Here is a 55810-nt window from a genome sequence, read left to right on the forward strand (position 1 = left end):
ACAAGGTGCGCATCGGCATGCCCGTACGGCTGGAGTTCCTCCGCGTCGACGAGGAGCTGGAACTGCCCGTCTTCCGAGGAGGCGCAGGATGAGGCCCGGGGACGCACTGCCGCCGCTGCGCATCCCGATCACGCGCACCCTCATCGTCGCGGGCGCCATCGCCTCCCGCGACTACCAGGACGTCCACCACGACGCGGAGCTCGCCAAGGAGAAGGGCTCCCCCGACATCTTCATGAACATCCTGACCACGAACGGCCTTGTCGGCCGGTACGTCACCGACCACGTCGGCCCCCGCGCCCGCCTCCGCAAGGTCGCCATCCGGCTCGGCGCGCCCAACTACCCCGGCGACACGATGACGCTGACCGGCACCGTCACCGCCGTGGACGGGGACACGGCCACCGTACGGATCGTCGGGGCGAACGGGCTCGGCAACCACGTCACCGGCACGGTGACCGTCACGGGGGTGGCATCGTGAGCGTACGCAGGGCGGACACGCTCGGCGGCCGGGCCGCCATCGCCGGGATCGGCGCGACCGAGTTCTCCAAGGACTCCGGCCGCAGCGAACTCAAGCTCGCCGTCGAGGCCGTGCACGCCGCCCTCGACGACGCCGGACTCACCCCTGCCGACGTCGACGGCCTGGTCACCTTCACCATGGACACCAGCCCCGAGATCACCGTCGCCCAGGCGGCCGGCATCGGCGAGCTGTCCTTCTTCTCCCGTATCCACTACGGCGGCGGCGCCGCCTGCGCCACCGTCCAGCAGGCCGCCCTCGCCGTCGCCACGGGCGTCGCCGACGTCGTCGTCTGCTACCGCGCCTTCAACGAACGCTCCGGCCGCCGCTTCGGCGCCGGCGTCCAGCACCGCGAACCGACCGCCGAAGGCGCCGCGCTGGGCTGGCAGCTGCCGTTCGGGCTGCTCACCCCCGCCTCCTGGGTCGCCATGGCCGCCCAGCGCTACCTCCACACCTACGGCCTGACCCCCGACGCCTTCGGCCACGTCGCCGTCACCGACCGCCGCCACGCCGCCCGCAACCCGGCCGCGTACTTCTACGGCAAGCCCATCACCCTCGCCGACCACGCCGCCTCCCGCTGGATCGCCGAACCGCTGCGGCTCCTCGACTGCTGCCAGGAGACCGACGGCGGCCAGGCGCTCGTCGTCACCACCCCCGAGCGCGCCCGCGACCTGCGCCACCCGCCCGCCGTGATCGTCGCCGCCGCACAGGGCGCGGGCCGCAGGCAGGAGGCGATGACCAGCTTCTACCGCGACGACCTCACCGGCCTGCCCGAGATGGGCGTGGTCGCCCGCCAGCTGTGGCGGACGTCCGGCCTCCGCCCCGCCGACATCGACGTCGGCATCCTCTACGACCACTTCACCCCCTTCGTCCTCATGCAGCTGGAGGAGTTCGGGTTCTGCGCCCCCGGCGAGGCCGCCGGCTTCGTCGCCGCCGACGCGCTGCCCCTCAACACCCACGGCGGCCAGCTCGGCGAGGCGTACCTGCACGGCATGAACGGCATCGCCGAAGCCGTCCGCCAGCTGCGCGGTACGTCGGTGAACCAGGTGCCCGGCGCGGCCACGACCCTGGTCACGGCCGGGACGGGCGTGCCGACGTCCGCGCTGATCCTCGGCACCCGACCCTGAGCCCACGCTCCCGGCTCCTCCACCTCCAGGAGGTGCGGCGGGCCACCCCCCTACAACCTGAGGCGGACCCCGGTTCGGCACCTGTGGGCGATCCCCCGGCGTCGTACCCGCTCATAGCGTGGACCTATGACCGCGACCGCCGGCACCGTCTGCACCGGGGCCTCCACAGCCGCCACCGGGCACGCCCCCTACCCGTCGTTCTCGTCGTACGTACGGGCCAGGGGGCCCGTGCTGCTGCGCACCGCCCGGTCGCTGACCGCCAACCCGTGCGACGCCGAGGACCTGCTGCAGACCGCCCTCGCCAAGACGTACGTCGCCTGGGGGCGCATCGAGGACCACCGCGCGCTCGACGGCTACGTACGCCGTGCCCTGCTGAACACCCGCACCTCGCAGTGGCGCAAGCGCAAGGTCGACGAGTTCGCCTGCGAGGAGCTGCCCGAGCCCCTCGGGCTGCCCGAACCCGACCCGGCCGAGCAGCAGGCACTGCGCGACGCGATGTGGCGTGCGGTGATGAAACTGCCCGACCGCCAGCGGGCCATGGTGGTGCTCCGGTACTACGAGGACCTCAGCGAGGCCCAGACGGCGGAGCTGCTCGGGGTCTCCGTCGGCACGGTCAAGAGCGCCGTCTCGCGGGCGCTCGGCAAGCTCCGCGAGGACCCGGAGCTGTCGCCGGTACGGTGATCGGCTCAGCTCGATCTACTCCCGGGTAGTGACATACCGAGTGGTATGTGCGCAGAATCTGCACACCTATCTGTCACGTAGCGCCCAACGGGAGGACGCCGTGCTGAGCACCATGCAGGACGTACCACTGACTGTGACCCGCATCCTCCGCCACGGGATGACGATCCACGGGAAGTCGCAGATCACCACCTGGACCGGCGAGGCCGAGCCGCACCGCCGAAGCTTCGCGGAGACCGGCGTACGCGCGACCCAGCTGGCCGGAGCCCTGCGCGACGAGCTCGGCGTCACCGGCGACGAACGGATCGCGACCCTCATGTGGAACAACGCCGTCCACGTCGAGGCGTACCTGGCGATCCCCTCCATGGGCGCCGTCCTGCACACCCTCAACCTGCGGCTGCCCGCCGAGCAGCTGACCTGGATCGTCAACCACGCCGCCGACCGGGTCGTCATCGTCAACGGCAGCCTCCTGCCCCTCCTCGCCCCGCTCCTCCCGCACCTGCCGACCCTCGAGCACATCGTCGTCTCCGGTCCCGGCGACCGCTCGCTCCTCGACGGCGCCGCGCCGGCCGTCCACGAGTACGAGGAGCTCATCGCCGGCCGCCCGACCACCTACGACTGGCCCGAGCTGGACGAACGCTCCGCCGCCGCCATGTGCTACACCTCCGGCACCACCGGCGACCCCAAGGGCGTGGTCTACTCCCACCGCTCCATCTACCTGCACTCCATGCAGGTGAACATGGCGGAGTCGATGGGCCTGACGGACAAGGACACCACCCTCGTCGTGGTGCCGCAGTTCCACGTGAACGCCTGGGGCCTGCCCCACGCCACCTTCATGACCGGCGTCAACATGCTGATGCCGGACCGCTTCCTCCAGCCCGCCCCGCTCGCCGAGATGATCGAGCGCGAGCGGCCCACGCACGCGGCGGCCGTCCCCACCATCTGGCAGGGCCTCCTCGCCGAGGTCACCGCCCACGGCCGCGACATCTCGTCCATGGCCAGCGTCACCATCGGCGGCGCGGCCTGCCCGCCGTCCCTCATGGAGGCGTACGACAAGCTCGGTGTGCGCCTCTGCCACGCCTGGGGCATGACGGAGACGTCACCGCTGGGCACCATGTCCAACCCGCCGGCCGGGCTCTCGGCGGAGGAGGAGTGGCCGTACCGCATCACCCAGGGCCGCTTTCCGGCCGGCGTCGAGGCCCGCCTCGCCGGTCCCGGCGGCGACATCCTGCCCTGGGACGGCGAGTCGGCGGGCGAGCTGGAGGTCCGGGGCCCCTGGATCGCGGGCGCCTACTACGGCGGCGCGGCCGGTGAACCCCTGCGGCCCGAGGACAAGTTCACGGCGGACGGCTGGCTGAAGACCGGCGACGTCGGCGTCATCAGCCCGGACGGCTTCCTGACCCTGACCGACCGGGCGAAGGACGTCATCAAGTCGGGCGGCGAATGGATCTCCTCGGTGGAGCTGGAGAACGCCCTGATGGCCCACCCGGAGGTCGCGGAGGCGGCGGTCGTCGCGGTCCCCGACGAGAAGTGGGGCGAGCGCCCCCTGGCGACGGTGGTCCTCAAGGAGGGCGCCACGGTGGACTACGAAAGCCTGCGCGCCTTCCTCGCCGAGTCGGTCGCCAAGTGGCAGCTCCCGGAGCGCTGGGCGATCGTCCCGGCCGTGCCGAAGACGAGCGTGGGGAAGTTCGACAAGAAGGTCATCCGCAAGCAGTACGCGAACGGGGAGCTGGACGTCACACAGCTCTGACGACGAACAGGGGCGCCCTTCCCGGGGCGCCCCTCCGCGTCAGTTCGTACCGATCTTCGCCAGCAGGTCCACGATCCGCGACTGCACCTCGGCGCTCGTCGACCGCTCCGCGAGGAACAGCACCGTCTCGCCCGACGCGAGCTTCGGCAGCTCGGCCTGCTGGAGGCTCGCCGAGGTGTAGACGACGAGCGGCGTACGGTTCAGCTGCCCGTTCGCCCGCAGCCAGTCGATGATCCCGGCGCGTCGGCGGCGCACCTGCATCAGGTCCATCACCACCAGGTTCGGCCGCATCTGGGCGGCCAGCGTGACCGCCTCGCTGTCCGTGGCCGCCCGCGCCACCTGCATCCCGCGCCGCTCCAGCGTCGCCGTCAGCGCGAGCGCGATCTCCTCCTGCTCCTCGATGAGCAGGACCCGCGACGGGTGCTGCTCGCTGTCCCGGGGGGCCAGGGCCTTGAGCAGTACGGCCGGATCGGCGCCGTACGCCGCCTCCCGCGTCGCCTGGCCCAGGCCCGCCGCCAGCAGCACCGGCACCTCGGCCGCCACCGCCGCCTGGCGCAGCGACTGGAGGGCGGTACGCGTGATCGGCCCGGTCAGCGGGTCGACGAACAGCGCCGCCGGGAACGCGGCGATCTGCGCGTCCACCTCCTCGCGGGAGTGGACGATGACGGGCCGGTAGCCGCGCTCGCTGAGCGCCTCCTGGGTGGAGACGTCCGGCGCGGGCCACACCAGCAGGCGGCGCGGGTTGTCCAGCGGCTCGGGGGGCAGCTCGTCGTCGACGGGCAGCGGCGCCGGCTCGTTGGCCACCTCGACGGCTCCGCCCGGCCCGTCCAGCGGCTCCGGGCCCTCGGCCGCGTCCTCGTCCGGTGCTCCTATCTCGTACGCCCGCCCCTCCGAAGCCGGGGCGGACAGCCTCGGCGGTGGGGTGGGGGCAGGGGGCTGGGGGTGGGGCCGGGCGGCCGGTTCCGGGGTGGCGGCGGCCGGCCGCTCGCCCTCCGCCGGGGGCGTGGCCAGCTTGCGGCGCCGCCCGGAGCCCGAGGACTGCTGCTGGGCGATCTGCTGGGCGAACGGCACGCCCTGGCCCAGGGTGCGCACGCTGAACGCCCGCCCCTGGCCGCCGGTGCCGCCCTGGGTGTCGTCACCGGACGGCACCTCCGGCGGAAGCGGTACGGAGCCGGTGCCCGACCCCGTCCCGGTGGTCGTCTCCTGGGCCGCGCGCCGACGCCCCGTGGGAGCGGGAGCGGGCGTGGGCGCGGGAGCCGGGGCCGGGGCGGGGGCCGGGGCCGGGGCGGGCTGCACCGGGTGCGGCTGCGGCGGCGTGTGGTCGGCGCCCGGCTCCGTACGTACCGCCTCGTGGCGGCCGTCGCCGGGGCGCCGGTCCGCCTCGGCGGGCGGGAGCGCGAACGCGGTGCGGGCACCGCCCTCGGGGGCCGGTGCGGTGCGGTCCTGTGCCGCCCCGAGTGCCCGGCGGGCCCGCCGCCCCCCGGCCGGCTCGGCCGCCCCGGCCGGCTCGGCCGCCCCGGCCGGCTCGGGAGCCGGAGCCGTATTCGTCGTCGCCGCCGGAAGCGCGGGCATGGCGCCCTCGCCGCCCCGCCGCGCCCGCCGCCCGGCAGCCGGAACCGGCACCGCGTCCGCGGGCACGCCCTGCGGCGGCACCGTCTGCCCGAGGGCGGCACGACCCTGCGCGCTCTCGGCGGCCGTCACGACCGACCCCTCGGCCGGAGCCACCGCAGCCCCGACCGCCGGAACCCCCGCCACCGCAGCCCCGACCGCCGGAACCTCCGCCTCCGCCGGGCTCGGCCGCCCACGCCGCCGCCCGGTCGGCCTGGCCGCCACCGGGTCCTCGGCCTGCACGGGGCTGTCCAGGAAGGCGTCCGTCGAAGCGCGTCGCGCCCGCCGCCGCCCACCGCCGGAGGTCCCGCCCCCGGAGGTGTCACCCGACTGCTGAGCAGGCAGAACCGCAGCGGGAGCATCCGCCGGAGCCTCCTCCGCCACCGGCTTCACGGTCCCCGCGCCCTCGCCCAGCGGCACCTCCAGTACGTACGCGCTACCGGGCATCCCCGGCAGCTCGTGCGTCTGGAGCACGCCGGCGTGCGCCCGTACGATCCCGCGCACGATCGGCTCGTGCACCGGGTCGCCCCCGGCGTACGGCCCGCGCACCTCGATCCGTACGACATCACCGCGCTGCGCCGCGGCCACGACGATCGTCGAGTCCACGTAGCCGCCGCCCGGCACCAGCCGGGCCTTGCCGGTCGAGTCGACCCCGGCGACGTCCGCGATCAGGTGGGCGAGCGCGGTGGAGATCCGTACGCCGTCCACCTCGGCCTCGATCGGCGGGGCGTGCACCGCGAACTGCACCCGCCCGGGGCCGATCAGCTCCACCGCGCCCTCGACACCGGCCGCCACGACCGCGTCGAGCAGCATTTTCGTCTTCCGCAGCTCCTCGTCACCGACGTCCAGCCGCTGATACCCCAGGACGTTGTCGACGAGCGTCGTCATCCGGGCGTACCCGGCGGCCAGATGGTGCAGCACCTGGTTGGCCTCGGGCCACAGCTGACCGGCCGGGTCGGCGGCCAGCGTGCCCAGCTCGCGGCGCAGCTCCTCCAGCGGGCCGCGCAGCGACTCGCCGAGCACGGCGGTCAGCTGGGCGTGCCGCGCCGCCAGCGCCGCGTACCGCTCCTCGTACCGCTCGATCTCGACGGAGAGCCGCTCGCTGAGGTCGGCCATCTCGGTGGCGTGCCGCTCGGTCAGCTCGGCGACCTCGGCCGTGTGCCGCTCGGTGAGCTCCGTGACCTCGGCCGTGTGCCGGGTCTCCTGCTCCTCGTACGGGCGCCGGTCGGTGAACGTCATCACCGCGCCGACCAGCTGGTCCCCGTCCCGTACCGGCGCGGTCGTCAGGTCGACCGGCACCGGCGAACCGTCCTTGGCCCACACGACCTGCCCGCGCACCCGGTGCTTGCGCCCGGAGCGCAGCGTGTCGGCCAGCGGCGACTCGTCGAACGGGAAGGCCTCCCCGTCCGCGCGCGAGTGCAGCATCAGCTGGTGCAGTTCCTTGCCGCCCAGGTCGCTGGCCCGCCAGCCCAGTATCTGGGCGGCGGCCGGGTTGACCAGCACGATCCGCCCGTCGGTGTCCGTGCCGACGACGCCCTCGGAGGCGGCGCGCAGGATCATCTCGGTCTGCCGCTGGGAGCGGGCCAGCTCCGCCTCGGTGTCGATGGTCCCGGAGAGGTCACGGACCACGAGCATCAGCAGCTCGTCGCCGGTATAGGCACTGCCGTACGAGTCGTACGCCTCGCGCCCGTCCTCCAGGCTCGCGCTGGTCACCTCGACCGGGAACTCGCCGCCGTCCGTACGCCGCGCGATCATCCGGGCCGGCTTGGTGCGTCCGCGCGCGTCGGCGGCCTCGGGCCGGCGCATCGAGCCGGGGATCAGCCGGGAGTCGAACGCGGGCAGCAGGTCGAGCAGCCCGCGCCCGACCAGTGCCGTACCCGGCGTCTCGAACATCTCGAGAGCGATGGTGTTGGCGTTGACGACCGTGCCGTTGCAATTGACGAGTACGAGCCCGTCCGGCAGCGCGTCGAGTATGGCTGCGAGGCGAGCAGCGCCTCGGGATGGCCTGCTGCTCACGACGACGCTTCCTCCCACTCGGCCTGTCACTGGAGGGAGTCTAAAGGCACGTGATGTGGGCTCGACGGCGGTTGTGTGCGGGTTCCTCTACGACCGGGCCATCGGCAGCACCGGCTTCAGGGCGTCCCACCTGGCGATCTCGCAGCCGTCGGTCCGCTTGAAGTGCGCGTCGACGTCCTGGCCCTGCCAGGTCCCGGTGATGTGCGCGGTCGCGTCTCCGCCGTGCTGCTGGGTACACATCTGACCCTTGGCCACGGGCGTGAACGGGTCCCTGCCCTCCTCGGCCAGCTCGTCGAGCCGGTCGCACGCCCCCTGCACCTTCGGGTGGTTCCCCTCGGCGGTCCTGAGCCCGCACTTCAGCTCGAAGGTGCCGTCCGCCGTCGGGTTCCCCGAATCGCTGACGGTGATGGTCAGGGTGTCGGTCCCCGCCAGCAGCGGCAACGGCAGCGGCCCGCCCCCGCCGGCGACGGCGGCGGGCGCGGCGGCACCGAGCGCGGCGAGGGACGCGGCGGAGGTGAGGACGAGGCGGCGCAGCATACGAACTCCTGGGGGTACGGAACCGTCGGGATGCCCGGCATCCCTCACCCCACTAACGCTCCACCCCCCGGCGCGTTGCGCAAACCGACCCCCTTGGCGCCCCCGGAACCCCTTTGCCCTGCGCCCCGCCCGCCTAGTACCGTGGGGAGCGATTGGTGACACCCCCTTGGACTGTGTCATCATCTCCACGCACCACTCGCGCCTGCGCGGGTGTGGCAACTGGAGGCGTCGCCTAGTCCGGTCTATGGCGCCGCACTGCTAATGCGGTTTGGGTCTTAAAGCCCATCGAGGGTTCAAATCCCTCCGCCTCCGCCAGCACCACCCGAAGCCCCGGCCCCAAGGCCGGGGCTTCGCCCGTTCCCCGCCCCCTCTTACCCGCACGGGCTACCCCCGGCAAAGGCCCCTGATCGGCATTTGCCCAGGTCAGAGGGGGTGCGGCTAATGGATTTCGCGTCACGGCGCAGGTCATGTAATGTTGTTCCCGCAACGCCGACCGGGCAGAAAAGCCCGGGAAGCACAAGCACTCGTAGCTTAACGGATAGAGCATCTGACTACGGATCAGAAGGTTGCAGGTTCGAATCCTGCCGAGTGCACAGCAAGCCAGAGGGCCTGTGGAGTGATCCACAGGTCCTCTGGCTTTTGTCTTGACGGCAGTGGTTGACGGCAACCGCTTCGAAGGACCGCCGCCGGACCGATCAGACGGCTACAAGGACACCGGCCGTACCCTCGTCATCGTCCGGCCGCTGCCGTCACCCTCAGTGCGTCCCCGACGCGGTCGAAGGCGGACCGCTGGGAGTCCTGCCGCACCGAGGTGTAGATATGTCCATGGTCACGCGGATGAAGGCGGCCCGCTGGCTCCATGTCTCCGCCCCCACCCGCTCGTACTGCTGCAAGAGCCCGAGAAGCGGGCAGCCAGACTCACGAAGAACGCGCCGGCGTCCCCACACCAGCAGTAGCGGGTACATGCCAAGACCGCACAGGTCGCCGCGGATCGACGTTCACTCGGTCATGGCCCGGGCGGCCGCCATCCGTCAGGCAGGGCCGGCGGCAACGCTCAGGCTGGAACGGGGCCGCGGCCTGACAGATTGGGGAGGCGTGGCTGGGGCCGGTGGGTGGTTGCTGGAGACACGCGTGGCGGGTGCTCGGTCGGCGCACCCGCCGTCGTGGCTGACTTTCTGTGGCTGAGGTCGCCAACGGCACGGGTCAGCTGACCAGGGAAGGCGGCGCGATCGTTCGTGCGCGGTCGTAGAGGACCCTCGCGGCGGTGTTCTTCAGGTGCGGCCGGAGGAGGCCGAACATGGTTCTGATCCGGTCGTCGGCTCGGCCGGACTGCACCATGGGGTAGTCGTCGAGCGCCTGGTGCCAGGTGGCGCAGGCGGCTTCCAGGTGGCCGATCTCCAGTTGCCGCTCGACCAGCATGGCGCGGTGTCGAACGCGGGCGCGGCGGTAGACGCTGTAGCGCACTTTGTCGGACTGCTGCATGGCCTCGATGGCGCCGGGGCACGAGAGTCTGGTGCTGTTCGATTGCCGGACGGCTAGAAGAGGGCAGCCGAGGTGCTCTGCGTGAAGTTCTCGAGGATCGTGCGCAGCCAAGGGCTGCGTACGGCTGGTAGCCGGACCAAGGTGTGTTGGAACGTTCCCCGGTCGGCCCGGAACAGGTGGTTGGGGAGCAGCGGGAGCGGGTCGTCGCGGAGGACGTCTTGGGCTATGCGGCCCGACGCGGGAACCGGCAAGTTCGGTTCGGGAGAGACCAGCCACAGCCACACCCCCAGCGGCAGGGGCACCAGGTATGCCGGTGCGGTCGGGTCGGCAGGGGTCCAGGTCCGGCCCGTCTGGGGATGGACGGGGACGAGGAGGATGTCGACGCCCGCGTCCGGGGAGGGCTGTCCCGGTCCGGCCAGGACGGCGCGCCGCTTCAGGGTGCCTGCAGGCAGCAAGGCGTCGAGCGCGCGTTGGAACACGTCCCCGGTCAGGCCGTCCGGGACCTTCACCGGCTGCCCCTGGGAGGCGATCAGCAGGTGGGCGAGCGCCTGGCCGGCTGCCGCCTCCCACTGCGGACTCCACGACCAGTAGTGGTTCGGCCCCAGCCGTCCTCCCCACGTGGCGATCGGCTCGAACGGGGGGGTTTTCTCCCCCTTCTCTGCCAGCTCCGCCCAGGAGAGGGGCGCGGCGTGGATACCGTCGACGGGGACTCGGTGCACGACGTCCGAGCCGAGTCGCACCATCTGCCAGAGCGAGCAGTCGTCGACCCTGGTCGCCACGGGGAGGTCGCATGCCTCGCAGGCCATGTTGGGCCCGTCGGCCCCGTCGAGGCCACAGCAGGCACCGCCACGCTTCTCAGGAATCAGCCGGGTTCCACGGATATCACCGGGCGCGATGACACTCGCCCCGGGCGTGCCGTCGGACAGGGCGTGGACCGGCGCGTAGATGCCGCGTGACTCAGCCTCGCCCGGATCTATCTCGTCCCACAGCCGCCACGGCCCTCCCCAGGGATCCGGGTCCACGGCAAACGTCCCTGACTCCATGAGCACCGGAAGCTGGGCCCCGTTCCCGTACTGCTGACGGGCGTGGACCGGCAGTGAGACCTGGGACAGCGGGATGGTCAACTCGGCACCGCACCCCGCACACACGAAAACGAACAAATTTCCTCCGGCTGGGAAACAGACGCATCTTCGCAGCTCACCGGCAGCCGGCCAACATGTTCTCTCATCCGCTGCGGGAACGGCACCTGCCACCGTCGTGGAGTATCAACGCAGCGCGAGCAAGTGCCAGCCACCGCCTCGGACTACGGCAAGCGACTCACTCGGTGTTCGGATTCCCGGTGTGCTGCGGCGCCTCCCGAAGTGGTGAACATCTGCTGCCCATTCTCGTGAACAAAGCCAAATCCCGGATCTCGCCGTCCTGCCATGGCAGCAGCGGGCGCCGCTCGGCTGGAGCGAACACACCTGACGGTGGACTCGACGATCCCTACTGACAGCCGGATTTGCAGCTCATCTTCGGCGAGGGGCCGGCATGGGCTGATGTCGACCGCTTGGGACACCAGGACACCGGGTTCGACTACGACGAGATCGGCGCGTCAAGGACTGCCGCGCTCGGAGAGATGCGTCGCTTCATCGAGTCCTACCTCAGCTGGCCGCTATGCGGCGAGCCGAACCCGCTCGCAGCGACCTGACCCTCGAACGGGTGGGGCAGCTCCCGCGCCCGGTACCAACCACCCTGTCCGCTACCGCACGCGCGGTGTGGGTGGGGGGCGACGGCCGCGTCGGGTACCGGTGGTCCGGCACGGTGGGCCACTGCCGTGTTCGAGGCGGCGGTTGTCGGCGATGGCCCGTCGCGTTCTGCGTTGTGGTTGCGGTTGGGATGTCTTGTGTAGATCCGCATGACGGATGAGGTGCGAGCCGGGGCGTCAATAGTGGGGCAGCCTTGTGTTGTTGGCGTCGAGGGCAACTGCTTCGGCCGCGCGGCTACTTGACCCGGATCATGTGCAGCCGTGAAGGCCCTATAGGGTGATCGAACACTGCTCCTCCAGAGCAGAACGTATGACCAAAACGAGGGGACCCAATGAAACTGAATCTGCGTCGAACATCGCCTGCGCAGCGGTCGTCCGCGAGCCGGAAGATGATGTCGGCCGCGCTGGTCGGCGCTGCCGTCGTCGGCGCGTCGGTGCTGAGCTTGTCGCCGGCGTCCGCGCTGAACTGGAAGTGCACGAGCAGCTCCAGCACCATCGACGACGCGGGGTACTCCGGTCCCTTCGCGGACAACTGGGACTTCACCGTCAAGAACTGCGTGGCCCGGTCCGGCGGTTACGTGTACGCCAAGGCCACGGTGAGCTGGGACGCTCCCCCGTCGTACGCCGGAACCGACCTGACGGAGACCTTCGACAGCGCCCACTTCCGGCTGTACCTCAAGCACTCCGATGCCGGCGCGGACACCGTCCTGCTCAAGAAGGACTTCAATATCCAGCCCGCGCTGGCTGCCATGAGCAGCGCCGGCAACGGTTCGTGGTCCTCGTCCACGATCAAGAAGAGTGTGGGCAGCAAGAGCGCGTACGCCGCCGGCGCGCTGAGGCTCAACTGGGACGAGGACGGCAAGGGCGTCCGCCAGTACGACTTCAAGGGCACCCGCTCGGTCTGACGCCGGTACTGACGCCTAGGGCGCAGAGTTGAGAGGCCCCGGAGAGATCCGGGGCCTCTCGCGTTGCCGGCGGCCGCGTCACAGGGTGCCGAGGCGTGACCTCTCCATCAGGTCGATCACGTAGTGGACCAGCTCGACCGGCGCTGTCGTGGCCGCGAAGATCCGGCGGTCGACACCGCGTTCCGGGTTCCAGTTCCCCGTGTAGATCAGTACGGGGGTGCGGACGCCGTACTGCTCCAGGAGGCGCAGCAGTGTGGTTCCGGCCTGAGGGTCGCCGTGCCGTTCCATGTCGCTGATGACGACGTCGTACGACCGGCGGCGCAGGAGGGGAGCGGCCTCCTCGGTGGAGCGGGCCGGATCGATGTGCATGCCGGCCGTGCGGAAGAGCTCCATGAGCGGGGCGTTGCCCTCGGGGTGGTCGTCGACCCAGAGGATCCGGCCGTCGGACAGCAGGTCGGCGGCGTGCTCCAGCCGGCCCAGAGCGGTGCGTCTGGCGTGCGGTGTGACGGGAGACTCGCTCTCGTCCTGGGCGCGGTCGAGCAGTTCGGCGGCGAGCTCGATTTCGATGCCCATGGCGCGTACGGCGGTTAATCGGGGAACCATGCGTTCGACGATCGTCCCGCGCAAGGTCATGTAGACGGTGGCGGCGAAGGCCACCCACAGCACGGCCGGGACGGTGCCGATGATCTTGATCCACAGGGCTTCGGACACGTCCACATCATCGTGGGTGGTACGCGTGTGGCGCAGCCGTTCAAGGCAGTCGGGGTACGGTGCCGCCGTGGTGGCGTGGCGATGTGTGGGGCTGAGGTGGACGGGCGGTGCGCCCGTGCTCGTGTGGGAGGGCGGGCGGAGGAGCGTGTTGGGGTATGGGCGGGTGATCGGGTTCCGGGTGGTGGGGGCGCGGGGGTGTGTCGGGGCGCGGGGGAACGCGTGTCCGGTGGGGGCCGTCGTGGGTGGGCGCAGTACTGGGGGGCGGTGTGCGGAGTGTGCGCGGTGGGACCGGGTGGGGTCCGTGGCGGCGGATGGGGTGGCGGACGATCCCAGGGTGTACCGGGTGTACCTCGCGTGGTTCGGGGCCGGCATGGTCAAGGTCGGGATCACGGCGGAGGAGCGCGGGGACGCGCGGCTGCTGGAGCAGGGGGCCGTGGCGTACAGCTGGCTGGGGCGCGGGGCGCTGATGGCCGCGCGGCGGACCGAGGAGGTGCTCGGTACGGCGCTGGGGGTGCCCGACCGGATCCCGTACGCCGCGAAGCGTGTCGCGCGCGTGGGGTTGCCGGGGGAGTGGGAGCGGGCGGCGGAGGTGGCGGCGCTGTACCGGCGGGCCGTGGCGGTGCCCGGGTGGGCGGAGACGCTGGAGCGGCTGGAACCACGGGTCGTGGACCAGGCGGAGGCCTTTGGGCTGGGGCGGGTCGACCGGATCGACGGGGTGGTCACCGAGCTGGTGGACGGCGGGTGTGTGGAGGGGACGCTCATGGCCGCGGCCGGGCCGGATCTTCACCTCCAGGCCCCCGACGGGCGGGCGCTCGTGCTGGATACGCGGTTGATCACCGGGTGGGAGCTGGTCGCCGTCGGCGGGAGTGGGGAGGGGACGACCGTGCCCGTCACCGTTCTGCCGCCAGGGGTGCAGGGCGGGCTTTTCTAAGAGGAGGGTATGCCGCATGAGCGGTCAACTCGTAAGGGGGTTCTGGGGCTCGTGGACGTGCACACGCCTTTCATGCCGGAGCGTGTGCTGCGGAAGGTGTGGGCGTACTTCGACCCGGTCGGGCCGCTGACCGGGACGGAGTGGCCCATCACGTACCGCGAGGAGGAGGACCGGCGGGTCGAGCTGCTGCGGGAGTTCGGGGTCGTGGGCTTCACGTCGATGGTCTATCCGCACAAGGCCGGGATGGCGGAGTGGCTCAACGGGTGGGCGTACGGGTACCTGCACCAACTGGAGGCGCTGGAGCGGCTCGAGCTGGGGGAGGACTGGTTGCGGGGGGTTTGTCACTGGAACGGGGCCCGGCTGTTCCCGGTGCACTCTTAGGGGATTCACAGAGAGCGGAAAGGCTCCTCTCAGCGGTGTCCGGCAGCGTCGGAGCATGACCGTCTGCGGAAGTGCCGTCCGTGTCCTCGTCGTGGACGACGAGGACTCGCTCGCCGAGCTGTTGTCCATGGCCCTGCGGTACGAGGGGTGGGAGGTGCGCAGTGCCGGGGACGGCCCGGGGGCGGTGCGTTCGGCGCGGGAGTTCCGGCCGGATGCCGTCGTGCTGGACGTGATGCTGCCCGACATGGCCGGGGACGGGCCGGCGGTGCTCAGCAGGCTGCGGCGCGAACTGGCCGGCGTGCCGGTGCTGTTCCTGACGGCGAAGGACGCGGTCGAGGACCGGATCGCGGGGCTGACGGCGGGCGGGGACGACTACGTCACCAAGCCGTTCAGCCTGGAGGAGGTCGTGGCGCGGCTGCGCGGGCTGATCCGGCGGTCCCCGGCCGCGGCGGGGCGGGGTGACTCCGTGCTGGTCGTCGGAGATCTGATCCTCGACGAGGACAGCCACGAGGTGTCGCGGGGCGGGCGGGGGATCCATCTGACCGCCACCGAGTTCGAGCTGCTGCGGTTCCTCATGCGCAACCCCCGGCGGGTGCTCAGCAAGGCGCAGATCCTCGACTGGGTGTGGAGCTACGACTTCGGCGGGCGGGCCAACGTGGTCGAGCTGTACATCTCGTACCTGCGGAAGAAGATCGACGCCGGGCGGGCGCCGATGATCCACACCCGGCGGGGCGCGGGGTATCTGATCAAGCCGGCGGCGTAGGCCCGAAAAACGTTATACGGCGTATGGCTTCCACTTGTACGGTGTACGGGACCTGCCCTTTACACCGTACAAGGAGCCCACTCCCATGACGGCGACCACCGCCGGGAACGACCAGAAGCCCACCGCCGCCACCCCCGGCGGCCACCCGCAGCGCTGGCTGATCCTCGGCGTGATCTGCCTCGCCCAGCTGACCGTGCTGCTCGACAACACCGTCCTCAGCGTCGCGATCCCGTCCCTCACCAAGGAGCTCGACGCCTCCACCGCCGACATCCAGTGGATGATCAACGCCTACTCGCTCGTCCAGTCCGGACTGCTCCTCACCGCCGGCAACGCCGCCGACCGCTACGGCCGCAAGAAGATGCTGCTCACCGGTCTCGCGCTGTTCGGCATCGGCTCGCTGGCCGCCGGACTCGCCCAGTCCTCCGCCCAGTTGATCGCCGCCCGCGCGGGCATGGGCGTCGGCGGGGCGCTGCTGATGACCACGACCCTCGCGGTCGTCGTCCAGGTCTTCGACGAGACCGAGCGCGTCAAGGCCATCGCCCTGTGGTCCACGGTCAGCTCGCTCGGCTTCGCGGCCGGGCCGCTGCTCGGCGGGTTCGTGCTCGACCACTTCTGGTGGGGCGCGATCTTCCTGATCAACATCCCGGTCGCGGTCCTCGGCCTCGCCGCCGTCACCGCCCTCGTACCCGAGTCCAAGCACAAGCAGGGGGACCGGCCCGACCTCCTCGGTGCCGTACTGTCCACGATCGGCATGACGGCGGTCGTCTACGCGATCATCTCCGGCCCCGACCACGGCTGGACGTCCGGCCAGGTCCTCGTCTCCGCCGCGATCGGCGTGGTCGTCCTCGCCGGCTTCGCCGTGTGGGAGCTGCACACCTCGTACCCCATGCTGGACATGCACTTTTTCCGCAACCAGCGGTTCGTCGGCGCCGTCGCCGGCGCCATCCTGGTCGCCTTCGGCATGACCGGCTCGCTGTTCCTGCTCACCCAGCACCTGCAGTTCGTGCTCGGGTACGGGCCGCTCGACGCGGGTCTGCGTACGGCGCCGCTCGCCCTCACCGTCGTCGTACTCAACCTCACCGGCGTCGGCGCGCGGCTGCTGCCCAAGCTGGGTACGCCCTGGACCATCGCCATCGGCATGGCGCTGGTCGCCGCCGGCCTCGCCGCGATCGCCGTCCTGGGCGGGGTGCACGGGTACGGCGGCATGCTCCTCGGGCTGGTCGTCATGGGCGCGGGCGTCGCGCTGTCCATGCCCGCCATGGCCAACGCCATCATGAGCGCGATCCCGCCGGAGAAGGCGGGCGTCGGCGCCGGCATCAACGGCACGCTCGCCGAGTTCGGCAACGGGCTGGGTGTCGCCGTCCTCGGCGCCGTCCTCAACTCCCGGTTCGCCGCGCTCGTCTCCGTATCGGCCGCCTCCCTGCCCGCCGCGCTCGCGGCGGCCGACGGGCCGGCCGAGAAGGCCCGGATCGCCGACGCGTTCGCCACCGGGCTGGAGACCAGCCAGCTGGTCGGCGCGGTGGCGGTGCTGGCCGGCGGCCTGCTGGCGGCGGTGCTGCTGCGGCGCGCGGAAGGGCGGCGGGCGTAGCAGCGGCGGGCCTGGCAGCGGCGGGCCTGGCAGCGGCGGGCATAGCATCGGGGGCCAGGAACGAGGAGGAACGCCCATGGTGTCGGCAGCCGACCGCGCGAAGCACCCGGCCCGCGCGAGCGTGTGGCTGGAGGGCGGCAAGGCCGCGCGGTCTGCGGGCCGCAAGGCGGAGCAGCCCTCCGGCCTCGACCGGGAACGCATCACCGCGGCGGCGGTCCGGCTGCTGGACGCCGAGGGGCTGGCCAAGTTCTCCATGCGGCGGCTCGCGGCGGAGCTGAACGTCACCGCGATGTCGGTCTACTGGTACGTCGACACCAAGGACGACCTGCTGGAGCTGGCGATCGACGCGGTCCTCGGGGAGCTGGACCTCCCCGAGCCGGCCGCCGACGGCGACGACTGGCGCGACCGGCTCCGCGCGCTAGCCGTCGGCTACCGCTCCCTGCTGGTCCGCCACCCGTGGGTGTCCCCGCTGATCGGCCGGTTCCTCAACATCGGCCCGCACGCGATGGCGTTCGCGCTCTGCGTCCAGCAGGTCATCGGCAGCACGGGCCTGCCCGCGCACGCCCAGACGGGCGCGACGCAGGCGGTCTTCCAGTTCGTGTACGGCTTCGGCACCATCGAGGGCCAGTTCATGCAGCGGTGCGCGAGCGCGGGCATGAGCCAGGACGAGTACTTCCGTGAGGCGATGGCCACGATCTACGAACAGCCCGGGTACGAGAAGGACTTCCGGCGCGCCACGGAGCTGATGGAGGCCCGCGGCGGCGACACGGTGGAGGAGATGCGCGAACGCGACTTCGACTTCGGGCTGAAGCTCCTGGTCGCCGGCATCGAGGCGATGACCCAGGCCTGTCCCTAGGCCTGTCCCTAGGCCTGTCCCTAGGCCTGTCCCTAGGCCTGTCCCTAGGCCTGTCCCTAGGCCTGTCCCTAGGCCTGTCCCTAGGCCTGCGGAAGCTCCCCCTGCACCGCCTGGATGTCGAGCTCCACCCGCAGCGTCGTGCCGATCGCCGAGATGCCCGCCTGGACCACCTGGTTGTAGTTCATGGCGAAGTCCTCCCGGCGCAGCTCCGCCGTCGCCCGGAACGCCGCGCGCACCCCGCCCCACGGATCCGGCCCCGTGCCGAGGTACGTGAGGTCGAGATCGACGTCACGGACGACGCCGTGGAGGGACAGGGCGCCGTGCACGGTCCAGCGGTCGGGGCCCACGGGGCTGAGGCCGTGGCCGCGGTAGGTGATCTCCGGGTACGTGTCGACGTCCAGGAAGTCGGGCGACTTCAGGTGCTTGTCGCGCAGCGCGTTGCCCGTGTCGATGGACGTCGCCGAGATCACCGCGTCCACACGCGAGGCTCCGAGATCGGGGGAGATCTCGATCCGGCCGCCGAAGTCGGTGAACCGGCCGTGCACGCTGGAGATGCCCAGGTGCTGCGCGACCGCGCCCACGGACGAGTGCGCCGCGTCCAGCGACCAGGCGCCCGGCGGCGGGAGTTCCACGCCGCCCGCCCGCGCCAGGACGACCGTGCCGACCTCGGCCCGCCCGCTCGCGGTCACCAGCGCGGTGGACGCGGCCGGGGCGTACCCGACCGCCGTCACGATCACCGTGTACGGGCCGGGCGCGAGCGGCGCGTCCGCGACGACGGCTCCCTCGGCGTCGGCGCCGGCCCGCAGCACCTGCGCGCCGGTCATGTCGGTCACGGTCACCACGGCGTGCTGGACGGCCCAGCCGTCGCGGGTGCGTACCTGTGCGTGCAGTGCCATTCCCGTACCTCTCCTCTTGCTCCGGAAGAAGGGGCGGCAGGCCGTCCCCTGCCTGCCGCCCCTGTGCCCGGCCGCGCCTCCGCTCGACGCGCGGCCGGGGGTCTTCGAACCTGCGCCTACTCGCCGGGGTGGGCCAGCTCGATGTCGTGGCCGTCGACTCCGCGCCCGGCCACGGTCAGGGCACCGGCCACCGGCGGGTAGCCGGTCGCGATGACCGTGTACTCGCCCGCGTCGAGGTCGGCGAACCCGTACGCGCCGTCCTCGCCGGTCGTCGCCGTCGCGACCACGTTCCCGGCCGCGTCGACGAGCGTCACCCGCGCGTCCGCCAGCGGGCGGTGGTCCGCCCCGGCGCGTACCGTGCCCTGGAGCCGCGCCCCGGACCGGAGCAGCGCCTCCACCCGGGTCACGCCCTGGCCGCCGATCTCGACCGGGAGGGCGAGCGGCCGGTAGCCGTCGGCGTTCACCGCGACGGTCACGGCGCCCGGCACCAGCTCGGCGAAGGCGAAGGTGCCGTCCTGGGTGGACTTGCCGGTGGCGAGCACATCGCCGCGCACATCCGTGACGATCACCATCGCGCCCTCGACGGGCTCCCCGCCCTCGGCGGCCTTCACGGCGCCGACGAGCCCACTCGTACCGGAGAGGAGGATGTCGTACGCCAGTGCCTCCTCCGCCACGACGACCGTGGACGCCTGCGGCTGGAAGCCGTCGGCCGAGGCGATCAGGACGTACGAGCCCGGGCCCGGCGCGTCCAGCGTGTACGCGCCGTCGGCCTGGGCGACCGCGCGGCCCAGCTGCCGCCCGCCCAGCGAGATCAGCGTGACCGCCGCCCGGGCGACGGGCGTGCCCTCCGCGGTGCGGACGGTGCCGTGGACGGGGGTGTCGTGCGTGGCCGCCACGACGACGGGCGTCTCAGGAGCCGGGGCAGGCTCCGGCTCCGGCTTCGCGTTGCTCTTCAGCGCGACCTCCTTGATGAACAGCGTCACGAGGAAGGCGAGCAGGGCGAAGGGGGCGGAGTAGAGGAACACGTCGGCCACACCGTGTCCGTACGCCGTCTCCATGACCGTACGGAACGGAGCCGGCAGTGCGTCCAGGTCGGGGATGCCCCCGCCGCCCGTACCGCCGTGGCCCAGCGCCGCGCCCTGCGGGCCCAGGTCGGCGAGGCCGTCCTGCACGTAGTGGGTGACCCGGTTGGCCATGACCGCGCCCAGCGCCGAGACGCCGATGGCACCGCCGAGGGACCGGAAGAAGGTGACGACGGACGACGCCGCACCGAGGTCCGAGGGCTCGACCTGGTTCTGGGTGCACAGCACGAGGTTCTGCATCATCATGCCGATGCCCAGGCCCATGACGGCCATGAAGACCGCGATGTGCCAGTACTCCGTGTCGTACCGGATGGTGCCCAGCAGCCCGAGGCCCGCTGTCACCAGCACACCACCGCTGACCAGCCACGCCTTCCAGCGGCCCGTCTTGGTGATGACCTGGCCGCTGACCGTGGAGGACAGGAACAGGCCGGCGATCATCGGAATGGTCATGACGCCCGACATCGTCGGCGACTTGTCGCGCGCCAGCTGGAAGTACTGGCTGAAGAAGACCGTGCCGGCGAACATCGCCACACCGACGAAGAGCGACGCGATCGAGGCGAGCGTGATGGTCCGGTTGCGGAACAGCCGCAGCGGGATGATCGGTTCGCTCGCCCTCGACTCGACGAGCAGGAACAGCGCACCGAGGACGACCGAGCCGCCGACCATGGTGTACGTCTGCCACGACGCCCAGTCGTACTTGTCACCGGCGAAGGTGACCCACACCAGCAGCAGCGAGACAGCCGCGCTGATGAAGAAGGCGCCCGACCAGTCGACCTTGACCTGCCGCTTCACGACCGGCAGCTTCAAAGTCTTCTGGAGCACGATCAGCGCGATGACGGCGAAGGGCACGCCGACGTAGAAGCACCAGCGCCAGCCGAGCCAGTCGGTGTCGGTGATGACGCCGCCGAGCAGCGGGCCGCCGACGGTGGCGACGGCGAACGTGGCGCCGAGGTAGCCGCTGTAGCGGCCGCGCTCGCGCGGGGAGATCATCGCGGCCATCACGATCTGCGCGAGGGCGGACAGACCGCCGACGCCGATGCCCTGGACGACGCGGCAGGCGATGAGCATGCCGGCGTTCTGGGAGAGGCCGGCGACGACCGAGCCCAGCACGTAGATGACCAGGGATATCTGGACCAGCAGCTTCTTGGAGAAGAGGTCCGCGAGTTTGCCCCACAGCGGGGTGGTCGCCGTCATCGCGAGCAGCGAGGCGGTCACGACCCAGGTGTAGGCGCTCTGGCCGCCGCCGAGGTCGGTGATGATCTCGGGAAGGGCGTTGGAGACGATCGTCGAGGACAGGATGGCGACGAACATGCCGAGCAGCAGCCCGGAGAGCGCCTCCATGATCTGCCGGTGCGTCATCGGCGCGCCGCCACCGTCACGGGTCTTGGCGTGGCCGCCCCGCACACCGGCTGGTGTGGTCGTAGCCATGTACTTCCTTTAGTTACGTACGGGCGTGGGCTTACGTACGGGCGTGGGCCCGGCAGTCTCCGAAGGAGTCCCGGAGGCGGGCGAGCAGTGCGGTCAGCTGTCCGACGTCGTCGTCGGACCAGTCCTTGAGGGTGCGGGCGAACATGTCCGCGCTCCGGCGGCCGAGGTCATGGAGCATGTCCTGGCCCGCCGGGGTCAGCCGCAGGATGCGGGAGCGCCTGTCGTCCGGGTCGGGCAGCCGCTCGATCCAGCCGCGCTCCACGACGTGCGCGACATGACGGCTGGTGACCGACATGTCGACGGCGAGCAGCTCGGCGAGCCGGCTCATCCGCATGTCGCCGTGGTGGGCGAGGAGGGACAGCACGGCCGCCGATCCGCCCGGGCACTCGGCGGGCAGGGCTCGGGAGAGTCCGCGCTTGACGGCGCCGATGGCGCTCAGCTGCCGGGCCAGCTCTTCGTACTGACTTCGCTCGGCCATGGGCACCCCCACATCTTGTTGCTTAGGGCAACCATAGACAAGGATGGTTGCTACAGGCAAACTAAAAGGGGCGAAGGCGTCTAAAGGTCTGGCAAAGCAAGGCGAGGGTTGGGTGGCGGGGCCAGGTTCGCTAGGGTCCTGCCCCATGGCACACAACCCCCAGGGCCCGGACGGCAACTACGACCCGGCGGGCAGCACGCAGATGTTCCGCGCCTTCGTCGACGAGGGCACGCCGCGGCGGCAGCCGCAGGTGGCGGCCCAGTCTGGGCCGCGGGTCGGCCTGATCGCCGGCGTGGTCGCGGTCGTCGTGATCGTCGCCGCGGTCGCCTGGCTCGCCCTCGGCTGACCGTTCCTTCTTCGCTCACGCCCAGGACGCGGTGACGTCCTGGGTCTCGATGCGCATGCCCAGCGGCACCCGCCAGGCGTCCACGCAGACCGTGTACGTCTGTCTCCGCACCGCGCCCGCCGCGATCGGCAGGGGCAGCGGCTGGGCCGACTCGATGGTGGCCCAGTCGACGCCGAGCGCCCCGATGATGTGCGTCGCGAAGGTGACGGTGCCGGAACGCACTGGTGAGCCGCCGGAGTTGTGGAACTCCACCGTCACCTTCTCGCACCAGCGCCGGTCCGTGGGCGCGCGGAGCGGTGCGCCGACGGTCAGGGCGGCGGGGCCGGCCGGCGGAGTGGTTCCAGGGGCCGGCTGCGGCGGCGCCGGTGTGGGCGCGGGTGTGGGCGTCGTGGGCGTGGACGGGGCGGCACCGGGCCTGTGCGGCCGCGTGGGCGCCGATGAGGACGCCCCCGAGGACGCCCCCGACGACCGGGACGGTTCGGCCGACGGCGGCCGTGACGGATGCGTCGCGCTCGACGGCTTCGGCGGTACGCCCGACGGCGGTACGGAGGACCCCGAGGGCGCCCTCGTCCCCGTACCGGACGATCCACCGCCGTCCAGCGGTACGAGCACGACCTCGCCCGACGGCGGGACCGGTCCCGAGCCGCCGGGGCGGCCGACCGCCCCGGTCGCCACGCGGCCTTCCCCGGCGCCGTTGCCACACGCGGTCAGCGCCCCGCCCAAGCAGAGCGCCACCGCCACCAGCCCAAGTCGACGCGTCATCGCGCCAGTGTGGCTGACGTACCGTCAGTTATAAAGCCTCAGTCGGAGATGAGCCCTTCCCGCAGCTGCGCGAGCGTCCTCGTCAGCAGTCGCGAGACGTGCATCTGGGAGATGCCGACCTCCTCGCCGATCTGCGACTGCGTCATGTTGGCGAAGAACCGCAGCATGATGATCTGCCGCTCGCGGGGCGGGAGTTTGGCGAGGAGCGGCTTGAGTGACTCGCGGTACTCCACGCCCTCCAGGGCGCTGTCCTCGTACCCGAGCCGGTCCGCCAGCGAGCCCTCGCCGCCGTCGTCCTCGGGGGAGGGGGAGTCCAGCGACGACGCCGTGTAGGCGTTGCCGACCGCGAGGCCGTCGACCACGTCGTCCTCCGACACGCCCAGCACGGCGGCGAGTTCGGGGACGGTCGGCGAGCGGTCGAGCTTCTGAGCCAGCTCGTCGCTCGCCTTGGTGAGGGCCAGGCGCAGCTCCTGGAGGCGGCGCGGTACGCGCACCGACCACGAGGTGTCGCGGAAGAACCGCTTGATCTCACCGACGACCGTCGGCATCGCGAAGGTCGGGAACTCCACGCCCCGTTCGCAGTCGAACCGGTCGATCGCCTTGATCAGGCCGATGGTGCCGACCTGGACGATGTCCTCCATCGGCTCGTTGCGCGAGCGGAAGCGGGCGGCCGCGTACCGCACGAGGGGCAGGTTCAGCTCGATCAGCGTGTCGCGGACGTAGGTGCGCTCCGGGCCGTCCACGCCTTCGGCGTCCAGGGCGGCGAGCCGCAGGAACAGGGAGCGGGACAGAGTGCGGGTGTCGAGGGCCTCCGACGTGGTGTCGGGAGCCGTTGCGGGACCGCTCTGCGCGGGTACGGGCACGGGCGCCGGTACGGACTCCGGCAGGGAATCCGGCACGGACACGGGCACGGACGCCGGCACGGGCGTGAGCGTGAGCACCTTCGAGCTGCCCTGTTCTGCGGACATGCCACCCCCTTGAGGTCGCGGACGGTCGCGTGGGCCGCGACCATCGGAGGAACGCAGCCTCCACCTGAATACCGGAGCCGAGACTGCGGCAAACGCGGTTCCAGCAGAATGTCACATGTCGGCAACACGCTGTAGTGACTTGTCGACAAGAATGCCGCAAAAATGCACAGGAAACAGGGGGTGTGAGGCCTTTGGGCCGCTCGATCCAGGGCTGAACGGGTCTACCCGATCAGGTTACGCATCGATTCGATTTGCGGATCTCAGGCGGGCGAAGCTCCGTGCCAGGAGCCTTGACACATGCATCTGGGAGACGCCCAGTTCCTGGCTGATCTGCGACTGGGTCAGATTGCTGTAGTAGCGCAGCATCAGGATCCGCTGCTCCCTCTCGGGGAGCTGCACCAGCAGATGCCGTACGAGATCCCGGTGTTCCACCCCGGCCAGTGCCGGGTCCTCGTAGCCGAGCCGGTCCAGCAGCCCCGGCATCCCGTCGCCCTCCTGGGCGGCCTCCAGGGAGGTGGCGTGGTACGAGCGGCCCGCCTCGATGCAGGAGAGCACCTCGTCCTCGGAGATCTTCAGCCGCTCGGCGATCTCGGCGGTCGTCGGCGATCTGCCGTGAGCCGTCGTCAGGTCCTCCGTGGCGCCGTTGACCTGCACCCACAGCTCGTGCAGCCGGCGCGGTACGTGGACGGTGCGGACGTTGTCGCGGAAGTACCGCTTGATCTCGCCGACGACGGTCGGCATCGCGAACGTGGGGAACTGCACCCCCCGGTCCGGGTCGAACCGGTCGATCGCGTTGATCAACCCGATCGTGCCGACCTGGACGACGTCCTCCATGGGTTCGTTGCGGGACCGGAAGCGGGCTGCGGCGTACCGCACCAGCGGCAGGTTCGCCTCGATGAGCGCCCCGCGCACCCGGGAGTGTTCCGGAGTGCCCGGCTCCAGCGTCTTGAGCTGGCCGAACAGGACCTGGGTGAGCGCTCGGGTGTCGGCCGCCCGCCCCTGTGCCTTGGTGCGGGCCTCCGACTCGTTCTGGGGCGGCACCTGTTGAGGCGTCGTACTGGCCGGCACGTTCACGCCACCCCTTCGCGGTCGATCTCGCGGTCAATTACGGTCAACTCATCCGTCAAAAGCGGTCATAGCATCACAAGACATGTCCACTGTGTGCAAGCACCTGATAACGTCGTGTTGTCGACGTACGCACGGCGAAAAGCCCCGCACCGGTGGGGTGCGGGGCTTCGCCGTGGTGTACGGGATCAGAACTCGTAGTCGGCGATCACCCATGTGGCGAACTCGCGCCACTGGCCGGCGGCGGCCTGGTGGGCCGGGTGCTCGATGTACCGCTTCAGCGCGTCCTTGTCCGCGACCGCCGAGTTGATGGCGAAGTCGTACGCGATGTCCCGGTCGGTGATGTTCCAGGCGCACTCCCAGAACTCCAGCTCCGGGACGACGCCGCCGAGCGCCTCGAACGCCTTCACGGCCTCGACGACACGCGGCTCGTCGCGCCGCACTCCGTCGTTGAGCTTGAAGAGGACCAGGTGGCGGATCACAGGGGACTCCTAATTGACGAGCTCGGTCATGAAGTCGCCGACGCCCTGCGCGGCGCTCGAAATGCCCTCGAACCCTACCTGTACGAGGTCGGCGGCACGCTCGGGGGAGTTGATGATCGTGTACAGCACGAAGACGACGACCACGTACAGCGTGATCTTCTTGGCCTGCACCATCGACCCTGTCTCCCCGTCTCTCCCCTGCGATCCCCTGGGCGGTCGGGTGAGTCTAACCGAGCCTCCAAGGACCAAGGCCCCTCCCATCCGGGCCTTTTGCCGGTCCCGCCCGGGCGGGAGGCGCGGGAGCATGGATGGTGAGCCCGGCGGACCTGGCAGGAATCCGCGGGGCGAGTGAACCGGCCCCCACTGCGGAGCCCGTGCCGCGCGCTTCCCCCCGAGAGCGGCTCGGGCTTGCGGGACCGGTTCTCATGGGGGAGCGGCTTGTCCCCCCGATGCCGCTCCCCGGTACGTGAAGGGCCCCGACGCGATGCGTCGGGGCCCTTCACACAAGAGCGGTAGCGGAGGGATTTGAACCCTCGGTGACTTGCGCCACACTCGCTTTCGAGGCGAGCTCCTTCGGCCGCTCGGACACGCTACCGAGAGAGAGCTTAGCCCAAAGGTGCCGCTACGAAGAAATCCGAATCAGCGGCGGTCCACGGCTGCGGCGACGGACTCGTCAGCACACCTCAGCGGTCGCGGAAGAACCGCGTGAGGAGCGCCGCGCACTCCTCCGCCAGCACTCCCTGGATCACCTCGGGCCGGTGGTTGAGCCGCCTGTCCCGTACGAGATCCCACAGCGAGCCCACCGCGCCCGCCTTCTCGTCCAGTGCCCCGAACACCAGCCGGTCCACCCGGGACTGCACGAGCGCACCCGCGCACATCACGCACGGTTCCAGCGTGACGACCAGAGTGCAGCCCGTCAGCCGCCACTCCCCGACCGCCTCGGCCGCCCGGCGCAGCGCCAGCACTTCGGCGTGCGCCGTCGGATCGCCGGTCACCTCGCGTTCGTTGTGACCGGTGGCGAGCACGCGGCCGTCCGGGGACAGAACGACCGCGCCGACCGGCACGTCGCCGGCCCGCGCAGCTCGCTCGGCCTCCTCCATGGCGCGGCGCATCGCCGCCCGCCATGGCTCCCGGACGGGGTCGGGAGTGGTGGGCGCGGGTGTCGGTGCGGGGTGCACTAGCGGACGGCCTCCAGCACCTCCGCGGCGCCGAGCGCGTCCGCGATCTCGGACAGCGCGTCGGTGTCGAGCGCCAGCAGCTCCTTCTCGGACAGGCCCAGGTCGGCCAGGACCAGCCGGTCGCCGACCGGCTCCGCGGGCACGGCCTCGGCCGTCACCGCCGATTCCTCCTCGTCGTCGTCCTCGACCGGCTCCCCGTCCTCGGTGCCGTCGAGGTCCAGCGCGTCCAGGTCGGGGCCGTCGTCCTCCTGGTCGTCGCCCAGCAGTTCCTTGGTGAGGATCTCCCCGTAGGAGGAGCGGGCGGCGGCCGCTCCGTCGGAGACGTAGATACGAGGGTCGTCCTCACCCTCCACGCGGACGATGCCGAACCATGCGTCCTCCTGCTCGATGAAGACGATCACTGTGTCGTCGTCCACCGAGGCATCACGGGCCAGCTCGGTCAGATCCGACAAGGTCTCCACATCGTCGAGCTCTGTGTCGCTCGCTTCCCACCCGTCTTCGGTGCGCGCGAGCAGTGCGGCGAAGTACACCGTGACTCTCCCACTGATCAGAGGTGTGACGATCGGGCGGCACGCTCCTGAATGCCCCGCCCACTCGGCATCGTGGCAGATGCGAGGCCCTCAGGAGAGGTGTTCCGCTCTTGCGTCGTGCACCAGTCTGAGTCCGATCCCCGGTCCGTGTCACCAGCGGATCGCCGCGGGATCGCTCCCGAATCGCGGAAGGGACGCCCCCGGATCGCCCCCTGACGGCTCTCGGCCCCCCACCGCCACCCCACCGAACCGCCGCGTCGCCCCCGGGGCGTCCGCCCCCGCGCCGCCCGGCGGTCGACGGTCGGCCGGGCGCAGGTCCGGCGGGTGGCAGGCGGGGTGGGGCGGTGGGGCGAGGGGCGCGCCGCGCGAGCGGTGGGCGGCGGCGGGGGGCGGCACGCGAGCGGTGGGCGGCGGCGGGCGGCACGCGACCCGCTCGGACCCCGGGGTCACCAGCGGAACGTGCGCATGCGCATCGCCTGGCGCATCCTCGCGGCTCTCGCGCGACGCGGCTGGACGCGGTCGCGCAGCGCTTTCGCCTCGTTCAGCTCGCGCAGGAACTGGGCGCGGCGCCGCCTGCGCTCGGCGTCGCTCTCCTGGCGGTCCGGCGCCCGGTCGTCCTGCTCCCGCTCCGGATCTTCCGCTTCCGGCATCGCGACCACCCCCAGGCTGGGTCCGTCCACCCCACCTTCCCTCCGCGGCGGGGGTTGATGCCAGTGCGGGCTACTGTTGAGGACATGCGGATCCACGTCGTCGACCACCCGCTGGTGGCGCACAAACTCACCACGCTGCGCGACAGGCGCACCGACTCCCCGACCTTCCGGCGGCTCGCCGACGAGCTGGTCACCCTGCTCGCGTACGAGGCCACCCGGGACGTGCGCACCGAGCAGGTCGACCTCGACACCCCGGTCACCCGGACGACCGGCGTCAAGCTGTCGAGCCCGAAGCCGCTGGTGGTGCCGATCCTGCGGGCCGGCCTGGGCATGCTGGACGGCATGGTGCGGCTGCTGCCGACCGCCGAGGTGGGCTTCCTGGGCATGATCCGCAACGAGGAGACGCTGGAGGCGTCCACGTACGCCACCCGGATGCCGGAGGACCTCTCCGGGCGCCAGGTGTACGTCCTGGACCCGATGCTGGCCACGGGCGGCACGCTGGTCGCCGCCATCCAGGAGCTGATCAAGCGCGGCGCGGACGACGTGACGGCGGTCGTGCTGCTGGCGGCACCCGAGGGCGTCGAGGTCATGGAGCGCGAGCTGGCGGGCACGCCGGTCACGGTCGTCACGGCCTCGGTCGACGAGCGCCTCAACGAGCACGGCTACATCGTCCCGGGCCTGGGCGACGCGGGCGACCGGATGTACGGAACGGCCGACTAAGGGCGCCTCTCGGCACGGTCGACCGTCGACGCACGCCTGGGCGTCCCGGAGGCGAACGAGCCCGCTAGCAAGCAGAGGGCGCGGGCGCGGGCTTGGCCAGGGCGGCCAGGGCCGCGGTCGCGTCCTTCGGCGGTGTGAGGCTTTTGAAGGCCGTACCGATGATCAGGTCCACGTCCGCCGTCGCACGGGCGTCCATCTTGAGCGTGGCGCCCTTCAGCTGCGTACGGAGGACGGGGAAGGCGCTCTCGCCCGCTCCGGTGGCGCCGAGCAGCATGCCGGGGCCCGGGACCTTCTTGTCGTACGCGGCCGGGGCGTTGCCCACCTTGCCGATGGCGAAGCCGCGCTTCTTCAGCTCGTCGGCGGTCGTCTTGGCGAGGCCCGCGCGCGGGGTCGCGTTGTAGACGTTCACCGTGATCTGGCCGGGCTTGAGGGGCACGTGGACCGGCGTCACGGGGTTCTTGCGGGGCTTGCAGCCCGGGCCGGCCGCGGTCTTCGCGCGGCTGTCGGTGCCGCCCCCGCCGAAGACATCGATGAGCTGCAGTGTTCCCCAGCCGGCCAGGCCGAGGGCGACCACTGCGACGAGGGCCGAGACCACGATCCGGCGACGGCGTCGGGGGCGGCGCATGCGCGGGTAGGCGTCACCCGTAATGCGGTACTTTCCGCCCATGCCGGGGGGAGTGAGCATGCTCATGGGCGCAGCGTAATGCGGCCCGGTGACTATGCCTACTAAACGATCAGCCGATGGGGGCCGGACGGGTGGGAAAGGGCCCGAAAGGCTGACATCCCCGTCCCCGGCTGATCAGTCGAGTTCGAGCACGCGGGCGTGCAGCACCTGCCGCTGCTGCAGGGCCGCGCGCACGGCGCGGTGCAGTCCGTCCTCGAGGTAGAGGTCGCCCTGCCACTTCACGACGTGCGCGAAGAGGTCGCCGTAGAACGTCGAGTCCTCGGCGAGGAGCGTCTCCAGGTCCAGCTGACCCTTGGTGGTCACGAGCTGATCGAGGCGGACCGGGCGCGGCGCGACATCCGCCCACTGCCGGGTGCTTTCCCGGCCGTGGTCGGGATACGGCCGCCCGTTACCGATGCGCTTGAAGATCACACGGAAAGCCTACCGGGCGAGCGGCTCCCGGCGCAGCCACGCGGCGCCAGTCGAATGCCGACGAAACCTGTGGAAACCGGGACGGTCCGGAGACCGGGACGGCGCGCCGCGGAGGTGATCCCGCGGCGCGCCCCCTGGGTCTGCCCTGGTTCTGCCCCGGGTCCTACTCGGTCACGTCGTGGTCGTGGCCGTCGTGCAGGCCGCCGCCGCTGCCCGCGTCGCCGTCCGTGGGGACGGTGACGACCGGCTTGCGCAGCGAGCTGAGGTCGTGGGCGTAGACGCCCACGGCGTTGGCGATGACGTCGATGTTGGCGTCGAACGCCGTCATGTCGATGTTCTTGATGTCGTCGCACTTGGCGTGGTAGCACGCGTCGTACGCGACCCCCGCCGTGCCGCCGAACTTCTCCGCCTGCTTGGCGGTCTTCAGGCCCTCCGCGCCGGTGAACGTGCCGCCGGACGGGATGCCGACCGCGATGAACGGGCCGTAGTCGGAGCGGCCGGTGAAGTCGGTGCCCTCGTGCGGCCGGCCCTGCTTGTCCATGAACTCGTTGATGTCGCGCTCGAGCTGGGCGGAACCGGCCGGGCCGGCGGGCGCGCCGACGCCGTCGGAGTTGTCACCGTCGTACACGAACAGGCCGTAGTTCGGCGAGGCGATCATGTCGAAGTTCAGGTAGAGCTTGATCTCCTTGCGGTCGAGCTCGCTGAGGGTGTCGACGTAGTGCTCGGAGCCGAGCAGGCCGACCTCCTCCGCCGACCACCAGGCGAAGCGCACCTTGTTCGTGGGCTTCTGCTTGGACTTGGCGAGGTCCAGGGCGACTTCGAGCAGACCGGCCGAGCCGGAGCCGTTGTCGTTGATGCCGGGGCCGGCGGTCACCGAGTCGAGGTGCGAGCCGAGCATCACGGTGTTGGCGGCGTTGCCGCGCGCGGTCTCCGCGATGACGTTGTTGGTGGACCGCTTCTCCTGGAGCTGGCGAATCTCGAGGTTCACCTCGACCGGGCCCTTGGCGAGGTCGGCGACGAGCTGCTGGCCATCGGCCTGGGATATGCCGCCGGTCGGTATCTTGCCGGCCGCCGGGTCGCCGAGGGTGCCGCCGAGCGAGCCGGGGACGTTGTTGTAGACGATCGCGCCGATCGCGCCCGCGGCGGCGGCCTCGGCCTGCTTGGCGGCGAAGGTGCAGCCGCCGCGCTTGATCAGGGCGATCTTGCCGGTGAAGGTGCCGGACGCGTAGTCGGCGGCCTCGCAGCCGGGCGTCGCGTCGTCCGCGGGGGCCGGGACGGCGGCGAGGGCGGCCTTGACCCCGCCGACGGGCGTCGACTTGGTGTACGTCATCGCCCCGATGGTGATGTCACGCGGCGACGGCGAAACGACCGAGAGCTTCTCCGCCTGGGTCTGGGTGTAGATGAAGTCGAACTTCTGGTACGAGACCTGGTAACCGGCCTTCTTCAGCTGCTGGTACACGTACGCGGCCGAGGCGTCGTGTCCGAGCGAGCCGGCCGCCCGGTGGCCACCGGCCGAGTCGGCTATCTGCTGGAACTTCTCCAGGTGCTTGTGGGCGTCCTCGGCGGACGCCTCCCGGACCAGCTTCTTGGAGAGTTTCGCGGCGTCCTTGGCCGCCTCCTTGCCGGGGTCACCGGCGGAAGCGGGGGATGCGGAAGCCAGCATGAGCGGGGTCGCGAGTGCGGCTGCGGCCAGGGTGGCCACGGCTCTGCGAGGGGATGAGGTCACAGAGGTCCTTCCCGGTGTGAACGAGGTTGAAGGGAAGCTAGCGATCTCCCACGCTCCTGGGAACAGATGTGCCACAACTCACGGCATATTCCGTACGTTTGGCGACGGAACGTGTCACTCCGCCGCCGAAGGTCCTGTCCCCCTGGCCGATTTGGCGGTCTTGGCGGCGCGCTTGGCCTCCTGCTTGTACGCACGCACCTTGGCGAGCGACTCCGGCCCGGTGATGTCGGCGGCCGAACGGTACGAGCCCTCCTCGCCGTACGCGCCCGCCGCCTCCCGCCAGCCCTCGGGCCGTACGCCGTACTGCTTGCCCAGCAGCGCCAGGAAGATCTGCGCCTTCTGCTTGCCGAACCCGGGCAGCGCGAGGAGCCGGTCGAGCAGCTCCTTGCCGGTGGCGGCGTCCGACCAGACGGCGCTCGCGTCACCGCCGTACTCGTCCACCAGGTAGTGGCACAGCTGCTGCACCCGCTTGGCCATCGAGCCGGGGTAGCGGTGCACGGCCGGCTTGGCGGACAGCAGGGCGACGAAGTCCTCCGGGTCGTACGCCGCGATCTCGTGCGCGTCGAGATCGTCGGCGCCCATGCGCTGGGCGATCGTGTACGGGCCCGAGAACGCCCATTCCATGGGGACCTGCTGGTCGAGGAGCATGCCGACGAGCGCGGCGAGCGGACTGCGGCCCAGCAGCTCGTCGGCCTCGGGTTGCTGGGCGAGATGGATCGTGGTGGTCATGAGTCGATGATCGCTCCGGTGGTGGCCCGTCGCACGGTGGGGGTGTCCGGGGCGTCCCCTTTATCCGGCGCCCTCCCCGGCGAACCGCTCCAGCGCCGCCAGCAGGTGCCCTCGGGTGGCCTCCGTCCCCAGGTGCCCCGCCTCGTCGACCACGATCAGCTCCGCGTCCGGCCAGGCCCGGCTCAGCTCCCACGCCGTGCACAGCGGCCCGCCCAGGTCGAGCCGCCCGTGCACGAGCACGCCCGGGATGCCCGCCAGCCGGTGGGCGCCACGCAGCAGGGCGCCCTCCTCCAGCCAGGCGCCGTGCGAGAAGTAGTGCGTACAGATCCGTACGAGGGCGAGGCGGGCGGCCTCGGGGCGGCCGCCGTACGGTGCCCCGCCGCCCTCCAGGGACACCACCGCGTCCTCCCACGCGCACCAGTCGGCCGTCGCCCGCTCCCGTACGGCGGCGTCGGGGTGAGCGGCGAGCCGCGCGTACGCCCCGACCAGACCGGCCGCCGTCTCCCCCGCGCCCGGCCCCGCCCCGTCCCGGAACCGCGCCCATGCCTCGGGGAAGAACCGGCCCACCCCCTCGTACAGCCAGGCGATCTCGGAGCGGCGGGTGGTCGTGACCGCCGAGATCAGGATCCGGGCCACGCGCTCCGGGTGACGCTGGGCGTACGCCAGGATCAGCGTCGAACCCCACGACCCGCCGAAGAGCAGCCAGCTGTCCACGCCGAGGTGCTCCCGCAGCCGCTCCATGTCGGCGATCAGGTGGCCGGTAGTGTTGACGCCCATGTCGGTGGCCGGGTCGCTCGCGTGCGGCGTGCTGCGGCCGCACCCGCGCTGGTCGAACAGGACGACCCGGTAGCGGGCCGGGTCGAACAGCCGCACGGCCCCGGGACGGCAGCCCGAGCCGGGGCCGCCGTGCACGACGAGGGCGGGGGTGCCGGCCGGGTTCCCGTGGACCTGCCAGTGGACGAGATTGCCGTCACCGACGTCGAGCATGCCCTGCTCGTACGGCTCGCTCTGCGGATACATCGGGCAACCGCCCGGGAGGGACAGCGGCGGGTTGTTCACGGCGACGGCTCCGCGTCCTGGCCCCGCAGGCGGGCCGCCCGCATCCGCAGGTAGCGGGCCTCGGGGTCGCTGAGGGTGTGCGCGGCGGCCGTGCGGTAGGCGGACAGGGCGCCCTCGGTGTCGCCCGAGCGTTCCAGCAGGTGCGCGCGGACGGCGGCCGGCCGGTGGTGGCCCGCGAGCCGGTCCGCGAGCCGCGCCTCCAGCGAGGCCAGTTCGGCGAGCCCGGCCTCGGGCCCGTACACCATGGCGAGCGCCACCACGCGGCTCAGCTCGGCCATGGGGTCGGGTTCCGGGGCGCGGCGCAGGAGCAGGTCGTACAGCGCCAGGATCTGGGGCCAGTCGGTGTCCTCCGCCCGCGCCGCCTCGTCGTGCAGCGCGGCGATCGCCGCCTGGAGCTGGTACGCCCCGGCCGGGCCCTCCGCCAGGGCCTCCTCCACCAGGGCGGTGCCCTCCCGGATGGCGTCCCGGTCCCAGAGGGTGCGGTCCTGCTCGTCGAGCGGGATCAGCTCGCCGTGCGGGCCGGTGCGGGCCGCGCTGCGGGCCTCGGTGAGCAGCATCAGCGCCAGCAGCCCGGTCACGGCGCCCTCCCGGGGCAGCAGGCGGCGCACCGCGCGGGTGAGGCGGATGGCCTCGCGGGCGAGGTCGGCGCGGTGCAGTTCGCGACCGGAGGTCGCCGTATAGCCCTCGTTGAAGATCAGGTACAGCACCTGCAGGACGGCCGCCAGGCGCTGGTCCCGGTCCTCGGGGCCGGGCGGGCGGAAGGGCACGCCCTTGAGCTTCTGCTTGGCGCGGCTGATCCGCTGCGCCATGGTCGCCTCGGGGACGAGGTGCGCCCGGGCGATCTCGGCCGTCGTCAGACCGCCCACCGCGCGCAGCGTCAGCGCGATCTGCGCGGCCGCCGTCAGCTGCGGGTGGCAGCACAGGAACAGCAGCGTGAGCGTGTCGTCCTCCGAGGGCGCCCGCCCTTCCCCGGGCGGCGGCGCGGTGAACGCGTCCGGGGGCGCCAGCGCGGCCTCCGCCTCCTCGCGCCTGCGCCGCGCCTCGTCGGCCCGCAGCTGGTCCATGAGCCGGCGCGACGCCACCCGGATCAGCCACCCGCGCGGATTGTCCGGGACCCCGGAGCCGGGCCACTGCTGGGCGGCCGCGAGGAGGGCTTCCTGTACGGCGTCCTCGGCGGCGTCGAAGTGCCCGTACCGGCGGACGAGCGCGCCGAGGACCTGCGGCGCGTGGTGCCGCAGCAGGTCCTCGACGTCGGTGTTCATGCCGCTCAGCAGCCGGGGCCGTCCTCCATGATGGGCCGGATGACGACCGGGTACTCGGGCGCGCCCTCGGGCTGCGGGCAGCGGGCGACGCGCGCCGCGATCTCGGTGACGCGGTCGAGGCTCGCGCAGTCGAGCACCCAGTACCCGGCCAGCAGCTCCTTGGTCTCCCCGTACGGCCCGTCCGTGATCACCGGCCGGCCGTCCTCGCCCAGGCTGACGAGCCGGGTACGGCGCGGCTCGGCGAGCCCCTGGCCGTCGACGAACTCACCGGACTCGGCGAGGTCGTCGTTGATCTCCTGCATGAAGGCGAACATCGCCTGCAGGTCCTTCTCGCTCCAGGCCGGGCTGTGCGCGGAGGCCTTGCCGGTCATCGCGTCGTAGTCTGCCTGCGAGCCCTGCACCATCACCAGGTACTTCATGATGCCGTTCCTCTCGTGAACCTCTTGGGTGCCGTTCACATGGGACGTCGGAGCCGACGACGCGTTCTCGACACCGGCGGCGGCCGCTCTCGATGACAAGCCTCACAGAAACGCCCGGGGTGAGGGGAGCAACTGCCCCTCTTGCTCGTGTTTGTCGCTCGGGCGGAAGGGGGGTGGAAGGCGGGGCGCGCCCAATTGAGGGAAATTCCCCTTCTTCGACCCCTGCACCGGTCATACGATCATCGCCGGTCGTGGTGTGCGAGGTTGTCGTCCCCCAGCGGCCGCTCTCGTTTTTCCAGCACCTTTTTCCAGACCTTTCCGACCAAAGGGCTCCTGTGAAGATCCGCCGTATCCTCGCGACGGCTGTCGTCGCCGCTGTCACCACGCCCGCCGCACTGCTCTGCGTCACGCCCGCCTTCGCCGCGACCGCTCCGGAACCGCCGCTCGGCCGGTCGTTCGCGGACAACGCCGCCAAGCCCTCCCTCGCGGAGCTGGAAAAGGCGGCCGCCGAGGCGCAGAAGGCGTACGACGCCGCCGTCGCCGCCGAGGCCGCCGCCCTCCAGGCGTTCATCGACGAACAGTCCGACACGGCACCCCTCGCCGTGGCGGCCGCCGCGGCGGCCAAGGAGGCGGAGGCCGCCGCCACCGCCAAGGAGGACGCCGACAAGAAGCTCGCCGACGCCCAGGCCGTACTGGACGGGCTGCCGGAGACCGCCACGGAAGAGGAGAAGGCGCGGGCGGAGAAGGACGTCGCCGACGCCCAGGCCGCCGCCGGGGCGGCCGCCAAGGCCAAGGAGGCCGCCGACGCCAAGGCGGAGCAGGCCGACACGGCGCGGGACGACGCGCTGGTCGCCGCGTCCCGGCGCATCCACCTGGCGCGGAAGGACAAGGAGAAGGCCCTCGCCGCCAAGGAGGCCGCCGACAAGGCGCTCGCCGACGCCCGGGAGGAGGCCGAGGGGGGCGCCTGCGTCGCCGAGGACCGGCTCACGGTGACCGCCACGGGCCTGCCCGCGAAGGTCACCGCCGGTACGACGGTCGACTTCACGGTCCGCGTCACCAACGGCACCGACCGGACCCTGGACGAGGTCTGGCCGTACGTGAAGGTCGAGGCCGCCGACGAGCCGCTGGACGTCCAGTGGTCCACGGCCGCCTCGCCGGCCTGGCAGGACGTGGACGCCGACCACTACGCGGGCACCGTCGAGAAGCTGAAGGCCGGCGCCCACGCGGACGTCAAGCTGCGCCTGAAGGTCGCCGCCTCGACGCCGGCCGGCGACGGTGTCGCCTCCATCGCCGCCGACTACGGCAACGACGACAAGTCGTGCGGCGGGACGCCGGAGTTCTCTGAGTACTCCTTCGACGTCGTCGCCGCGACCGCCGCACCCGGCCCGTCGGCCACCTCGTCCGCCACGCCCGCCCCGCAGGCGCAGGGCACGACGTCCACCCAGCCGGTCGCCACCACCACCGGCACCGCCGGGAGCCTCGCCGCCACCGGTTCCTCCTCCGCCGTCCCCCAGGTCGCCCTCGCGGCCGGCGCGGCCGTGGCCCTGGGCGCCGGCGCGATCGTCGCCGTACGCCGCCGGAAGCCGGCCATGGACAACTGACGCCCAAGGGGCCGGATCACCGGTCCGGCCCCTCCCCGCCCCGCGGTGAACGAGGCACTGCGACGATGTGCGCATGAGCGCACCGGAAGACGACCGCCTCGAGGAAACCCGTCGCCACCTGCTGGACCTGGCCGCCCGCTTCCCGGACGACGCCGACGTCGCGTACCGCACGGCCTGCGTCCATGACCGCCTGGGTCTGGAGGCGGAGGCGGTCCCGTTCTACGAGCGCTGCCTGAGCGGAACCGGCCTCTCCGCCGAGGACCGCCGCGGCGCCCTCCTCGGCCTCGGCAGCACCTACCGGGTGCTCGGCCAGTACGCGCACGCCGTCGAAACCCTCCGCCGCGGCGTGGCGGAGTACCCCGACGACGGCGGCCTCCGAACGTTCCTCGCCATGGCGCTGTACAACACGGGCGAGCACCACGAGGCGATGCGGATCCTGCTGGACCTCCTCGCCACAACGAGCCACGACCCGTCCGTCCAGCAGTACCGGCGCGCCATCGCCCTCTACGCCGAGGACCTCGACGCCACGGCCTGACGGACCGGACCAACCGCCGCCTCTCCCACCTCCGCCGCGCCCCTGGCCGTCGCTGGTCACGGTGGTGCTGGTCCAGTGGTCGACGTCGATGTCGACGCTTCGGCCGGGCAGCGAACGCAGTTCCCGGGTGCCGGGCCACTTGCCCACGAGGACGCCCTGGACGGTCACCTCACGATGGTCGGCATCGATGGTGGTGCGGTCGGCGCCGAAATCGGTGAACTGGGTCAGTACGTAGTAGGCCAGTGAGCCCGCGTTCGGCACCGAGATGTGATCGCCGTCGGCGTCGGTGGCTTCGACGTCCACCCGGTAGGTGCCGAGGTCCGCGAGCCGAATGGGCTGCTTGGTGTGCCACGTCCCGCTCCGCGCCGTTCCCGAGCGCAGCTCGAAGTCCTCGTGCTCGACCACGGCGACTTCCTGCTCGGTCGTCGGCGAAATGATGTGCGCGGTGAGGTCCGTGATGTCACTGCCCGAGCCGGCGGTGATCTGAAGGGTGCAGAGATCGTTCCCGACGCTGCCGGCGTAGGAGACGGTCGGCTGGTCCGAGGCGTGTGCGGGCGATGTGCCGGAGGCACACATGGCGATGGTCGCGGTGGGCGGTCAGCGCCATACGGAATCTTCCCAATGGGTCCCCCCTGGTGATGAAGTGCCGAAATGGCGACCCGCGCGACAGAGCTGCGCGCGCGAGCCGCCGCGAACTCAGCGCGCCTCAGCAGCCACAGCACCGCGTTTTCGCTGTGGTGGCCGAGCCAGTGCGACGACGTCCCGGTCGCGGCGGCCCGTGGCGGCGGGCAGAGCACCGCGACGGTGCCGACGAGGAGACCGTCGCGCCATCCATGGCGGCGGCGCCTCGTACTGATGCTCCGTCACACCCCTTGCCGTGCACCACCGTTGTATGAACAGAGGGTTCGTGTTCCACTAACCTCCTTCTGGCACATCGGTCACCGGCCGCCGCTCCCCGGGGCGGGAGAGCACTCCATGGGGGGTCCGTGTGTGAAGACCTGGGGTTCGAGAAACTGCTCAGCGAGGAGGGCTTCTTCGCGCGCCTCTTCGGGAGGTCGCCGTCGGGTGCCGGCCGGGAGCCGCTGTACGGCCCGGACCTTCCCGTCGTGCTGCTCACCGGTGGCCCGGGCATGGGCAAAGGACGGCTGCTGCGCGCGGTGCGGGACCGTTTCGCCGGCAAGGTGCCGGTGATCCATCTGGACTGCGGCTCGCCGGTGTACGCGGACCGGGCGGAGCCGGAGCCGGGCGCCCGCTCGGACGCGACCGAGGCCCTGGTCGAGGTCGCCCGGCGGCTGTGCACCTGGCAGGGCACGGGTGGCTCGTTCGCCTGCCCCGGCTCTTCACGGGCCTCGCGATGATCGCGACCGGTGTCACGGAAGGCACCCCCGAGGCCGTCGCGACGGAGGTCGAACGGTACGAGGAGCTGCCCCAGCGGCAACGCCTCCGGGGCCTGGGGACAGGCGACTTCTGGCGGGGTGTGCTCCGCGGGACCATCCGCAACCTGCTCACGACCCTGTCCGCGCAAGCGCTCGACCCGTACTCGGCGGCGGTGAGCAACGCGCTGCTGGACGCCCTCTTCGAGCGCCTGGCCCCCCGGGGCAGGGCCGAGCTGGAGCGGATCTACGGCGCGTATCCCGGCGCGGCCGGCCAGCCCAAGCACGGGCTGCGCAATCTCGCCGCCGACTTCAAGGCCGGCGGCGAGGCGCGGGAGCTGGCGGAGAGCTTCCTGTTCCGGGCGCTGCGCGAGGACCTGGAGGCGGCGTACGCCTCGGCGTCCGGCTGGCTGCGCCGCGTCGGCCGCCCGGGGCTGCTGCTGGACCACGCCGAGTGGCCGCTCGGGGAGCGGCTGCTGCGCGCCGTACTCGCCGACCGCCGGAGTGGGCAGCGCGACCGCCTGGTGGTCGTGGGCACGGCACGCCGGGCGGACGGCGGCGCCTTCCTGCACGGCGGCCTGCCGTCACCGGAGGTGGTGCCCCCGGCGGAGTTCCGGCCCGCCGACGGCGGCCCGCCCGCGTGGACGCGGCGCACGGACGCGGGAGCCGACCGGGCACCGCTGTCCGACGGGGTGCTCCTGCTGCGTATGCCCCTTCTCACCGGCGACCAGCTCCGCCGCGAGACCGAGCGCAGGCAGCAGCGCGCGGAGCCTGAGGGCGGCACGAACCGCCGCCGCATCGACGCCGCGGTGGCACGGCTGAGCGGCGGACGACCGCACACGGTGATCCGGCTGGCCACCGCTGCCGCCGCCTTCCGGATGCCGGCGGACGCCAATGACCGGGACATACTGGACGCCCCGTTACGACTCCCCGGCGACGGCGCCCTCGAGCAGCCGGTGGCTCAAGTGCTGCTGCGGGAACTGGTCCTGGACCAGCTGCCGGTGCGGCTGCCGGCCGAGCACCAGGACCAGTGGCTCGATCTGCTCACCCATCTGTCCGTGGCGCACGACGAGGAGTGCGCGGACGTCCTGCTCCGACACCATCAGTCCGGCCGCGTCCACCACCTGACGGCGCATCACGTGGCGCGGTTGCTCACCGACACGGGGTGGCCCAGCTGCGAACGCCACTTCATAGGGGACTTCGGGCTGCGCCAGCTGCTGGTGCACCGGCTGTACGGGCTGCGCCCCGGCGGCGCCGCCTGGTACGCCGACCACCACCTGCTGCGGGACCACTACGCGGGACGCGCCGCGGCGGCGGAGGCGGCCGGCCGGGCGTTCCGTTCCGTCACGGCGCACCGGCTGAACCACCACCTGGTGTCCGGCGGGGCGGACGACGTGGTCGGCCACCTGGCCGCCACGCTGCCCGGCCGCCCCCGAGAGTGGTGCGCGGAGCTGCTGGAGATCGCCCAGGCGCCGTACCCGGGCGGAGCGGACGCCCGGCGGGAGCGCGCCCAGGGCCTGGTCGCGACGGACGGGCCGGCGCTGCGCCGCACCGTCGACCAGTTGCTGCACGCGGTGTGGCTGTGCGAGGAGCGGACCAGACCGACCGGGAAGGAGACGGCCCGCACGCTGGCCAAGCTGCTGGACCTTCTTTCGATCATGGAGTTCGACGGCGCGGGACAGCTCAGCAAGACGGCTACGGAGTGGACCGGCCTGGCCGAGAACGAGCAGCCGTTGCTGCGCTGCACCTGTACCGAACAGCTCGGGCGACGGAGGTAGCGGGGATGCCCAACTGGAAGAAGATTCTCTTGGCGCTGCTCGCTGTGGGGGCTGTCACGGGATGCGCCTGGTTCTTCTGGTGTCTCCTCCAGAAACCGGACACCTGCACCGAAGGAATCGAGCGGATCGAGGGCGAGTGCGTCGGCGTCGACGGCGACGGCTACGACTTCGGCACCCCGGAGATCCGCGACGTGGCCGGGGCCATCGCCCAGGAGAACAGGAGGATCGCCGGCCAGCCCCACGTCACGGTGGCGATGATGCTGCCGCTCCAGTCGGACAGGGCGGCACTGCGCCGGCAGATGCGCAGTGACCTCCAGGGCGCGTACCTGGGGCAGCGGCAGGCCAACGACGGCGAGGGGGAACTGCCGAAGATCCGGCTGGTGCTGGCCAACCCCGGGCGGAACTACGAGCACCAGGCGAAGGTCGTGGACACCCTGCTGCGGATGGCCGACTCCCCCGAGGACCGGCTGCGCGCCGTCACCGGCTTCAACCTCAGCCTCGAGGCCACGGAGGAAGCCATCGAGCGTCTGACGGACCACAGGGTCCCGGTGCTCGCCTCCCGGATCAGCGGGGACCGGATCGCGAACGAGGACCGGGCGGACGGGACGGCGAAGCTGCGGTTCCCCGGCCTGGCCCGCATCATCCCCACCAACCGGGACGCGGCCCAGGCACTGGCCAACTTCAACGGCGAACGGGGCCGGGAGAACCGCAAGACGGTGCTGGTCTACGACAAGCGCCCCGACCGCTACAGCGAGTCGCTGGCGGAGGCGTTCAGCGGGATCAAGGAGAAGGGCCCGCCCGGTCCCGCCGCGATGTCCTTCGAGTCCCCGGCGATCGACGATCCGGGCTCGACCGGCAACCAGTTCACCCAGACGGCCAACAACATCTGCGACTCCGAGGCCGACACCGTCTACTTCGCGGGGCGCACGCTGCACCTGCGGATCTTCGCGCTCAAGCTCGCCCAGGTGGGCTGCAAGGACCGGCACTACACCATCGTCAGCGGTTCTGACGCCGCCTCGCTGCGGCAGGACATGACGGAGAAGAACTGGGAACAGCTGCGCGGCGAGGGCGGCGGGGCGAAGGTCACGGTGCAGTACGCCGCCCCCGCGCACCCGTACGCCTGGAGCACCGAGCTGGCCACCTGGCACAAGAAGTGGGCCGCGGCCCACGGCCGCAAGCCCACCACGGCGGAGCTCCCCCAGTACCTCACCGAGCCCATGGCCGCCCTGGACACCCTGAACAAGCGGATCGAGACCACGCGCGGCGAGGGCGTACGGCTCGGCTCCGCCCCGAACCTGGAGGACTCCCGGACGATGCTCGTGTACGACGGCCTCCTCACCATCGGCAAGGCACTGCACCAGGCGCAGAAGGACGGCGCCGAGGCGGTGCCCGCCCGTGAGGAGGTCGGCAGGCAGTGGTCACTCCTCCAGTCCCGGCACCGGGTGCAGGGCACGAGCGGCCTGATATGCCTGACCAGCGGCGGCAACGCGTACGACAAGCCGGCCGCGGTCGTCGAACTGGACCCGGGCCGCGAGGGCCACGGCAGCCTGAAGTTCGTCGGCCTGGGCTGGCCCACCGGCCGCGAACAACCGAAGAACTGCGTGATCCCGAGCCGCACACTCTGAGTCAGCCCCCACCCGGACGCCACGCAACGACGAAGGCCCCGGCCCCTGAGCGGTCGGGGCCTTCGTTTCGTGCTATCGGCGGCGTATGCCCACAGCCCGTGGTGCCACGCCACTCACGGTCAGCCGCCGTTCCTCATACTCCGCCCCGCCCAGGTCCGCGAGGCAGCGCGCTTCCTGGCCGCGGTCTCCTTCGACGATCTTTGGGAGGCTGCCCGGGCGAAGCTCCCGCCCCCTTTGCTGCCTTCGACGAGACAGAGGTCAAGGGCTGGTTCCTCACCCACCACACCGATCTGCGGGGCTTCTACCTTCGTACGGCCTCGACGGGCAGTCATTGGCCTGTGCTTCACTCCCGGTCATGGACGAAGCGGAGTTGCTCGCGGCCCTTCACGCCTTGGTGGCGTTGGACCAGGGGGAACTGGTGTGCAACCAGGTCGGTCATACGGCGGGCCACACATGCCTGATGACAGATGACGGCATTGACCTGCCTGGCTTCGGCAAGAAACTCAGCGGCCGGTACGGACGGTCGCGGAATCTGACTGCAGGTGGGTACGTCGATCCAACGGTGAACGAACGGACCGGAGCGCCGCTCCTCGTTCCTCACGGGGATCAACTCGTCGAGATGCGCGCGTGGACGTACGCCGACCGATGGATCGGCTGCGGGGCGGTCCGGGCCGACGGCGATGTGCGGCCGGTTGTGCTGGTCGCCGAGCGGGCCATCGGAAAGCCGGAGGGGCTGCCGGAGGATGCTTCCTGGGTGGACTGTGTCGTCGCCGTCACAGGGTGGTCACGGGAACGGGTCGACGTGGTCGACTGGACGGCGGTCGAGAGACGGCTCGGAACGGTGCTGCCCGGTGACTACAAAGGGCTGGTCGAGCGGTTCGGGTATGGCGCCTTCGACGGCTATCTCGGACTCCTGCTCCCTGACGGGCCGCCCGGCAGCCTGGATATCGTCGAGTTCAATGAGTTCTGGGCACGGCACGCCGGAGTCGATGGCGAGGGGCCCTGGGAGCCGTATCGGCTGTATCCGGCCCCCGGTGGGTTGCTGCAGTGGGCGAGCACCGAGCAGCGGGTGTCGTTCTACTGGCTCACAGAGGGTTCTGATCCTTCCCGGTGGCCCATCCTCGTCACAGACGACGCCTACACCAAGTGGGACCGCTTCGATGGCTCGACCGCCGAGTTCGTCTACCGCCTGCTCACCGATCCGCTGCACCCATACTCGACGGCTCGCTACTTCGACAGTCACTGGTTCATGACCTACGAGAGCGGCCCGTACCGGGATAGCGATCAATGAGAGCGCCGACAGATCCGTCGGGAGCACAAGAACACCAAGTCGTGTGCCGGCCGCCGGACCATCGGGCTCCCGGACCCGGCCGTCAAGCTCCTCATGGCGCCCGCCACACTGCCGGGACCGGGCTCCTCCTGCCCGGGGTCCCCGATGCGATGGTGGACGCCATCATGGACTGGGAGCCGGGGGCTCCGCGCGGATGCACGGCCGGTACATGCACGTCACCGGCCCGCTTGCGGTAAAGGGCCCGGTAGACCGCGACGGAGACGTACGACGACGAAGGGCCCCACCGCAAGCGATGGGGCCCTTCGACAACGTGCCCGGTGAGGCACTGGCGGAGGTTACGAGATCCGAACTCGTGGGGGGTTGCCCCCAACACGCTTACCAAATGTTCGTCTGGGGGTTCGGGGCGGGACAGGGGCGTTCTGACTTGGGGCGGAGTAGGTCATCGAACGGATGGTGGAGGGTGCTGGACGGGGGTGAATGAGACCAGAACTGAGACCAGCGCCGGTCATACCTTCTTGACCACGACCGAGTCCGGGACCAGCTTCTCCAAGTCGTCCACGTCCGAGGTGAAGACGGTGACCTGCCCCTTCTGCTGTCGCGCGACGACGGCGAGCACCGCGTCGATCGCGTACTTGTGGCCGTGCAGCTTGGCGTCAGCCAGGAGCCGGCGGGCCTGGCGGGCCTCGTCCTTCCCGATGTCGGCGACCTTGAGCCGAGAGAGCACCCAGTCCCAACGCTGCTCGGTGGTTCTGCCGTCGTACGCCTCGACCAGCGTCATCGGGGACGTCACCACCTCGGCTTCGCCCCGGGCCGCGAGGTCGAGCCAGGCGATCATCTTCCGGTCGCCGCGCACGGCCAGGGACAGGGCTTCGCAGTCAAGTACGAAGGTGCGCAGCGGGCGCTGCCTGTGCTCAGCGGCCCGCTTCTTCACGCTGCCTCTCCGGCGTTGTGTCCCCCTGCGGCGCGGCGGCGTTCGTGCTCGGCATCGAGATCCTCGAGTTCCGCGAGTGCTGCCGCGCGCTCGTCCTCGCTGACCGGACCGTGTTCCTCCTGCAGCCAGTCGACCAGCTCCAGCAGCCGGTCCCGGTCGCGCTTGAATCGCAGTGCTTCGGCTACATACGCCGAAAGTCCCCGCTCAGCCGCTTCGGCGCGGATCTCGTCCAGGAGATCCTCGGGGATCGTCACCGTCACTTTCTTTGTCGCCATACAAGAAACCATACTCCTGGTGTAAACGCCCCTATGGCTGCGATGGGTCAGACCCAGGAGACCGATGGTCAACCTATGAGCCTTTCCCGCACGTGGGTGCCACGTCATGCCGGTTCACTCGGTCATCGCGTGCCGTTCACTCTTACCGGCGCATGCACCAGAGGATGCGGATGGCTGGCCTCCGCGGCGGCGAGCCTCCTGCCGTTGGTGGAACGACGGGAGGAGAGTCCGTGTCCTTGCTGCCTTCGGCAGACGTCTTCAGACCGATTGAGCTACAGGTTTCGCAGTCGCTCAGCGGACAGTTGGTCTGTCCACATGCGCCCGGGGAGAGATGTTCGGTGAGTGAGCACCTCACGCTCTCGGAAGCGAAGGAAGCGGCGGCACGCGATGCCGCTGACGTTGCTCTTAGAGACGCGGTATGGCGATGCGTAGGCCGCGATGCTCGTAGCGACCTGCCGAACTTGGCTCAGCGTAGCCAGTTGCTCGCGCTGTATTTGGTCATCCCCTACCTCCGGAAGTCGGCCGGGAGAGTGTCGAGGAGGCTCTGCGTCGACGAGGTGAGGTCGGCCATGGTCTTCGGTGCGTTGTACGGTCTGGCGCTGGCCACCGAAGGAGACGATGTCCGTGACGAGGTCGTCCGAGCCGCCAATGCGGCCGGCTGGGCGGTAGAACGGGCTGATCCGGCCGAGCGTACGAAGGATCCGCACAGTCTTGTCGACCGCGCGAGCCGACTTGATGACGGTTACTCGCCCATCCGCAACGAGGCGGACATCCAGGTGGTCGACGAGATGGACCCCTTGTTGCGGGAGCGCATCAGCGGCGAACGCATGGGTGCTACCTTGCACCGCCTCGGGCTCTTGGGCGAGTTCCTCGCCTCGGGTTCGCGGCAGGTGCCCGGGGACGACAAGGACCCCGGTCGCTGAGCGGTCCGGGGTCCTTGTTTCGCCTGTTCAGGCGGCTGCGGAGGATACGAGATTCGAACTCGTGAGGGGTTGCCCCCAACACGCTTTCCAAATGTTCGTACGGGGGTCCGGAGAGGACCGTAGGTGTCCTGACCTGCGGCGGAGCGTTCGGAGTGGCCTCGTCCGGACCGGTCCGGACGGAGGCGAATGAGACCAGAACTGAGACCGAGGCGTCCGGTTCGAGATGCAGCGCGGCCCACCTACCGGCGTTTGGCTCTGGACCGTGCTGCGATCATCCTGGCGCCCGAGGCGTTAGCCGACTCATAGGCGGATGAGCGAAGTACCGGTTGTCAGCCATTGGCTGATCGGCGCCCTTACGGTTCGGTGCCTCCTCCTTGATCCTGCTGTGCCGGACCAAAGGGAGGGTCATGGCGGCGGCACGGAAGCGGCGGATATCGGCTGCGCGCAAGCGGCGCCAGCAGCGGTTCAAGATCGGCGCTACCGCCGGGGGCCTCGGCCTCGTCGTGTTGGTCACCTTCTGGAGCGTGATCTGGCCCTATCTCGTCGGTGCGCTCGTTCTCGGAGGCGTTGCTGGCGGTGGGTGGTGGTTGTGGCGTACCGATCAATTCATCAGGGGCGGTGATCTGCAGTGGCGGCATGACGAGGCTGTGAAGGCCGGGCGTCGGACGCTTGCCGAGGTCGACGCGATGACGGGGACGGAGTTCGAGGACTTCGTCGTGGACCTCTGCCGACGGGATGGGTGCACGGATGTTCGGAGGGTCGGCGGCTCTCACGACAACGGTGCTGACGTCCTGGGGACTCTTCCCGATGGACGGAGCATGGTGGTCCAGTGCAAGCGGTACACGCCCAAGCGCAAGATCCCCAGCCGCGAGGTCCGTGACCTGCTGGGCGCGAAGGTCCATTTCAAGGTCGACGTGGCGATCTTCGTGGCCACCACGTACTTCAGCAGGCCGGCTGAGAATTTCGCTACGGAGAACGACGTTCTCGCCGTCCATCGTGATCACCTCGGGCTGTGGAACAACGGGGCCTCGCTGCTGTCGCTCGGCACGGTGAACGGCCTGGGACAAGGGGACCGACGGCACTGGGAACGATGGAAGGCGACGTACGAGTAGGGACGTCTACCGGTGATTCGCCGTGGAGGTCCACGCCGATGAGGGGGCGCGTACACGAGCGCCGTGTCTGCTGAAGGGGTCTCGCCCCGCGATTCGAGGATGCCCCCGATCGACTTCTACGCTGCCGGCGCCTGGGCGCCACAGCGGCGCTGGTGCCGTTGACCAGTCTGGCACCTCGGTATGCTGAGCCTGGACGGTCTCCTCACCCATTCCGTGGTTCGCGCCCCCACAAGAGCAGTCGCACGGCGTCCCCGGTGATGCTCCTGCACAGTTCATCGAGCCGCAGAACGGCGTGCCGTCCTCGGCGGGATGCTCTCGGCAGAGCCTGGGCGGGCACGAGGTCTGCAGATACCAGTCCAGTTACGCTATGCCGCCGGTGAGTTCGCTACTTCCTGATCGCCAATGCCCCGGAGTCGGACGACTCGTCGTTCACCTGGGAGCACTTCACCGCCACGGTCAACAAGGACCTGGCCGACACCCTCGGCAACTTCGTCAACCGCGTGCTGTCCTTCTCCCGCAAGCGGTTCGGCGACGACGTCCCGGCGGGCCGCGCCGCCGGCGAGGTGGAGGCGAAGCTGGGGGACGAGATCGCGCGTCTGCTGGCCGAGTACGAGGAGCACATGGAGGCGCTCCAGTTCCGCAAGGCCGCCGCAGCGCTGCGCGCGCTGTGGTCCGCGGGCAACTCCTACCTGGAGGAGAAGGCGCCCTGGCTGGAGATCAAGACGGACCCGGACGGTGCCGCGCTGACCCTGCGTACCGCGATGAACCTGATCCACCTGTACGCGGTCGTCTCCGAGCCCTTCATCCCGGCCACGGCGGCCGCCATGCGGGGAGCCTTCGCGCTGGAGAACGACACCGCGACCTGGGTGACCGCCGAGCAGGCCAAGGCCCTGGACGCCGTACCGGCCGGAACCCCGTTCACCGTACCGCCGGTGCTCTTCGCGAAGATCACGGAAGAGGACCTGGAGTCCTACCGAGCGCGCTTCGGCGGTGCCCCGGACGCCTGACCGCGACTCTTGAAGCTGGGCCGTCCGTTTGTGCCGGATGATGTCCGACCGTGCTGCGTGATGCTGGTCCGCTCCTGACCCGTGCCACTCGGCGGGATGGTCAGTCCGACCCGTGATGGGTGGTGTGTGATCCGCTTGCCGTCACTGTGACTTCCAAGCCGGCCCCGTCGGAGTGGTGATACCGGTGACGTAATGCCTACACGTGCCGGTAATCCTCCGCTGGAAACTCACTGGCGACTCCTCAGGCGCTTGTTGAGGTGCTGGAGATGGAGCCAGGCCGAGGGGTCGGTGCCGTCGCCGAGCGTGTAGTGCATGGCGGGACGTGCGGCGGGGCCAAGGCGTGTCGAGCGTGGGTGCTGTAGGGATTCGACGTGGGCGCGGCCGGTGGTGTGTACGGCGTCCGCGCCGAGCGTGAAGGAGAGCGGGACCGGGGGCGGCTCGTGGTGGGGCGGGGTGGTCAGATCAGCTCGGGCGGGGCGCAGGTGCGTGAGCATCGACGCCAGGTTGTGCTGGGTGGCGAGGGTCTCGGCCAGCTCGGGGAGGGCGTCGAGGCGCGGGGTCCGGTCCGTGGTGTGGCCGAGGGCGAGGGTGATGTGTTCCTCGACTCCGGCCGGGGTGTGGACGACGCGGCAGGTGGCGATCGCCGGCCTGTCCGGAGCGCCGACGGCGATCAGCCAGGTAGGGGCGCCCCTCTGGGCCCGGGTGCGGGCCAGTTCGGTGAGCTGCCTTCGGGACCAGGGCAGATTGACGGGTTCGGTGGATGACCAGCCGGCGGGTGGGCTGCCGGTGAGGGTTTGCCATGCGGCTTCCAGGGCGCCGCCGAGGAGGAGGTGGTCGGTGGCGGGGTGGGTGGTCCGGATGGAAAGGTGCAGTTGTTGTTCGCCTCGTGTGACGGTGCCGGGCTGGAAGGCGCGTGCGAGGGGCGTGTCTTCGTTTGCCGTGGACGTCTCGGTGAAGCGGTCCTCGTGCCAGTGGAGCACGGCGCCGGTGAGTCCGTCGTAGTAGCCGCACTCGGGGTCCTGGACGACCCAGCGGGCCGGGACCTTGGCCAGCAGGGTGCGGGTGGGCAGGGTCAGCCGAGTGCCTGGTGGGGTGACGATCTGGAGCTCGTGTCCCGACCGCACGGCGTTCTGGATCAGGTCCGTGAGCCAGGTGGTCGCGGCGACAACGGGGCGGTCCTGGAGGATCACGGCGGCTCGCGGTGTGAGGACATCGACCGCGAGCGGACCATCGACGTTGCTGCCGTCCGGGAAAGGTAGGGCGACGACGCTGGTGTGCGCGGCGCCAGCAGGCCAAGTGCACCCGCCCAGCAGTGAGGTCAGCCGACCGGCCACCGACCCGGCCAGTCGCCTGGCCTCCGCGATCGACGTCGTCGCCCGCACCTCGGTCCACCACACGGGCGCCTCGACTTCCACCTCCGTACCGAGCAGCCGGCTCACCTCACCCGGTACCTGCACGAACAGCGGAACGTCGACCGTTACGACGGGCCCACCACCCGCCGGGTGCAGTTGGACGACAGCCCCCTCACCGCTACTGCTTACCCGCAGATCGGGACCACCGGCATACAACCCGGCGAGCACGCTGCGCGCATCCGGCATCTGTGGAGTGAGAGCGATGACGTCCTGAGTCACAAGAATCCTTCAGGCGACGCTCGACCGCCGCCGCATCATGGGGTAACCGGCGGAGGCTGACCCACGGAACTGGGCAGCGGTGAAGCGATGCATCCGTAGCAGGCATTTCGTCTCCATACCTGCGAGGCCAGGCGGGCCTCAACCTTTGTGGTTAATCTGCGAAGTCAAGCGCAAGGCCATCTCCGCGCTGGCGAGCATTCTCGCAATCTCAATGGGAGGGTTTCCGAATTCTAGCTGCACGACATCAACAGGGTCTATCCTATGGAACTCCCCGTCGCCCCCTTCTGCCTCGATTACGTAGCGGTAACCCCGAGGTGTCCTGAAGTCATCCACGACATGCCAGCGGGCGCCATGCCTCTGAATGAGGAAATCCGCAGCGTATGCCATCAAATCAGTTTGCAGCGTCACCCAATCCGAGGTTTCGAATTCTCCCAGCGGCAGGCGTGATGCATAATTCTGAAGTGCAGGAATCAAGCTCAACGGGTCATTAGTGTATACGTCGGGAGGAACTCCCAGCATATCGGCGACGTCGAGTACTGTCTGACGTCCCTCGTCGGCCCACCTCTCGAGATCCGCTTCGGGAACGCCCTCCCTCGCCATTCTGAATACCTTCCCACACGCGCTACGCCGATGGCACGCTAAGTTGTCGAGGCGCAAGGCGGGAAGGCCGCCTCCGCCTTGGTCTTGCCGCGAACTGGCCTCGTCATCTCCGTCCAGTCCACCCTCCCCGGCTTCCGATTCCTACCCCAGTGGCATGGACTTCGCCAGGGCCTCCCGCTCCGCCGTCCACATGTCGACATAGGGGGATTTCAGCGATGGCACTTCAGCGCCGATCCGATCAGTCAACACCAATGACACGGACGTAAAACCCTTTAGCAGGGACCTGAGGGCATCGTTGTTCGATTCCTGATAGGCGCTGACGAGTGCATTCACAAATGCGGTGAAAGTTTCGGTGTCAATCTGGCACTCATCCTCGATGATCTCACCGAGACCTGTCTCCACTCCGACGAGCTGGGACAGTACGGTTGCCTGGCCCAAGAATGCCCTGGCCAGAGAGTTGGATGGGTTCCATACATCGTCATCGGCCACTTGGAAGTAGCAGCTCACTCAGCCCACCTCACTTCGACTTGAACGTCAGGATTTTTTGCACGCCAATCAGCCACACCAGATTCTACTGCAGCCCTGAACTCCGGAGTTGCCCCAGGCTCCGTGAAGCTGAGTCCGATCGGTGCATTCTCGAACCCTTCCATGTAGGGGCGAGCCCTGACGTAGGAGTCAAGCTTCTTGAAGACGTGCTTGGCAATCCACTTTTCGACGTTGACGCGAGGGTCACGTCCTGTCGCGGTCTTCTCTTCCCAGAGGATTCCGCCTTCGATTCGGTCGATGTCTGTGACGGTGTCTGCCCAGTTGTCTGGGTTGTCCACCACGTAGTTGGTGTCCCCTTCGAGCGGAGGGCGTTCCCGGTTGGAGAAGCCATCCCCGCCCCCGGCATGGTGGCCTGAATCTGGCACCCCTTCGAGAGGAGCGTCATTGGTGGTTTCTCGCCCATGATTCGCCGGTGCGTCATCAGAGTGCGGCACAGGGTCGGAGGTATGCCCTGCAGGGGCGTCCGTATGCGCCCCGCTGTTACCGACACCGGACGACCCTGTATCAGCACCGTTCGTACCGGTGCCAGACGAGCCCCTGTCCGATGACGATGTCCCGGAGCCCGCTCCATCCGCTGGTGCCGTTCCCCCTCTAGGGCCATCAAACCGTTCCACATTGGGCGAGTCGTGCCCGTCTCCAGCCGAAGTCTCGCGGCTGGCCTGGGGTGGCAGGTTCTCGCCCGCGTGTGCGGTGGCGTCGGGTGTGCGGGCGCCCGCCCCGACGAGTTCGCGTTGGCGCGGTGTCTCGATCGAGGGCGCGCGTTCGGCGGCTGCCGGTTCGTGACGCGCAGGGGTCCTGTCGGGTATGCCGTTCTTCCCGGGAATGAACTCCCCGTCCTGGATGCGGAGCTGGGAGCCGTTGGGGAACTCGAGGACGCTGTGGGCGGCGTCCGAGGCCGCGGCGGCTGCGGGGGCGCCTCGTACGCCGGCGATGAGATCGGCAACCCGAGGCAGTTTGCGGGCGGCCGCACCGACGGCCTTTGCCGCCGCGCCGATCGGGTCCAGGACCTCACCGACCTTGGCCACAGTGCCGGCCACGCGGGAAGCCCCGCCCGCCTTGGCGGCCGAGCCCGCCTTCAGCGGTCCGACGCCCAGGGTGAGGACGTTGAAGACGACCGTGGCGCTGGCCTTGCCAGGGTTGGTGGTCCAGTCGTCCCAGCCGACGAACGACTTGGCGAATTCTTTGGCGTACGGCTTGCTGTCGTCCATGAGCTTTTCCATGGACGGTGAAAGGTTCCGGTCGCCGTGCGGGTCGACCAGGTATGCCTCAGCGCCGACGATCACTCGGAGCAGTCCCTCGCGGGCAGCGCCTCCCTCTTCGCCCGGGCTGAAGAGGTCGACCAGTCCCTCCACCGTGCCGGAAGCGTTGTCCCACAGGCCGACCCCGAACTCCTTCAGGTGGTGATCGACCCCGAACGGCAGAAACTCGCGCTCCTCCGGGGTGCCCCAGGGGAGGGAGTCGGCCTGGGACAGTTGCTCGGCACTGAAGCCGTAGGGGTTCTCCTGCTTGGGGCTGCCGTCGTTGATGTGCCACTGGGTGCCGCCCACCAGGGCGGTGATCTTGTCGGCACAGGTCACCTCCGCCTGCTGGAACGCGGCGACCGCGGCGTTCACCCCGTCCCACAGCGCCTGGTGCTCGGCGACCTTCTCCGCGTCCTTGCGCCAGTTCTCCAGCGGGCCGTCGTGGTCCTTGACCGACTCCACGAATCTTCCGGCCTGCCAGCGCAGCATCTCCAGCTGCTTGATGATCTCGACGACCTCGACCGCGTACGTCTCCAGAGCACCGGCCACCGTCTCCAGCCGACCGGCGAAATTGCCCGAGGTGTCCTGTACGGCCTGCGTCGTGCCAAACAGCTGCCCGGCCTCAGGAGCCTTGTACGAGGCGCTCAGATTCTGGAAGCGGGTGTGAACGTCGCTGCCGTTGTCGCGAATAGCCTTCGCCGCCTGCCGCAGTGCGGTGACATCCCGCTGCAGCTCACCCAGGTCGCCGGTAAAGGTGGGTATCTTCTCCGGGCTGATCACTTCTCGCCAGCCCCCTTGCGAGCAGCTTCCAGGAACGCCGTCACATCAGGCGCCAGCGTCGCCTGCCGCTGCGCGTTCCACGCCTGCTCCAGACTTCCCGCGAGGTACGCGTTGGTCGCCTCGATGGCGCCGTTCGCCGACCTGCTGGCACGCAGCGGCAGAGCCACCACGTCCTGCTCCGTCCCCTCGACGAACTCCCCCAGAGCAACTGCCACCAGACCGGCCGCTCCGCCGCCGCTCTCCCCGCCGACCGCCAGCGTGCCCGACGAGGCCATCGCGCCCTGCACAGCGGCTCCGTACAGCTTGATCCCGGCGTTCATGCCGTCAGTGGCCTCCCTCACCTGAGAGATCACCGACTGCACGCCCATCGGCTCTATGTCCCACCCCGTCACACCAACCCCCGTGACTCACTTGGCAGATACGTTCTGTGGTCCGTCTCAGTATCACCCACGGCACTGACAGTAAGATCTTCGTCCGTGGCCCGCAGGTCCAGCAACGCAGTTCCGGCCAAGGCGACGGCCCGGCAACCACACGTGACCTCTGAGGGCTCGCCTGGAGCGGGCCCCGCGTTTGGGCACAGGGCTGCCCGCTTACGGTCGCGTCGCGACCCGACGACCGTCGTTGATCTCCGGCCACTCGGACCATCCGGCGGGCGCACTCGCGCGAAGGCCGACCGAGAGTCGGCGTTGATCAGCAAGGCAGCGGAAGTTGGCGGAGAACGACGGTCAGGGCCTATTGCAGCTTCTGTCGCCAGGGGTGCCGTGGCGTGGTCGTCGCGAGGGCGTCCAGCAGCCAAGCCTGCTGGTCTCTGTCCAGGAGCGGGAGGACCGCCTCGAAGTCCACCTCGTCCTTCTCCCTGGTGTGCTTCGACTTGTAGAAGAGCTGTACCTCAGGTGCGAGGTACGGTGTGCCGTCCGGGGCGACGCGGCTGAGACGTGCGAGTGGCATCCGCACGCGTCGGTCGCGCCTCGACACCCATTCATCTTCGACGGCATCGTCGAGCATGAGCTGCACTGACCATGGCGACTCCGGCGTTCGGCGACACCAAATGTCATGAAGGGGCTCTTCGAGAACCTCGCCAAACCGCCATACGCGGAGCTTGCCGGTGCCCGGTGGGTCTGCGACATGGAGATCCCAGCCTGACAGGCACTCCTGGACTTGTGACTGATCGCGCCGCAGCACGAGAACGTCAAGGTCTCCATGTGTCCGCAGCTCATGCCCGACGGCGAGTTCGATCGCGCGACCACCGGCAACCCACCACGAAAATTCAACCGCCCGGAAAAGCTCAGCCAGTTCGCTGATTGGAGCGGGACTCCACTCCTCAGGATCGTTGGTCGCCACGAAGTCATCCTGCCAGCAAAGCGACAAGCCGCCAGGCATCACGGTGAAGGTCCCAGCTGAAGCGCTTGCGGACGTATTCTCCGAACGTGGCGAACTTCGAACGGGACTGGGCGTACAACCTGGCGGGTGGGCTGCTGGCTGAGAGTCTGCCGCGCAGATGGGCGCACACGCAGGGGGTGGCCGCGTGCGCCAGACGGCTCGGGCCGCTCTTGAAGGGGGAGAGGGCCGCAGTTCTGGAGGCGGCGGCCGTACTGCACGACATCGGATACGCGCCGCCGCTCGTCGATACCGGCTTCCATCCCCTGGACGGTGCGCGCCACCTGCGGGACGTTCAGTTCGCGCCCGAGTCCGTCGTGCGGCTGGTGGCGAACCACTCCTTTGCCCTCTTGGAGGCGGAGGAGCGTGGGCTCCGCTCGGAGCTGGCCGGCGAGTTTCCGTTGCTTGGTGATCCGCTGCTCGTGGACGCGCTGGTGTACTGCGACATGACCACGACGCCTGACGGCGGGCGTACGACGTCGGAGGAGCGAGTCGGCGAGATCCTCGGCCGCTACGGGGAGGACAGTGTCGTCGGGCGGTTCATCCGCCGGGCCGCCCCTGCGATCCACGGCAGCGTGGAGCGCGTAAGGGCGGCCGCGGTCGAGGCGGACGTCGTGCTCTGAGGGGTCTATCCCAGGTGGGGATAGTCGCCGGCCAGGTAGTGGCCGAGCTGTTCGTGCATGCTCGGGTGGATGTCCAGCTCGCCGAAGTCCTTCGGGTGGACCCAGCGGACACCGTCCGCTTCCTCGTTGACTGTGGGCTTCCCGCCGACGGGACGGCCGATGTACACGGCCTCGTACTGCTGCCGGATCTCGCCGTCGGTGTACTCGATGATGTGCTCCGGGTTGGAGTAGACGCCGAGGAAGCCGGTGACCTCGGCGACGATGCCGGTTTCCTCCTCGCACTCGCGGACCGCGCATTGTGCGGGGCTCTCTCCTATGTCCTGGGCGCCGCCGGGCAGGGCCCACTGGCCGGTGTCGCGCCGGCGCTGGAGCAGGATGGCGCCGTCGTCGTTGACGACGAGCATGTTGCTCGCGGGGATCAGGGTGTTGGCCTTGGGGGCCTTGGGGTCGTGGTAGTACTCAGTCCTGCCCACGGTGGTGCTGCTCCTGCCTGTCGGGCGCCCAGGGGCGCGAGGATGACCAGACGGCCTCGAAGCTCTCGCCGTACCGCTCGAACCATTCTGCGTTGGTCGTGCGCCTGAGCTGGAGGAGCGGGTTCGCGCTGGCCGGCCGGCCCCAGATGTGGGGGTTGATCAAGAGGTGGTCGTCGTAGCGGAAGATCGAGTTGTAGAGCGTCGTGTCGTGGAGTCGCACCTCACAGCCTGGATGGCCCACGAGGTCTCGGTAGTAAGTGAGCGAGGCCCTGATTTTGGCAGCCAGTGCGTCGCCGATGCCTTCCTCGCGTCCACGGATCCGTACGGCGTCGCCGTCCGGATCGCCGAAGCAGAGCCGCACGCGCACGCCGGCCTGCGCTCGCTCCTGGAGCATGCGCGCGATGTGAGGGTTCGTCTGGGCGAAGAAGGTGCCGGAGAACACCAGGACGTCTACCTGTTTCATCGCCCCTAACAGCAGGGACATCCAGACGTCGCGCGGCACGCTTGCCCTGTTTGGGTAAGTATCGACCAGTTCCGACTGGGTGGCGCCCAACCGTGGGGTCCGCTGACCTGCTTCTGGCCAGAGGTAGGTCTCATCGACCCGGAGCAGATTGGCGACGGTCCAGCGATGCCGACGGTGCGGCACACGGCCGGCTATCCATCGGCTGGCGGTCTTGGGATCGACCGCACAGGCTTCGGCCACCTCATCCACGGTCAGCCCGCGTTGCACGAGTGCGGAACGAAGTCGCTCATTCACTCAGACAACCCAACCGGACAGGATGCCCTGGCCGCAAGGCCGTCAGGCGTGGTCGTGCGGGCATGGCCGGTTTTCGTTGTCGGCTTACGCTGACCATGTGCCACTCATTGTGCTCTGGGACATCGACCACACGCTTATCGAGAACTCCGGTGTGAGCAAGGAGATTTACGCGGCGGCCTTCTCTGCCGTCTCGGGTCATGCCGCCGTCCGGCCGGCCCGTACGGAAGGCAGAACCGACCGCCTGATCCTCGCCGAAATGTTTCGGGACCATGGGATGGATCCCCCGGAGTGGGGGCGAATTAACCAGGCGCTTACGGCGGCCGGCGAGGTGCGTGAGACTGCCCTTGCCCAAAGGGGCCGGGCCCTTCCCGGAGCGCGCGAAGCCCTCGGCGCGGTCGCGGCAGAGCCGGGCATGGTGTCATCCGTCCTTACCGGCAACATCTACGCCAATGCCCGGGTGAAGCTGCGGGCCTTCGGCCTGGACACGCTTCTCGACATGGAGTGCGGGGCCTATGGCGCGGACTCGGCGGACCGCGCGGCCTTGGTGGAGGTCGCCCGGGACCGAATCCGTAAGGCTTACGACCTTCCACCGGACACACCCGTCGTCCTGATCGGCGACACGCCTCGTGACGTTCGTGCCGCGCAAGACTCCGGCGCGCACGTCGTCGCGGTGGCCTCTGGAATGCACAGCGCTGACGATCTGAGTGACGCCGGAGCCACCGTTGTGCTTCCTGACCTAGTGGATGTCGCTGCTCTGATGCGCTACCTGCGGTCTTTGGCATCGACCGTCTCGTAAAACGTCCCGGGACGTCCCGCAGAAGTCCCGGGACGAGGTTCGGCGTCCCGTCGGCCGACGGCAGTCTC

General features: G+C 70.3%; 57 protein-coding genes, 3 tRNA genes and 4 pseudogenes (1 of these 64 cut by a window edge). 30 read left to right on the top strand and 34 right to left on the bottom strand.

The window, feature by feature from the left end:
• The 5 genes from BKD26_RS22390 to BKD26_RS22410 form a co-directional block, all read left to right on the top strand.
• Positions 1 to 92, top strand: partial view of a bifunctional MaoC family dehydratase N-terminal/OB-fold nucleic acid binding domain-containing protein gene (locus tag BKD26_RS22390; protein ID WP_084901024.1) — the 3' portion only. It extends 805 nt beyond the left edge of the window; the window shows 92 of its 897 coding nt (coding positions 806–897); its start codon lies off the left edge, out of view; it ends in the stop codon at positions 90 to 92.
• A complete protein-coding gene (locus BKD26_RS22395; protein WP_084901026.1) occupies positions 89 to 475 on the top strand; it encodes a MaoC family dehydratase in 387 nt (128 codons plus the stop codon). Before BKD26_RS22390 ends, BKD26_RS22395 begins: the two co-directional genes overlap by 4 nt.
• The gene (locus BKD26_RS22400) at positions 472 to 1638 is read left to right on the top strand and encodes a lipid-transfer protein (RefSeq protein ID WP_084901028.1); all 1167 of its coding nucleotides are present in this window, start codon (positions 472 to 474) and stop codon (positions 1636 to 1638) included. Before BKD26_RS22395 ends, BKD26_RS22400 begins: the two co-directional genes overlap by 4 nt.
• Before the next feature lie 126 nt (positions 1639 to 1764).
• The gene (locus tag BKD26_RS22405; protein WP_084901031.1) at positions 1765 to 2319 is read left to right on the top strand and encodes a SigE family RNA polymerase sigma factor; all 555 of its coding nucleotides are present in this window, start codon (positions 1765 to 1767) and stop codon (positions 2317 to 2319) included.
• 100 nt (positions 2320 to 2419) lie between these two features.
• Positions 2420 to 4066, top strand: a complete 1647-nt coding sequence (locus BKD26_RS22410; protein WP_084901033.1) for a long-chain fatty acid--CoA ligase — start codon at positions 2420 to 2422, stop codon at positions 4064 to 4066.
• Positions 4067 to 4105: 39 nt separating this feature from the next.
• Here BKD26_RS22410 and BKD26_RS22415 read toward each other — a convergent pair whose 3' ends face one another.
• Together BKD26_RS22415 and BKD26_RS22420 are read right to left on the bottom strand one after the other, a co-directional pair.
• Positions 4106 to 7690: a PAS domain-containing protein gene (locus tag BKD26_RS22415; RefSeq protein WP_084901035.1), complete on the bottom strand. Its 3585-nt coding sequence runs from the start codon at positions 7688 to 7690 to the stop codon at positions 4106 to 4108.
• Between the two features lie 87 nt (positions 7691 to 7777).
• Complete coding sequence (locus BKD26_RS22420; RefSeq protein ID WP_084901038.1) at positions 7778 to 8227, bottom strand: SSI family serine proteinase inhibitor; 450 nt, start codon at positions 8225 to 8227, stop codon at positions 7778 to 7780.
• Between the two features lie 221 nt (positions 8228 to 8448).
• Here BKD26_RS22420 and BKD26_RS22425 point away from each other — a divergent pair.
• Positions 8449 to 8542, top strand: a tRNA-Ser gene (locus BKD26_RS22425).
• Positions 8543 to 8747: 205 nt separating this feature from the next.
• A tRNA-Arg gene (locus BKD26_RS22430) sits at positions 8748 to 8820 on the top strand.
• A 610-nt stretch (positions 8821 to 9430) separates the two neighbouring features.
• On the opposite strand, the pseudogene BKD26_RS22435 reads toward BKD26_RS22430, so the two are convergent.
• Positions 9431 to 9724: pseudogene (locus BKD26_RS22435) on the bottom strand (transcriptional regulator); the annotation flags it as partial.
• Between the two features lie 38 nt (positions 9725 to 9762).
• Complete coding sequence (locus BKD26_RS22440; RefSeq protein WP_084901040.1) at positions 9763 to 10869, bottom strand: hypothetical protein; 1107 nt, start codon at positions 10867 to 10869, stop codon at positions 9763 to 9765.
• A gap of 341 nt (positions 10870 to 11210) precedes the next feature.
• Here BKD26_RS22440 and BKD26_RS22445 point away from each other — a divergent pair, with 341 nt between their 5' ends.
• On the top strand, positions 11211 to 11399 hold the full coding sequence (locus BKD26_RS22445; protein WP_084901043.1) for a hypothetical protein: 189 nt from the start codon (positions 11211 to 11213) through the stop codon (positions 11397 to 11399).
• A 389-nt stretch (positions 11400 to 11788) separates the two neighbouring features.
• Positions 11789 to 12361: a hypothetical protein gene (locus tag BKD26_RS22450; RefSeq protein ID WP_143662696.1), complete on the top strand. Its 573-nt coding sequence runs from the start codon at positions 11789 to 11791 to the stop codon at positions 12359 to 12361.
• Between the two features lie 78 nt (positions 12362 to 12439).
• Here the strand turns inward: BKD26_RS22450 and BKD26_RS22455 are convergent, their stop codons facing one another.
• On the bottom strand, positions 12440 to 13072 hold the full coding sequence (locus BKD26_RS22455; RefSeq protein ID WP_241518774.1) for a response regulator: 633 nt from the start codon (positions 13070 to 13072) through the stop codon (positions 12440 to 12442).
• 70 nt (positions 13073 to 13142) lie between these two features.
• Between BKD26_RS22455 and BKD26_RS22460 the strand changes: the two genes are divergently transcribed.
• From BKD26_RS22460 to BKD26_RS22480, 5 genes and pseudogenes are all read left to right on the top strand, one after another.
• Positions 13143 to 14003, top strand: coding sequence for a DUF2797 domain-containing protein (locus tag BKD26_RS22460; RefSeq protein ID WP_241518787.1), 861 nt, complete (start codon positions 13143 to 13145; stop codon positions 14001 to 14003).
• A 9-nt stretch (positions 14004 to 14012) separates the two neighbouring features.
• Positions 14013 to 14273 (top strand): annotated as a pseudogene (locus tag BKD26_RS22465) (amidohydrolase); the annotation flags it as partial.
• A gap of 166 nt (positions 14274 to 14439) precedes the next feature.
• Positions 14440 to 15147, top strand: a complete 708-nt coding sequence (locus tag BKD26_RS22470; RefSeq protein WP_084901048.1) for a response regulator transcription factor — start codon at positions 14440 to 14442, stop codon at positions 15145 to 15147.
• 85 nt (positions 15148 to 15232) lie between these two features.
• Positions 15233 to 16735, top strand: a complete 1503-nt coding sequence (locus BKD26_RS22475) for an MFS transporter (protein ID WP_084901050.1) — start codon at positions 15233 to 15235, stop codon at positions 16733 to 16735.
• 76 nt (positions 16736 to 16811) lie between these two features.
• Positions 16812 to 17591, top strand: coding sequence for a TetR/AcrR family transcriptional regulator (locus tag BKD26_RS22480; protein WP_084901053.1), 780 nt, complete (start codon positions 16812 to 16814; stop codon positions 17589 to 17591).
• Positions 17592 to 17671: 80 nt separating this feature from the next.
• Here BKD26_RS22480 and BKD26_RS22485 read toward each other — a convergent pair whose 3' ends face one another.
• From BKD26_RS22485 to BKD26_RS22495, 3 genes are all read right to left on the bottom strand, one after another.
• On the bottom strand, positions 17672 to 18487 hold the full coding sequence (locus BKD26_RS22485) for a YceI family protein (protein ID WP_084901056.1): 816 nt from the start codon (positions 18485 to 18487) through the stop codon (positions 17672 to 17674).
• A 116-nt stretch (positions 18488 to 18603) separates the two neighbouring features.
• Positions 18604 to 20997 (bottom strand): MFS transporter, encoded by a 2394-nt coding sequence (locus tag BKD26_RS22490; RefSeq protein ID WP_084901058.1) that lies wholly within the window; start codon positions 20995 to 20997, stop codon positions 18604 to 18606.
• Positions 20998 to 21028: 31 nt separating this feature from the next.
• A complete protein-coding gene (locus BKD26_RS22495; RefSeq protein WP_084901061.1) occupies positions 21029 to 21475 on the bottom strand; it encodes a MarR family winged helix-turn-helix transcriptional regulator in 447 nt (148 codons plus the stop codon).
• Between the two features lie 145 nt (positions 21476 to 21620).
• Between BKD26_RS22495 and BKD26_RS22500 the strand changes: the two genes are divergently transcribed.
• Positions 21621 to 21821, top strand: a complete 201-nt coding sequence (locus tag BKD26_RS22500) for a hypothetical protein (protein ID WP_084901063.1) — start codon at positions 21621 to 21623, stop codon at positions 21819 to 21821.
• A gap of 15 nt (positions 21822 to 21836) precedes the next feature.
• Here BKD26_RS22500 and BKD26_RS41455 read toward each other — a convergent pair whose 3' ends face one another.
• On the bottom strand, positions 21837 to 22043 hold the full coding sequence (locus BKD26_RS41455) for a hypothetical protein (protein WP_241518775.1): 207 nt from the start codon (positions 22041 to 22043) through the stop codon (positions 21837 to 21839).
• Here BKD26_RS41455 and BKD26_RS41460 point away from each other — a divergent pair.
• Positions 22030 to 22617, top strand: coding sequence for a hypothetical protein (locus BKD26_RS41460; protein ID WP_241518776.1), 588 nt, complete (start codon positions 22030 to 22032; stop codon positions 22615 to 22617). The two genes, BKD26_RS41455 and BKD26_RS41460, sit on opposite strands and share 14 nt — an antisense overlap.
• A 4-nt stretch (positions 22618 to 22621) precedes the next feature.
• Here BKD26_RS41460 and BKD26_RS22510 read toward each other — a convergent pair whose 3' ends face one another.
• From BKD26_RS22510 to BKD26_RS22540, 8 genes are all read right to left on the bottom strand, one after another.
• Entirely contained in the window at positions 22622 to 23551 is a 930-nt protein-coding gene (locus BKD26_RS22510; RefSeq protein ID WP_084901068.1) for a SigB/SigF/SigG family RNA polymerase sigma factor, read from the bottom strand.
• A 234-nt stretch (positions 23552 to 23785) separates the two neighbouring features.
• Complete coding sequence (locus BKD26_RS22515; RefSeq protein WP_084901072.1) at positions 23786 to 24592, bottom strand: RNA polymerase sigma factor SigF; 807 nt, start codon at positions 24590 to 24592, stop codon at positions 23786 to 23788.
• A 212-nt stretch (positions 24593 to 24804) separates the two neighbouring features.
• Complete coding sequence (locus BKD26_RS22520) at positions 24805 to 25098, bottom strand: Dabb family protein (RefSeq protein WP_084901075.1); 294 nt, start codon at positions 25096 to 25098, stop codon at positions 24805 to 24807.
• A gap of 9 nt (positions 25099 to 25107) precedes the next feature.
• Positions 25108 to 25272 (bottom strand): hypothetical protein, encoded by a 165-nt coding sequence (locus BKD26_RS40440; protein ID WP_179166646.1) that lies wholly within the window; start codon positions 25270 to 25272, stop codon positions 25108 to 25110.
• A gap of 336 nt (positions 25273 to 25608) precedes the next feature.
• Positions 25609 to 25693: transfer RNA gene (locus BKD26_RS22525), tRNA-Ser, on the bottom strand.
• A gap of 88 nt (positions 25694 to 25781) precedes the next feature.
• On the bottom strand, positions 25782 to 26210 hold the full coding sequence (tadA, locus tag BKD26_RS22530) for a tRNA adenosine(34) deaminase TadA (RefSeq protein ID WP_084901077.1): 429 nt from the start codon (positions 26208 to 26210) through the stop codon (positions 25782 to 25784).
• Between the two features lie 65 nt (positions 26211 to 26275).
• Complete coding sequence (locus BKD26_RS22535; RefSeq protein WP_073756384.1) at positions 26276 to 26806, bottom strand: hypothetical protein; 531 nt, start codon at positions 26804 to 26806, stop codon at positions 26276 to 26278.
• 446 nt (positions 26807 to 27252) lie between these two features.
• Entirely contained in the window at positions 27253 to 27456 is a 204-nt protein-coding gene (locus BKD26_RS22540; RefSeq protein WP_084901220.1) for a hypothetical protein, read from the bottom strand.
• Positions 27457 to 27540: 84 nt separating this feature from the next.
• Between BKD26_RS22540 and upp the strand changes: the two genes are divergently transcribed.
• The gene (gene upp, locus BKD26_RS22545) at positions 27541 to 28176 is read left to right on the top strand and encodes a uracil phosphoribosyltransferase (RefSeq protein WP_073756383.1); all 636 of its coding nucleotides are present in this window, start codon (positions 27541 to 27543) and stop codon (positions 28174 to 28176) included.
• Between the two features lie 64 nt (positions 28177 to 28240).
• Here upp and BKD26_RS22550 read toward each other — a convergent pair whose 3' ends face one another.
• From BKD26_RS22550 to BKD26_RS22580, 7 genes are all read right to left on the bottom strand, one after another.
• Positions 28241 to 28867 carry a LytR C-terminal domain-containing protein gene (locus BKD26_RS22550; protein WP_084901081.1) on the bottom strand — a complete coding sequence of 209 codons (627 nt, stop codon included), beginning with the start codon at positions 28865 to 28867 and terminating at the stop codon, positions 28241 to 28243.
• 108 nt (positions 28868 to 28975) lie between these two features.
• Positions 28976 to 29272 (bottom strand): type II toxin-antitoxin system VapB family antitoxin, encoded by a 297-nt coding sequence (locus BKD26_RS22555; protein ID WP_003999914.1) that lies wholly within the window; start codon positions 29270 to 29272, stop codon positions 28976 to 28978.
• A 163-nt stretch (positions 29273 to 29435) separates the two neighbouring features.
• Positions 29436 to 30974 (bottom strand): M28 family metallopeptidase, encoded by a 1539-nt coding sequence (locus BKD26_RS22560; RefSeq protein ID WP_084901084.1) that lies wholly within the window; start codon positions 30972 to 30974, stop codon positions 29436 to 29438.
• Positions 30975 to 31112: 138 nt separating this feature from the next.
• Complete coding sequence (locus BKD26_RS22565; protein WP_084901087.1) at positions 31113 to 31727, bottom strand: HhH-GPD-type base excision DNA repair protein; 615 nt, start codon at positions 31725 to 31727, stop codon at positions 31113 to 31115.
• A gap of 60 nt (positions 31728 to 31787) precedes the next feature.
• Positions 31788 to 32747 carry a prolyl aminopeptidase gene (pip, locus tag BKD26_RS22570; RefSeq protein ID WP_084901223.1) on the bottom strand — a complete coding sequence of 320 codons (960 nt, stop codon included), beginning with the start codon at positions 32745 to 32747 and terminating at the stop codon, positions 31788 to 31790.
• 35 nt (positions 32748 to 32782) lie between these two features.
• Positions 32783 to 34048, bottom strand: a complete 1266-nt coding sequence (locus tag BKD26_RS22575) for a sigma-70 family RNA polymerase sigma factor (RefSeq protein WP_084901090.1) — start codon at positions 34046 to 34048, stop codon at positions 32783 to 32785.
• A gap of 5 nt (positions 34049 to 34053) precedes the next feature.
• Positions 34054 to 34467 (bottom strand): YciI family protein, encoded by a 414-nt coding sequence (locus BKD26_RS22580; RefSeq protein WP_084901092.1) that lies wholly within the window; start codon positions 34465 to 34467, stop codon positions 34054 to 34056.
• A gap of 335 nt (positions 34468 to 34802) precedes the next feature.
• Between BKD26_RS22580 and BKD26_RS22585 the strand changes: the two genes are divergently transcribed.
• The 8 genes and pseudogenes from BKD26_RS22585 to BKD26_RS42280 all read left to right on the top strand — a co-directional run.
• Complete coding sequence (locus tag BKD26_RS22585) at positions 34803 to 36068, top strand: hypothetical protein (protein WP_084901095.1); 1266 nt, start codon at positions 34803 to 34805, stop codon at positions 36066 to 36068.
• A gap of 73 nt (positions 36069 to 36141) precedes the next feature.
• Positions 36142 to 36603: a tetratricopeptide repeat protein gene (locus BKD26_RS22590; protein WP_084901097.1), complete on the top strand. Its 462-nt coding sequence runs from the start codon at positions 36142 to 36144 to the stop codon at positions 36601 to 36603.
• 75 nt (positions 36604 to 36678) lie between these two features.
• Positions 36679 to 36849 (top strand): hypothetical protein, encoded by a 171-nt coding sequence (locus BKD26_RS40445; protein WP_179166647.1) that lies wholly within the window; start codon positions 36679 to 36681, stop codon positions 36847 to 36849.
• A 740-nt stretch (positions 36850 to 37589) separates the two neighbouring features.
• Positions 37590 to 37961, top strand: a complete 372-nt coding sequence (locus BKD26_RS41465; RefSeq protein ID WP_241518777.1) for a zeta toxin family protein — start codon at positions 37590 to 37592, stop codon at positions 37959 to 37961.
• Positions 37958 to 39754 carry a hypothetical protein gene (locus BKD26_RS22595; RefSeq protein WP_241518778.1) on the top strand — a complete coding sequence of 599 codons (1797 nt, stop codon included), beginning with the start codon at positions 37958 to 37960 and terminating at the stop codon, positions 39752 to 39754. Before BKD26_RS41465 ends, BKD26_RS22595 begins: the two co-directional genes overlap by 4 nt.
• Positions 39755 to 39759: 5 nt before the next feature.
• Positions 39760 to 41379, top strand: coding sequence for an ABC transporter substrate-binding protein (locus BKD26_RS22600; RefSeq protein ID WP_241518779.1), 1620 nt, complete (start codon positions 39760 to 39762; stop codon positions 41377 to 41379).
• Between the two features lie 355 nt (positions 41380 to 41734).
• Positions 41735 to 42670: a hypothetical protein gene (locus BKD26_RS22605; RefSeq protein WP_084901100.1), complete on the top strand. Its 936-nt coding sequence runs from the start codon at positions 41735 to 41737 to the stop codon at positions 42668 to 42670.
• 92 nt (positions 42671 to 42762) lie between these two features.
• Positions 42763 to 42890: pseudogene (locus BKD26_RS42280) on the top strand (site-specific integrase); the annotation flags it as partial.
• Positions 42891 to 43175: 285 nt separating this feature from the next.
• Here the strand turns inward: BKD26_RS42280 and BKD26_RS22615 are convergent.
• Positions 43176 to 43601, bottom strand: coding sequence for a PIN domain-containing protein (locus BKD26_RS22615; protein ID WP_084901103.1), 426 nt, complete (start codon positions 43599 to 43601; stop codon positions 43176 to 43178).
• A complete protein-coding gene (locus BKD26_RS22620) occupies positions 43598 to 43876 on the bottom strand; it encodes a CopG family transcriptional regulator (protein WP_084901106.1) in 279 nt (92 codons plus the stop codon). Before BKD26_RS22620 ends, BKD26_RS22615 begins: the two co-directional genes overlap by 4 nt.
• Before the next feature lie 338 nt (positions 43877 to 44214).
• Between BKD26_RS22620 and BKD26_RS41475 the strand changes: the two genes are divergently transcribed.
• The 3 genes and pseudogenes from BKD26_RS41475 to BKD26_RS22635 all read left to right on the top strand — a co-directional run.
• Entirely contained in the window at positions 44215 to 44799 is a 585-nt protein-coding gene (locus tag BKD26_RS41475) for a hypothetical protein (RefSeq protein ID WP_241518780.1), read from the top strand.
• A 407-nt stretch (positions 44800 to 45206) separates the two neighbouring features.
• Complete coding sequence (locus BKD26_RS22630; protein ID WP_084901109.1) at positions 45207 to 45911, top strand: restriction endonuclease; 705 nt, start codon at positions 45207 to 45209, stop codon at positions 45909 to 45911.
• Positions 45912 to 46294: 383 nt separating this feature from the next.
• Positions 46295 to 46918, top strand: a pseudogene (locus tag BKD26_RS22635) (class I tRNA ligase family protein); the annotation flags it as partial.
• A gap of 227 nt (positions 46919 to 47145) precedes the next feature.
• Here the strand turns inward: BKD26_RS22635 and BKD26_RS22640 are convergent.
• From BKD26_RS22640 to BKD26_RS22665, 6 genes are all read right to left on the bottom strand, one after another.
• Positions 47146 to 48549, bottom strand: a complete 1404-nt coding sequence (locus BKD26_RS22640; RefSeq protein ID WP_241518781.1) for a DUF6177 family protein — start codon at positions 48547 to 48549, stop codon at positions 47146 to 47148.
• Between the two features lie 138 nt (positions 48550 to 48687).
• A complete protein-coding gene (locus tag BKD26_RS22645) occupies positions 48688 to 49149 on the bottom strand; it encodes a hypothetical protein (RefSeq protein WP_084901114.1) in 462 nt (153 codons plus the stop codon).
• A gap of 141 nt (positions 49150 to 49290) precedes the next feature.
• Positions 49291 to 49656, bottom strand: a complete 366-nt coding sequence (locus BKD26_RS22650; protein WP_084901117.1) for a DUF6086 family protein — start codon at positions 49654 to 49656, stop codon at positions 49291 to 49293.
• Positions 49653 to 51716 carry a hypothetical protein gene (locus BKD26_RS22655; protein ID WP_084901119.1) on the bottom strand — a complete coding sequence of 688 codons (2064 nt, stop codon included), beginning with the start codon at positions 51714 to 51716 and terminating at the stop codon, positions 49653 to 49655. Before BKD26_RS22655 ends, BKD26_RS22650 begins: the two co-directional genes overlap by 4 nt.
• Positions 51713 to 52108, bottom strand: coding sequence for a DUF6507 family protein (locus tag BKD26_RS22660; RefSeq protein ID WP_084901121.1), 396 nt, complete (start codon positions 52106 to 52108; stop codon positions 51713 to 51715). The genes BKD26_RS22655 and BKD26_RS22660 overlap by 4 nt, the downstream gene beginning before the upstream one ends.
• A gap of 340 nt (positions 52109 to 52448) precedes the next feature.
• A complete protein-coding gene (locus BKD26_RS22665) occupies positions 52449 to 53057 on the bottom strand; it encodes an amino acid transporter (RefSeq protein ID WP_084901231.1) in 609 nt (202 codons plus the stop codon).
• A gap of 86 nt (positions 53058 to 53143) precedes the next feature.
• On the opposite strand from BKD26_RS22665, the gene BKD26_RS22670 reads away from it, so the two are divergent.
• Positions 53144 to 53716, top strand: coding sequence for an HD domain-containing protein (locus BKD26_RS22670; RefSeq protein ID WP_084901124.1), 573 nt, complete (start codon positions 53144 to 53146; stop codon positions 53714 to 53716).
• Positions 53717 to 53721: 5 nt separating this feature from the next.
• Here the strand turns inward: BKD26_RS22670 and BKD26_RS22675 are convergent, their stop codons facing one another.
• Positions 53722 to 54189: an NUDIX domain-containing protein gene (locus BKD26_RS22675; protein WP_084901126.1), complete on the bottom strand. Its 468-nt coding sequence runs from the start codon at positions 54187 to 54189 to the stop codon at positions 53722 to 53724.
• Entirely contained in the window at positions 54176 to 54946 is a 771-nt protein-coding gene (locus BKD26_RS22680; RefSeq protein ID WP_084901130.1) for a helix-turn-helix domain-containing protein, read from the bottom strand. Before BKD26_RS22680 ends, BKD26_RS22675 begins: the two co-directional genes overlap by 14 nt.
• A 97-nt stretch (positions 54947 to 55043) precedes the next feature.
• Here BKD26_RS22680 and BKD26_RS22685 point away from each other — a divergent pair, with 97 nt between their 5' ends.
• Positions 55044 to 55742 carry a haloacid dehalogenase-like hydrolase gene (locus tag BKD26_RS22685; protein ID WP_084901133.1) on the top strand — a complete coding sequence of 233 codons (699 nt, stop codon included), beginning with the start codon at positions 55044 to 55046 and terminating at the stop codon, positions 55740 to 55742.
• The last annotated feature ends 68 nt before the right edge of the window (positions 55743 to 55810 follow it).

Origin of the sequence: Streptomyces sp. CB03238 (assembly GCF_002099185.1) — a bacterium.
Taxonomy (GTDB): Bacteria; Actinomycetota; Actinomycetes; order Streptomycetales; family Streptomycetaceae; genus Streptomyces.

Excerpts from the sequence above, each read along its gene's own strand:
- BKD26_RS22495 (WP_084901061.1), bottom strand. The coding sequence starts at position 21,475 with ATGGCCGAGCGAAGTCAGTACGAAGAGCTGGCCCGGCAGCTGAGCGCC.
- pip (WP_084901223.1), bottom strand. The coding sequence starts at position 32,747 with ATGTATCCGCAGAGCGAGCCGTACGAGCAGGGCATGCTCGACGTCGGT.
- BKD26_RS22550 (WP_084901081.1), bottom strand. The coding sequence starts at position 28,867 with ATGAGCATGCTCACTCCCCCCGGCATGGGCGGAAAGTACCGCATTACG.
- BKD26_RS22480 (WP_084901053.1), top strand. The coding sequence starts at position 16,812 with ATGGTGTCGGCAGCCGACCGCGCGAAGCACCCGGCCCGCGCGAGCGTG.
- BKD26_RS22575 (WP_084901090.1), bottom strand. The coding sequence starts at position 34,048 with ATGAACACCGACGTCGAGGACCTGCTGCGGCACCACGCGCCGCAGGTC.
- tadA (WP_084901077.1), bottom strand. The coding sequence starts at position 26,210 with ATGCGCCGCGCCATGGAGGAGGCCGAGCGAGCTGCGCGGGCCGGCGAC.
- upp (WP_073756383.1), top strand. The coding sequence starts at position 27,541 with ATGCGGATCCACGTCGTCGACCACCCGCTGGTGGCGCACAAACTCACC.
- BKD26_RS22405 (WP_084901031.1), top strand. The coding sequence starts at position 1,765 with ATGACCGCGACCGCCGGCACCGTCTGCACCGGGGCCTCCACAGCCGCC.
- BKD26_RS22540 (WP_084901220.1), bottom strand. The coding sequence starts at position 27,456 with ATGCCGGAAGCGGAAGATCCGGAGCGGGAGCAGGACGACCGGGCGCCG.
- BKD26_RS22395 (WP_084901026.1), top strand. The coding sequence starts at position 89 with ATGAGGCCCGGGGACGCACTGCCGCCGCTGCGCATCCCGATCACGCGC.
- BKD26_RS22475 (WP_084901050.1), top strand. The coding sequence starts at position 15,233 with ATGACGGCGACCACCGCCGGGAACGACCAGAAGCCCACCGCCGCCACC.
- BKD26_RS22620 (WP_084901106.1), bottom strand. The coding sequence starts at position 43,876 with ATGGCGACAAAGAAAGTGACGGTGACGATCCCCGAGGATCTCCTGGAC.
- BKD26_RS22580 (WP_084901092.1), bottom strand. The coding sequence starts at position 34,467 with ATGAAGTACCTGGTGATGGTGCAGGGCTCGCAGGCAGACTACGACGCG.
- BKD26_RS22490 (WP_084901058.1), bottom strand. The coding sequence starts at position 20,997 with ATGGCTACGACCACACCAGCCGGTGTGCGGGGCGGCCACGCCAAGACC.
- BKD26_RS22565 (WP_084901087.1), bottom strand. The coding sequence starts at position 31,727 with ATGACCACCACGATCCATCTCGCCCAGCAACCCGAGGCCGACGAGCTG.
- BKD26_RS22450 (WP_143662696.1), top strand. The coding sequence starts at position 11,789 with ATGAAACTGAATCTGCGTCGAACATCGCCTGCGCAGCGGTCGTCCGCG.
- BKD26_RS22590 (WP_084901097.1), top strand. The coding sequence starts at position 36,142 with ATGAGCGCACCGGAAGACGACCGCCTCGAGGAAACCCGTCGCCACCTG.
- BKD26_RS22500 (WP_084901063.1), top strand. The coding sequence starts at position 21,621 with ATGGCACACAACCCCCAGGGCCCGGACGGCAACTACGACCCGGCGGGC.
- BKD26_RS22595 (WP_241518778.1), top strand. The coding sequence starts at position 37,958 with ATGATCGCGACCGGTGTCACGGAAGGCACCCCCGAGGCCGTCGCGACG.
- BKD26_RS22420 (WP_084901038.1), bottom strand. The coding sequence starts at position 8,227 with ATGCTGCGCCGCCTCGTCCTCACCTCCGCCGCGTCCCTCGCCGCGCTC.
- BKD26_RS40440 (WP_179166646.1), bottom strand. The coding sequence starts at position 25,272 with ATGGTGCAGGCCAAGAAGATCACGCTGTACGTGGTCGTCGTCTTCGTG.
- BKD26_RS22645 (WP_084901114.1), bottom strand. The coding sequence starts at position 49,149 with ATGGCGAGGGAGGGCGTTCCCGAAGCGGATCTCGAGAGGTGGGCCGAC.
- BKD26_RS22470 (WP_084901048.1), top strand. The coding sequence starts at position 14,440 with ATGACCGTCTGCGGAAGTGCCGTCCGTGTCCTCGTCGTGGACGACGAG.
- BKD26_RS22485 (WP_084901056.1), bottom strand. The coding sequence starts at position 18,487 with ATGGCACTGCACGCACAGGTACGCACCCGCGACGGCTGGGCCGTCCAG.
- BKD26_RS22510 (WP_084901068.1), bottom strand. The coding sequence starts at position 23,551 with ATGTCCGCAGAACAGGGCAGCTCGAAGGTGCTCACGCTCACGCCCGTG.
- BKD26_RS22630 (WP_084901109.1), top strand. The coding sequence starts at position 45,207 with ATGGCGGCGGCACGGAAGCGGCGGATATCGGCTGCGCGCAAGCGGCGC.
- BKD26_RS22600 (WP_241518779.1), top strand. The coding sequence starts at position 39,760 with ATGCCCAACTGGAAGAAGATTCTCTTGGCGCTGCTCGCTGTGGGGGCT.
- BKD26_RS22605 (WP_084901100.1), top strand. The coding sequence starts at position 41,735 with ATGGACGAAGCGGAGTTGCTCGCGGCCCTTCACGCCTTGGTGGCGTTG.